Here is a 57671-nt window from a genome sequence, read left to right on the forward strand (position 1 = left end):
TTTGCCAGACCTCTTCGCTGAATTGAAAGGCAACGTATAAATTAGCGAAAGCAGAAACAATAAAGAAACCAACCCAGGCCAGATTAAGTGTGCGCCAGACTTTAAATGGGAGTTCTATTTTATCTCCCATCATTCGTTGAATAATATTTTTTTCACCAATAAACTGACTGCCTAGAAAAGCTAAAGCAAACAAACCATTTACAACGGTTGGTTTCCATTTAATGAAGTCTCCATCTCCCAGTAAAACCGTAGCGCCACCTAAAAGGACCACTAAAACAAGAGAAACAATGTGCATTTTTTCAATTGTTTTTGTCTTGATCCAGCTATAAGCCACTTGAATAATCGTTGCTGGTATTAGGACGGCTGTTGCCATTATGATGTCTCCTGTATATTTATATACGGCGAAGAAGATGATAATGGGTAAAAAGTCGAATAAAATTTTCATATAAAAACCAAATTATGTATGCTGTAGGCATGATAACGATCAAAGACATGAATGAACAGGAGAGAATGAACGTTTCTCAACTACATCGTAGGGTGGATTTTCACAGCCACTCCAATTTTTCTGACGGAGCATTAACTCCAACAGCGCTTTTGTCTTTAGCTTCTGAACAAAATATAGAACTCTTTTCTCTAACAGATCATGACACCATTGCAGGTTTAGATGAGGCAAGAGAAGCCGCTAAGATTTATAACATTAATTTGGTGTCAGGAGTTGAAATTTCAACCTTATGGAAAGGAATTCCTATTCATTTGGTCGCATTAAATTTTCCACAGAGTCATGCTGAGTTACTAACAGTGCTCGATAACAATCAGTCTATACGTATAGACCGAGCCAAAAAAATAGCCTTGCTATTAATGAAACAGGGATTACCCGACTTATTTGACAAGGCGATGGAGGAGGCTGGTCGAAGCCAAATTGGACGCCCTCATTTTGCCAGAGTTATGGTGAATCAAAATTTAGTTAAAGATTCAAATAAAGCATTTGATCGCTATTTAGGGAATAAAAGATTAGGTCAATTAAGAGATGTATGGCCTGATTTAGAGTCTGTTACCACTGCCTTAAAAGGGGGCGATATGGAGCTGGTTTTGGCTCACCCTAAACGGTATCCCATTACCATGACAAAATTGAAAAAGCTGGTTTATGATTTTGTAGAATACGGTGGTACTTCTTTAGAGGTCTCCTCTGGTAATGACAAGCCTGAGAATGTTCGATTGTTAGAAGGATTAATAAAAGAGCATAAAATAAAGGCATCGGTAGGAAGCGATTTTCATGGGCCTTATGGGCCTTGGTGTCAGGTTGGAAAGTTTTCATCTTTTGATGAAGCGAGAATACCAACGGTCTGGCAAGATTGGTAGTCAGTTGAAAAATCGTTATGATAAAATCCTATTACTATTTGTTTTGCAGCTAAGATAGATTTTCTTGTCAGTCTGCTGGAGTATTAAATGAGTCAGTTTTTCCAAATACACCCAGAAAACCCTCAAGTACGTTTGATTAAACAGGCTGCAGAGGTTATCCGCAAAGGAGGGGTGATAGTATATCCAACAGATTGTGGATACTCTCTGGGCTGCCATCTTGGGGATAAGTCCGCATTAGATCGTATTCGTGCGATTCGTCGCTTAGATGATAAGCATAACTTCACTTTGGTATGCAGTGATTTATCTGAAATATCGACTTATGCTCGTTTTGATAACACGTTATATAGATTGTTAAAACACAATACACCAGGGCCTTATACGTTTATATTTAATGCTACCTCCGAGGTGCCTAGACGTTTATTGCACCCTAAACGTAAAACCATAGGTATCCGTGTGCCTGATAATAATATTGTACAGGCTTTGTTGGCAGAATTAGGTGAGCCTATTATGAGTTCATCCTTGATTCTTCCCGGTGAAACCATGCCAATGACAGATCCATACGACATACGCGATACTTTAGAGCATGCCTTGGATTTGGTTATCGATGGTGGTTATTGTGGTATGGAGCCGACAACGGTTGTTAAAATGGATACCGATGATATAGAAATTATACGTGTCGGTGCCGGAGACCCATCACCATTTCAATAAATATTTTAATGTATGAACAAGAGTTTTAGGTTGGTTCTAGGTGATTCGTTTTCTTAGTGATTATTGATCTTTCATATGGTGGGTTGATCTACTGCTCTTGATATACAATTACTTTATAATGCTCCAAATTGATTCCTTGGAGCTAATATGACGAATTCCACTTGCTATACCCCAATACTGAACGCGCTTGAAGAAAGCGATTTTAGCTCGAATGAATTAAAGCGAGTCTTCCATGGTCGAGGTCATTGCTTTCCCGCTCTAGAGCATATTAATTTAGATTTCTACCCTCCTTTTCTGTTTTTAACATCCTACCAAGAAATTCTACAACTAGAACTAGATCAATTGGCTAGCGCTATATGGGCTAAAATAGCTAATATTGTTGATAATATTGATGGTTTGGTTTTCCAGCAAAGAGCGGGGAGAGCAACAACAAGCCAGGTTTTGTATGGCAATTTACCGAACCCTCATATTATTAGAGAGCATGGTCTGCGGTATCAGGTAGATTTACTCAAACATCAAAATACAGGGATTTTCCCTGATATGAGCAGAGGCAGGGAGTTTATTCTTACTCATTCTAAAGATAAGAAAGTTCTGAATTTATTTTCTTATACCTGTGGTTTCTCATTAGCGGCAATGAAAGGTGGTGCGAAATCTGTTGTCAATATGGATATGAATAACGGAGTATTAAAGCAAGGCCGAGTAAATCATAAGTTGAATAATTTCACTCAAAATGTGAATTTTTACCCGCATGATATTCTTAAATCGTTCGGAAAATTAAGGAAAACAGGGCCTTTTGATCTTATCATCATTGATCCACCTAGTTTTCAAAAAGGCAGTTTTGAATTAACTAAAGATTATCAGAAAATTTTACGACGCTTACCTGATATCACCTGCAATGGCGCGCAGTTATTATTATGTGCAAACAGTCCTGATTTATCAGAAGAGGGCTTTAAGACGTTAATATCAGAGCATGCTGGAGAGGCATTTATTTTTGAATATCGTATAAATAATGCAACGGGCTTTCCAGAAAAAGATTTAGATAGAAATTTGAAAGCGCTAGTTTATCGCTATCAAAAACAGGAAGGTTCGCTTTTTTTAATTTAGTTTGTCTGATTCTTTGGGTTTTACATGCCTTACTTGATATGAGTTGAGTATATTTATCAATGAGGGGTGTAAAGACATAGATTGCAGATTATAATGTTTCTATTATGCTATATGGCATGTATTAAAGTCACACATCGGGTTGCTGAGAAGCATTCCCATAAAGAGGTCGTAATGGACGAAAAGTTACAAAAAGTGTTAGCTCGAGCTGGTCAAGGTTCTCGTCGTGAGATGGAAACACGTATTCGTGAAGGTCGAGTACAAGTTAATGGCGAAGTTGCTAAGCTAGGAGATCGAGTAAAGATTTCTGATGAAATTTTAATGGATGGCTATCCTGTAAAGATTTCAGAAGCAGGCGAAAGCCGCAGAGTGCTTATTTATAACAAACCTGAAGGCGAAGTTTGTACTCGAAAAGACCCAGAGGGCCGCCCAACAATTTTTGATAGTTTACCAAAACTACGTGGTGAACGTTGGATAGCCGTAGGTCGTCTGGATATTAATACGTCTGGTTTGCTTCTGTTTACAACAGACGGTGAATTAGCGAATAGATTAATGCATCCGTCCACAGAAATTGATCGTGAGTATTTAGTCCGTGTTATGGGTGAAATTACGGATGAGAATATTAAAAACTTGAAGAAAGGTGTTTTTCTTGAGGATGGCGTTGCCAAGTTTACCGATATAGTCGACGGTGGTGGTGAAGGTATAAACCGTTGGTTCTATGTTTGCTTGATGGAAGGTCGTAACCGTGAAGTTCGTCGTATGTGGGAATCCCAAGGGGCGAAAGTGAACCGTTTAAAACGGGTACGATTTGGACCAGTATTTTTGCCATCAAAAGCTAAAGTAGGCCGTTTTGTTGAAATGGATGAGCTTGAGGTAAATGGGTTATGTTCATTGGTTAATTTACCATTGAAGGCGATATCCGCAAAAACGGTGCAAGAGAAAAAAGACGCGAAACGTCAAAATTCGAAAACAGGCGGAAAGAAACGCCCTAAAGGGTTTGATTGGCAAACATCTGATAAAGCCGAATTTAAGCCGAAGAAATCGGGTAAAAGAACATTCCGATAATTTATAAATGTAACTGCATGTTTTTGGAGGGGAGTGGTACATGTTTCGTTGGATACTGGTATTTATTACTGCGTTATTTGTAGGTTTTTTGTTTTATATTAATATAAATAACGATAGGCCTGAAAATTTAGGCATAACAGATGGACTTTTAATGCCTTGTCCAACGTCACCTAATTGTATTTCTTCTCAAGCTGAAGTATCAGATGAAGTTCATTATGTTGAACCGATAATTTATAAGCAATCTTATCTTGAAATGCAGTTATTGTTAGAAAAGTATTTTTTAGACCAGGGCAATGCACGTATCGTTTCGAGTGAGTTGGGTTATTTCTATGTTGAAATAAAAAGTTCATTCTTTGGTTTTGTTGATGATGTTGAGCTTTATTGGCCTGAAGCAGATAGTGTACTTCACATACGCTCTGCGTCTAGAGTTGGGTATTCAGACATGGATGTAAACCGTGATCGGGTACTTAAAATGAAAGAATTTATTTCTAGTTACCAACAGTAAAGTAAATTTATCAGCTCATTTTAAGAGGTGTACAAAAGGGGATACCAAATGATAGACAATCACTCTCAATCGATTCTTATAGTAGAAGATGATGAGCGTTTAGCGTTATTGACAAAAGATTACTTGCAAAAAAATGGCTTTGTTGTAGATATAGAGTCTGATGGTCGTCGAGCCATCACTCGTATTCTTGAGGCGAAGCCAGACCTCGTTATTCTCGATTTAATGTTACCTGGTGCGGATGGTTTTACCGTGTGTCGCAGTGTTCGTTCAGAATACAAATCTCCAATATTAATGCTTACCGCCAGAAGCGATGATGTTGATCAAATTCTTGGCTTAGAGATTGGTGCGGATGATTATGTGGCTAAACCTGTTAAACCAAGAGTTCTTTTAGCTCGTATTCAATCTTTATTGAGACGCAGTACTCAAGATGTCGATCCGAAATTGGCAGCGTCATCAAGTAAAGAAAACAGCTTGCTAACATTTGGTCCATTGGAAATTGATAATTCACGACGTGAAGCTTGGGTTTCTGGTGAAGAAATTGATTTAACCAGTGCGGAATTTGACCTTTTATGGTTATTGGCAAGTAATGCTGGACGAATTTTAAGCCGAGAAGAAATTTTTGGCGAATTACGTGGTATTGAATATGATGGTCAAGATCGATCAGTAGATGTTCGCGTTTCTCGAATTAGATCGAAAATAGGAGATGATCCTATCCATCCAAGAAAAATTAAAACAATACGAAGTAAAGGCTATCTTTTTGTTAAAGAAATATAACTTTAATCGGTTGATTTTAGTGTGACTACGAGTAGCTGGCAGCTTTATCGCAACCTTGTTGTAGGGGGTGGTCATTCTGCTTATAAGCTTTGTTACTGTATATTTTGCTCAGTCAAAGTATACACAGTATCGAGCGAATAATTTAATGTGCTCGGATGTTGGGTTAAGTGCCATCAATGTAATGATGGGTCATGATGTTCCTCTATCTCACTATAAATGGGATATTAAAAATGCTAGTACGCCTTTGCCTAGTGACCAAATTTTAGCCGCATTAGAGGAAAACTTGTTTGATACGACTAATATCACTGATGGTCAAATCAATTTTTATATAAATAATGAGATTGCTTTCTCTTCAACTATCTCTGATAAAGTTCGATACTACTCAATTGAGTTGTTATTAAAACCCATCTTCGCCTCTTCTTTGTATAGTTACTCTGAAAAAAAGTCATTTTTAAATGTCTTACCTTGTGTAAGTGCAATGGATACTGAAAGCTTCCCCAGTCATTCCGATGGTCTCTATACTGTTCATTCTGATGTAGGAAATGGTGCCTTTATTTGGGTTAAGCAAGGCCAGCCTTCTTTAAAAGTAGAGGCGACTTTACGTTCCCTTGTAAATTTAACGCTTTTAATTACCAGTATTGTCGCAATAGCTATTATATTGATGCTTATTCTTATTTGGAAAGAATTGCTGCGATTGGAGTCGAGAAGGAAAACCTTTGAAATCCTTACTAAACAGATTGCTAGGGGGGTGGTTGATCTTCCCGAGAATCTCTCTGATAGTGGTGGGGCATTAGAGGAATTGGCGGACTCTTTTGGCTCTATGTCTTCACATATTGAACGTTTGCTTCGGGTGCAAAGGGATATGACCAATGCTATCTCTCATGAATTGCGGACACCTATTGCTCGATTGCGATTTGGATTGGAAGCTCTGAAAGATGATGTTCATGAGGACGTGCTCTCTACTATCTATGGCCTTGAGGGCGATGTGGAAGAGTTAAATACATTGGTTGATGAAGTATTAACGTATGGGAAATTAGAGGAAGGGGCGCTAACTCTAAATTTCACTCAAGTGGATATTAATCAAATTATTCTGTCTATAATTGAAAGTAATGTTTCTTTGCTATCAGACTTTGATATTGAAGTCGACATTAACTCAGAACAGAGCTCAGTATCGGCAGATTCTCATCATCTCCATCGAGCTCTTCAAAATCTTATTTTAAACGCAACTAAGTATGCAAAAAGTAGGGTGAAGGTGAGTTTTGTTTGTGATGAAGAGTCTTGGCAAGTCGATATTGATGATGATGGCCCTGGGATTGCCTTTGAAGACAGGGACAAAGTGTTTATTCCTTTTCAGCGTTTAGATAATAGTCGGACGAGGGCCTCCGGAGGGTACGGGTTAGGCTTGGCAATAGTTCAAAAAATTGCTTTTTGGCATGGTGGTGCCGTACTGATTGATAGCAGTCATTTAGGTGGTGCAAAATTCAGTTTTATTTGGTCTAAAAACTATCATAAAAAAGATGTAAGTTAATAGATTATAGGTCGGGGGATAGGATACCTTTTAAATTCTTAAAACAGGTATGTGAAGCGGTACTTATTAAGTCCTGAATGTAGGAGCTGTCTCTTTGGTCCTTACGGATAGCGATATACAGTTTGCACCATATACCTTCCTCACCAAGGGATTTTGTCGTGACATATTGTCTGTTTGTGTATTCTGTTAATGCCCAATTAGGGAGGCAGCATACCCCTCTACCGCTTGCAACTAATTGCATCATCATTAAGGTGAGTTCGCAATGCCGAATTTTAGCGGGTCTTATCCCTGCTGGATCAAGAAAGTGCCTAAACACATCCAATCTTTCGGAATCGATAGGGTACGTTATGAGAACTTCATTTTTTAAATCTTGAGGTTCTATAAATTCCTTTTCTGCCAGCTTGTGATGACGTGAAATAGCAATTTGAGATTCATATTGAAATAGAGGTATATACTCTATATTGGCGATTTCAATTGGGTCTGATGTTACGACTAGATCTAAGTCTCCCCTTGCTAGCGCGGGTAAAGGCATAAAGCTAAATGCTGTTGAGAGGTCAAGCTCAACATCCGGCCAGTGCTCTCTGAAGTAATCAATTGTTGGCATTAGCCATTCATAGCAACTGTGACACTCTATGGCTATGTGTAGCCTTCCGCTTTCACCTTCTGCAAAGCGTTGAATATCACGTTGTGCGCTTCTAAAAGAAGGTACAACATCATCGGCTAATTGAAGTAGACGAAGGCCTGCACTGGTAAAGCGTACGGGTTTGGTTTTTCGTATAAACAGAGGGCAGCCGAGCTTCTCTTCTAAATCTTTTAGTTGATGAGATAAGGCCGACTGAGTTAAATGGACTCTTTCTGCAGCTTCAACAAGGCTACCTGTTTCTCTAAGGGCTGTAAGGGTTTTTAGATGTCTAACTTCAATGAGACTCATGTTCATTTGTTCTTATGCAAAAGAAGCATTTAAAAATCACCACTAAACAGTCATTAGTTGAAGTGGTGAAGTTGATTGCTATGTATTAATAAAACTACTCAATGCCGTTAGCACAAAAGAAATTCAAGCAATGCTTTTTGTGCATGCAGTCGGTTTTCGGCTTCATCCCACACTACCGATTCTGGGTGGTCAATAACATCGGCTGTCACTTCTTCCCCTCTGTGTGCTGGTAGACAATGCATAAACAAAGCGTCCTGATTTGCGAGTGACATAAGTTCGTTATTGACTTGAAAGGACTGGAAATCATTTAAGCGCTTGTCTTGTTCATCTTCTTGCCCCATTGACGCAAACACGTCTGTAACAATCAGGTCCGCTGCTTTTACAGCTTCTTTGGCGTCATGTACGACTGTTACTCTATGTGCGTATTGATCAACGAGAGATTTGTTTGGTTCGTAGCCATTAGGGCAAGCCACCACTAAATTGAAATTTAACAACTCAGCGGCATTAATATAGGAATGGCACATGTTGTTGCCATCACCAACCCAAACAACCTTCTTGCCCTCTATTGAACCTCTGTGTTCTTGATAAGTTTGCATGTCTGCGAGTAACTGACACGGATGGAAATCATCCGTTAATGCATTGATAACAGGTACAGATGAGTTTTTAGCGAAAGTCTCAATGCTAGAGTGATCAAAGGTACGAATCATAACCGCATCCACCATGCTTGAAATGACTTTTGCACTGTCTTCAATTGGCTCTCCACGGCCAAGTTGCGTATCTCTTGGCGATAAAAAAATGGCGTGGCCTCCAAATTGAGCCATACCGGCTTCGAAAGAGACTCGTGTACGAGTGGAGGATTTCTCAAAAATCATGGCTAGCACACGATTTTTTAAAGGTTGGTATAGAGTCCCATCACGATGTATTTTTTTGAGTTCAGAGGCACGATTTAAAATCTGCTTCAGTTCATCGGAAGAAAGATCCATTAGCGTTAAAAAATGCCTTGGGGACACGTGGGGTTACTCCTGTAGATATTAATTTAAAAAGTAATCGGCCAATGTAATACACTGAACCGTGTTAGTAAAGTCCAGAAACTCCCCTAAATATCATATAGGGCTTGTATTCTATTTGTAGAACCCATATAAACACCCACAAAGTCTTATGAAAAATATACCGCTAAGTGTTTTTGAAATACTTGATAAAACATAAGATATAAATAATCACTACTATGAAACAAGAGGTTTTAACGTGAGTACACTTGATACAATTAAAGAACAAATTGACGGCAATCCTATCCTTTTATATATGAAAGGTACTCCACGAGCTCCTCAATGCGGTTTTTCAGCGCAAACTGTACAAGCGCTTATGACTTGTGGCGAGCGATTTGCTTTTGTGAACATTTTGGAAAACCCTGATATTCGCGCAGAGTTACCGAAATTTGCTAACTGGCCAACATTTCCTCAACTATGGGTGAAAGGTGAGCTTGTCGGAGGTTGTGATATAGTGGTTGAAATGGCAACGAACGGCGAATTGCAAACTTTGATTACGGAAGCTGTAGGTTCTGAAACAGAATAATATGCATTATTTTGCATGTAATAGATAAATATTATTGCCCTTATTGAAATTATTAATCAGATTACCGCTTAGGTTTGACGATATAATATCTCGGCAATAATGTATTTTAGAAAAGATTTTATACGCAATTCATTATGGAGATCTCGTAAATGACAATTTTAGTTGGTAAGCAAGCACCTGATTTTACTGTTCCAGCTGTTTTGGCTGATGGCCAAATCGTTGATTCTTTTAACTTGGCAGACACAATTAAAGGAAAATATGCAGTTGTTTTCTTCTATCCACTAGATTTTACTTTTGTCTGTCCATCCGAAATTATTGCCATGTCTCACCGTATGGAACAATTCCGTAAATTAGGCGTTGAAGTGGTAGGTGTGTCCATCGACTCTCATTTCACTCACAATGCGTGGAGAAACACTCCGGTAAACGAAGGTGGCATTGGCGCAGTTGAGTATACTTTGGCTGCAGATATGGATCATGCTATTGCAAAAGCTTATGGTATCGAATCTGAAGGTGGCGATTCTTATTACCCTGCTGGCGTAGCGATGCGTGCGTCTTTCGTAATCGATCAAAAAGGTATTGTACGCTCTCAAGTTGTGAACGATGAGCCTATTGGTCGTAATATGGATGAGTTAGTACGCGTTGTTGAAGCGTTACAATTCTTTGAAGAGAATGGTCAAGTTTGTCCTGCTGGTTGGAATAAAGGCGACAAAGGTATGGTAAATACACCTGAAGGTGTAGCTTCTTACCTATCTGAAAGTGGTGATAAGCTTTAAGTTTAGTTTTTAGGTAAGTATAAAAACCGTTGTTCCTATAGACAGCGGTTTTTTTTCAATACTTTTATTTCTCTTATGATTTAGTAAAGTGCGCATTTGTGATGAAGTTGAAGATGGGCCATCGAGATTAGAGGTGATGTGTTTACTTCGAGTTTCTTATTAATCGCCTGCATCGATTTAATTATGATTGCCTTCGTATGTTTAAAGCATGACAGAAAGTGGTTAATAATTGTTTTGTATCTGAAACTCTTTTGCTAATTCATTTACTTGTTGGCGAAACCAAATATGACTTGCATCATGATGCAGTAATGGACTCCAAATCATTTTTAACTCAATAAGAGGGATTTCAAAAGGAGGTTCTAAAATAACTAAGTCAGGGTTGTTTTTGTTAATCATAGCCACTTTTCTAGGAAGGGTTGCAATAAGATCTTGTTCAAGAGATAGATGCATTGCGGTATGATAGCTGCGAGTAAAAACACGAATGCTACGCTTCTTATCTATAGTTTGTAATGCTTCATCAACCCAACCTAATTTTTGAACATCCGTTGGGTCCATGCCAACACCGACTCCAAACCCTGTTTTACTAACCCAAATATGTTGTGATGCCAGATAGTTCTCTAGATTGAAATTGTGCCGTACAAGGTTGTGTACGCTCATCAAGCAAACAAAAGAGTCCATCCACACGCTTTTCTCATGAAAAGATTGAGGGAGTTCTTCAAAGCGATTGATTGCCATATCGATCTTCCCTGCTTCAACATCATGAAATGTAACATCACTTGGTGTCATGATGTCTAAAGTTATCCCTGGTGCGTTTTCCCTTAAGCGATTTAAAAGTAATGGGATGACCGTGGACGTGGCGTAATCGCTGGCCATAATGCGAAAAACCCGAGTGCTGGTTTTTGCATTGAAATCCGCTGCAGGTTGCAGCGCTTCCTCTAATTCCAACAATACTTTTCTAACAATTGGTTGTAATCGAAGGGCTTTCTCGGTTGGTTTCATGCCTTCACTGGTTCTAACGAGTAGAGGATCTCCCAGTAAGTCCCGCAATCGTTTTAATCCATTGCTCATTGCTGGCTGAGTGATGTTTAGCTTACTTGCTGAACGAGTTACATTACACTCTCTCAGTAGGACATCTAAATAAATTAATAAATTAAGATCGATTCTATTGATATTCATGATTTTTATAAAATAATTAAAATGTATTTTTTGTGTGAATTTATTTTACAGATAAATATCAAAACCTCAACGATAAAATGGCAAATATTTTATAAATGAAGGTGAGTGTCTAGAGAAATTTGCTGACAAATGTTAGTGTTTGTAAACATCGTTTGTTTCACTCACTTTCTAGAAACCGAATATGAAAGCATCATGTTTATGTGGTCTTGTCCAATTTGAGATAAAAGCCCCTTTTATCAGTGCGTCTTTTTGTCATTGTAATCAATGTAGAAAGAGTCATGGATCAAGTGGGGTGGCTTATGGCGTGAGCTTAAAAAGTGATATTGAATGGATCTCTGGCAAAAAAAAGTCCGTCGCTTTGAATCGTCTGAAAGAGTGAGACGCGGTTTTTGTAAGGAGTGCGGTAGTAACCTTTATTACTATAATAAAGATCATCCTAATCATTTAGACATTCCTTTGTCTGTAATTGATGATGAAATGAATGTAAAACCCGATTGTCATATCTATGTATCTTGTAAGCCCGACTGGTATGAAATCAATGATGACTTACCTCAGCACTTATTGGATCAATAATTTAATCAATCAATGAGGACAGTTGAACTTCTTGGCATTGTTCGACAAATTTTTGCGCATTTTGAGTTAGCGCGGATCCTTTTGGGGTTACAATTAGTAAGTTTCTGTTCAGCTTTAGTGGTGTTTTAAATACTCTAATTAATCCTGCATCTAATTCTTGTTTTAATGCTAATTTTGATAAGCAGCCTAAGCCCATTTTATATATAACGGCTTGTTTTACTGCTTCCATATGGGCTAATGATAAACTGATATTCAATTGTGGTAAGTTGGCGCCAATGGCTTGCTCTAAAACATTGCGCGTACCTGAGCCAGCTTCTCTCATTACCCAGCTTGCTTTTGCTAAGTCATCCCAAGATAGTTCGTCTGGGCTTTCTAATAGGGCTGAACCAAATACCACCATTTCATCTTGTAGCCAGGTCTCTACGACTAATTCAGCATGCTGACAGTAGCCTTCAATAAAGCCTACTTCAGCTTTGCCTGTTAGCAATTGTTGAATAACGCTTTGAGTATTACCAATCTCTAAGTTGAAGCGAATGTTTGGGTGTTTTTCTTTAAATTCAGCCATTTGTCTTGGTAGTAGGTAGTTACCAACACTCACACTCGAAGCAAGTTGTAATGAACCACTTAACTCTCCAGAGCCGCCCATACTCTCAATTTGTTCTATTTGACTTAGAACTGCTCTCGCTTGAGGAAGGAGGTTTCTGGCTTGAGGGGTTATTTGTAAGCGCTTCCCGTGTCTTCTAAATAGAGGTCTACCTAAAAGCGCCTCTAATTCTCTCAACGCTTGGCTGGCGGCTGGCTGGCTTATCGCCACTAAATCTGCTGCTGCTGTTACGGAGCCAGTATGAACTACCGCTTCAAAAATTTGTAATTGTCTTAGTGTTATTTTCATAAAGATTTAGTCTTAGATACCACGTGATTCGGTTGATTAATGGTTGTGAGTAAGCATACGGTTGCTTGGCTTCTTATGATTGTGATGATGTAAGTTTTCTAACGTTGTATGGGCTATATGCGAGAGTGCCGTGTCAGTAAAATACCCTTGATGGCCAGTAACAACAACATTAGGGAACGTTAGCATAAGTTGGAATACACTGTCTTGAATTATAGTGCCTGACATATCTTCAAAAAAAGTGCGCCTTCTTGTTCATAAACATCTAACCCAAGATAACCAATTTTTTCAGAATAAAGTGCATCAATTGCTTCTTGAGCGTTGACTAGAGCACCACGACTTGTGTTGATTATCATGACGCCATCCAGCATTTTTTCGATACTGTTTTTGTTTATTAAATGATTCGTTTCTTCCGTAAGAGGGCAGTGTAGGCTGATAATGTTAGACTGTTCATAAAGTGTTTGTAAATCAACATACTGGCATCCTAAATCGATTAACGTTTGATTTGGTTTAATGTCTGTGCACAAGACACGACAACCAAAGCCTTTCATTATTTTTGCGAATGCCTGGCCAATTCTTCCTGTTCCTATGCAGCCAACCGTTTTGTCTGATAGATTAAATCCCATCAAACCTTCCAAAGAGAAATTACCTTCCTTTACTCTGTGGTACGCTCTGTGGGTTTTTCTATTTAATGTCATTATTAGAGCAACGGCATGTTCGGCAACGGACTCAGGACTATAGTCTGGAACGTGATAAACGGATATTCCTAACTTATTAGCCACGTTTAAATCGACGTTGTTATAACCTGCACATCTTAGTGCAATGCTTTTTATGCCGTTTTTAGACAGTTGTTCTAAAACAGACTGATTTATTTGATCATTTACAAAGCAGGAAATGGCATCAAAACCAGTCGTTAAGCTAACCGTCTCTGCACTTAATCTGCTTTCAAAAAAATGCAATTCAATATCTGAATAAACATTTCCTTTTGTGAGGGTTTGTTCGTCATATGTCTTGCTGGAAAATACGGCGACCTTCATGTAAAAATCCTTCTGTTGTCTATTACGTGTGTTTTCTATCATTCAGTAATTTCGAGAGGTTGTTAATAGTAATTTGTTGGTGTTTTGACATAAAACATGCCTGTATCAAATAAGTGTAATCTACCTACTTAAAAGAACCTAGTTTATAAAAGCAAAAGAGTGTGCTGAGGTGATTTAGTGGGCAAAGGTTTGTGAGAAAATGTTTTTTATTCGTTTTATATGAGTGAAAAAAAGTTTTTATCTTTTAAGGTATTGATTAATAATAGTATTTTAAAATACTCCTATGTTTTTAAAAATAAAGTCATTATATGGTTGACCCTGAAAAAATAGAACGATACAATGAAGTCGTTATAAAGAGTTGGCAATATTTATGTCCAGAGTTACGGCTATTACTTCAGTAATACTCAGTCCTGTCAGTCATAAGTAATACCGAGTTTTTTAGCACTGCCTCGCACGAGAAACGAATTCTTTTGTGAGATTTAAATATATATACAGGATACAAGATATGTCTGAAGTAGTAACTGGTACAGTTAAATTTTTCAACGAAACTAAAGGTTTCGGTTTTATCACTCAAGATAAAGGCCCTGATGTTTTTGTTCACTTTTCTGCGATCAACTCTAACGGTTTCAAAACGTTAGCTGAAGGTCAAAAAGTTGAGTTTCAAGTAGCTCAAGGTAAAAAAGGTCCAGAAGCGCAAAACGTTACTCCTTTATAAGGAATACGTTTCTGGTTAGCTCCAGAGCGGTTTGATCTTTTAAAAAAGACGACAATATGTCGTCTTTTTTTATGTCTAAATTTTATATGCGAGCTTAACTTTACATTATTTATTACAATGTAAAGCAAGCAAGAGTTAGAAAGGCTAATATTCAAAGAGACCTTTCTAAAAGGAGATGAATTCTCAGGAAGCGAACATTTCAGGTATAGCTTAATCAGATAACAATGCCGCGGCACTTCCGCAGAGCGTCATTACAAACAAGAACCATTTTAGTGTCTTAGGGTCTGCTTTAAGAGCAAACTTTACCGCTAAGTGGGATCCTAGAACCGTTCCAACACTTAACGTCAGTCCAGGTACCCATAAAATCTGGTCGTTCCAAATGAAAACGCTTATAGCAAGTGTCGTAAAAGCTAAAGTGCACACCATTTTAAGGGCATTCGTTCTTACTAGATCGTATCTCAGCGTCCCTGCAAGGGCTCCTATTAGGATAAACCCAACACCAGCTTGCACAAAGCCGCCATAAACACCGGCAATAAAAAGTGCAACCCAAGCACTTGGTTTTTCATTGATTTTATGAGGTATTGTGCCAGGAGGTGGAGAAATAATACTTGGCTTAATAAGCATTATAATTGTCATGCCTATCATAGCGGACAGTAAGAGGGGTTTTAGCAGCTCTGAAGGGGCAAAAGAGGCTATAATACTGCCTACAACACCTCCTATTAATGTTGGAATAAGAACAGGGACAATATCAGAGGTGTCTATTTTTTTGGCTTTTCTAAAGCCAATGATGCCCGTAATGGACTGTAAAAGTACGCCTACTCGGTTGGTTGCGTTCGCTATGTCGGCAGGCATTCCCATGACCATCAGTGCTGGTAGTGTAAGATTAGAGCCACCGCCTGCTAATGTGTTTATAATGCCTGCGATAAAGCCCGTACCTAAAAGAAGGGCGATATAGGTAAAACTCATGTCCATTATGTGGGTCCAGTTGAGTATTTGAAATTAATTAGAGTCGTAATATACCTTTTATTTATAAAAAATAAGAGTTTTTATCTTTAGGCTTTTATTTGAAAAACAGTTGGAGGAATTAAAAGTGGCGATATCTCTTCAAGAGCAGCTTATGAAGGCTGGGTTGGTTGATAAAAAGAAAGTGAAAAAACTAAAGGCTGAAAAGTTGCAGCATAAGCAAAATGTGAAAAATGGTAAGGCAACCGCTGAAGATGGAAGTCAGAAGCAGCTGGAACTTAAAAGACAAAGGGAGGAAAAGGCTGAAAAGGATCGTTTACTGAATCAGCAAAAAGAAGAGGCTGCGTTTAAGAAGGCTGTACAGGCTCAAATTCGTCAAATTATAGAAATGAATCGAATTCCTAAAGAAGAAGGCGACATCGCTTATCATTTTAAAGACAATAAAAAGGTGAAGCAGCTTTATATTAGTCAGCAAATGCACAATCAATTAGCGGCAGGTCTATTGGCCATCGTGAAATTGGATGAGCGCTATGAATTGGTTGCAGAACCTGTTGCGGCCAAAATTAATCAAAGAAATGAGTCTTATGTGCTGGTATGTAATGATAGGCAGGAAGATATTGAAGATGAGGATGATCCTTATGCAGACTTTAAAATTCCAGATGACTTAATGTGGTAAGTGGTTATTGGCTCAGTTTCTTTCTGGTCAGTATTGGTTGACCTGTATTGAATTGAGCCAGGTTTAGGAGGCAAATACTAATTGAAGCTTTCCTGACGTGTTTTGTTTGATTTTTTGTTGCATATCAAATGCGGGGACAGGTTTCGAGTAAAAGTATCCCTGTATGTGATCACAACCGATTTCCTGTAATAGTGTTACTTGTTGTTCGTTTTCAACTCCTTCGGCTATGGTGGTTAAATCGAAATGTTTTGCTGTTGCAATAATGGATTTTGTAATCGCAATATCGTCTTTATTGCGGTGCATTTCTTTGATAAAGCTACGGTCTATTTTAAGTTTATCAAGAGGAAACTTTTTAAGGTAAGACAGACTGGAAAACCCTGTTCCAAAATCGTCTAGGGCGATGTTTATGCCTAACGAGCGTATTTTTGTTAGCATATTTATTGCTTGATCTGGTTGTTTTATTAAAAGGCTTTCTGTTATTTCAAGAGTGACCTTTTTTCCATCTATTTGGTATTTCTGAAGAAGAGACTTCATTACTTCGGGTACGTCTTCATTAAACTGTCTTGCTGAAAAATTAATGGCCATATTGAATGAACTATTATCTGTTGTCCATAATGACAGTTGTTGTAGCGCTTCTTCTAGAACCCAGTGGCCTATTTCAACAATTAAGCCTGTTTCTTCTGCAATGGGGATGAATGCATCCGGAGGAACCCTTCCTCGTTTAGGGTGATGCCATCTTATTAACGCTTCGCATCCTATTAGTTCGCCTGTTTTTAGGTCTATTTGAGGTTGGTAAAAAAGCTCAAACTGCTTTTTCTGTAATGCATTGCGTAGGTCTCGTTCTAAAGAAACTCGTTCGGCGGCCATTCTGCTTAAAGATGAAGTGAAAAATTCATAGCGATTACGACCATTTTCTTTTGCTAGGTACAGCGCGGCATCGGCGTTTTTTAGTAAGGTGTCGTGGTTTTCCCCATCTTTAGGGTACTGAGAAATACCAATACTTGGAGTTACGATTAAGGCATTACCTGCAATCTCTATAGGTTTGCCAATAGTATTTTTTAAATTATCAACAAAAGAGGTGATACCTTGAATGAAGAGTGGGTCTTTTATCACGGCCACAAATTCATCCCCACCAAGGCGACATACAAGATTTGTGGCTCCCGCTAGTTCGGCTAAGCGTTTTGCGGTTTCTTGCAATACTTTATCTCCAATTGCGTGTCCCAAACTGTCATTGATAAATTTAAAATTATCAAGATCCATAAATAAGATATAAAAATGGTGCTGTCCTTCATTGGTGATGTCCGTAATGTTTTGTTTGATAAAATCGTTTAATTGCCTCCTATTAGGGAGATCTGTTAGGGAGTCAAAATGCGCTAATCGTTCTAATTTTTCTTGGATACTTTTTCTTGAGGTGATGTCTGTAATGGTTCCAATATAGCTAATGGTATCGCTGTTCTTATCTTTGTATACATTAATAGATAACCATTCTGGAAATAAGTATCCATTTTTATGTTTGTTAATAACTTCTCCTTGCCAATGACCTGTTTGTTTAAGAGTATCCCACAACGATTTATAGACGTGTGCTGGTGTCTTTTTTGAGCTTAAAAAAGAAGGGTTTTTTCCTTTCACCTCATTTTCTGTATAACCTGTAATAGTGGTGAAAGCAGAATTGCATTTTATAATCTGATTGTTGCTATCTGTAATTATGATTCCTTCGCTTGTGCTGTTAAACACTCGTGCATCTAGTTCTAATTCGGTTTGGTTTTGCCGTAAAATATTGCTTTGCCGCTCTTGCTCTTCTCTGTAAAGGTTAAAGGTGCGTGTGATCCAAATAGACATAAGAAGGGCACTGAGGAGAATGAAGACGCTGACAGCCATAAGTCCAAAAATGAGTTTTTTGAAATTGTTGCTCTGTTCATTTGTATGAATTAACCACTGTTCTTCTGAATATTTTTTAAGCTTCGCCTGGTCATATCCTCCTATAATTTCCCATCCCCAGTCTTTCTCTGTTACTGAGTGAGTAGTTATTAAATCACTGCCACGCATTTTTATATTGGTTTGGTCTAATTGCGCAGCATTATCTGTATTTAACCTATTATCTGAGAGGCTAGGGAATAGTGTATTGCCTTCTGTATCTTGAATTTCAATAAACGTAATAGGATTATTTGTCAGTCCTTGAATACGGTTTAGTAGGTTTTGTTTATTGCTTTCTTCTGCGTGAGTTAAATAGTCTCCTGAGCCAATCACCCATCCATATGGGGTGAATTTTTTAACAAAGGACAGTTTGTTTTCATATTTCTCTTTATTAGTGTGAGGAACAGGCCATCGATATATGACAAAACCTGCTTGCTTGTCTGAGTTGATGGCCTTATATATTTCATTAACGATATATTTTCCAGAATCATCTTGTATTGTTTTTACATACGTTCCTTCTATGTCAGGAGACGTAGGCATGAGTATGTTTCTTCCATTTAGGTCGTCTATAAAAAAATAGCCTCTCCCATCAAAAAAACGAATGTTTCTCAGTGTTTCTATAATAGTGTGCTGAATTCTATGGTCAGGAAGGATAGGTTGCAGTTCATGGTATATTTTTGTTGCGATAATATGAGCGCTTAGTACTTCATGTTCAATAGATTGTTTGAGTTCCTCCCTATTCTCATCTCTTTCAAAAGAGATTGTTTCAAAGATTTCGTTAACTTTGTTAGTGATTTCTACATTCTGCTGTTGAATAAGCTTTTCTTGAAAAACAACGAAGTCATTTTCTTTGTTGTGATGTTCTTCCCATAATAGATATAAGAATATGGCTATTAATGAGAATACAGCCAACCCAAAGGAAGCCAAAATTTGTTTAAGCTGTAGGTTCCGAGCAAGTTTCTGAAGCATTGTAAAAACTACTATTTATAAAATTGTGTATTATCCATAGGTCAGGCTTATGGCGATAAGGGTTTACTTCTTTATCTTGATGTGGGTCAATTAAAAAGAGCTAGGATAGTTTCTATTAGTGGTTTTAAGTTGTTGTTGGCATTTAAATGAGTGGTATACCATGAAAAAACAAAATTTTATTTTTCCCCCTAAAGAAGTGGTCTCTCTTAGTATTTTTGAAAGTGATCAAGCATTTCCTGTAAATCGAATATTTTGTGTGGGTCGAAATTATGCTGAGCATGCAAGAGAAATGGGAGATGATCCAGATAGAGATCCTCCTTTTTTCTTTTGTAAGGATGTTTCAAGTGTTTTAGAGGTGCCTTTCTCCGGTCTGTCTAGTATTCCCTACCCAGCAGGTACTGAGCGTTATGAGTATGAAGCCGAGCTAGTTGTTGCTTTGTCTAAGGGTGGCAAAGACATTTCGAAATCAGATGCGCTTGATTTCATTTTTGGGTATTCGATCGGTCTGGATATGACAAGAAGAGATTTGCAAACACAAGCAAAGAAGAAAGGGAGACCATGGGAGGTTGGTAAGTCATTTGAACTTTCGGCCCCATTGACACCTATTAAAACAACGCAACAGGTAGGTCTTTTAGATGAAGGTTTAATTGAGTTAAAAGTGGATGGTGTGGTAAGGCAATCAAGCAACCTATCTAACTTAACCTGGTCTGTGGCTGAAATAATTAGCCACCTCTCTAAAGTGTTTGAGTTACACCCTGGCGATCTGATCATGACGGGGACACCTGAAAATGTTGGGCCAGTTGATATTGGAGAAACAATGCAAGTTTTTATTGAAGGGTTAGGTGGGTTTGACCTAAAAGTCATGCCGTAGCATCATTTGAAATGAATAGCTCAAAACTATCGACCTCCATCTCATAGTTTATAAATCTAACTACTGAAATGGAGGTTGATCTATGTTCTTAAGTTCCTCTTCCTGTATTAGTTCCCTGATTTGTTCTGGTTTTAACCATTCATTGTTGTCATTTTCATATTTTTTCTCTCTTTAGTGATAGGTAGGTAACAATCAAGGATGTTGTTTCCTTTGTTTTTGCTCTATCTAGTCAAAGGTAGGGCGTGATATGGGCTCTTTTCAATATAAAGTCAGGATTGGATTTGTTTTTAAATTGATCTATCTGCTGTTTTATTTTTTATGTTATTGATTTATAGATGTTATTTTCTAATGTGTAATTTTGGTCATGATGTTGTAAGTTCATAATTGGTGTCATATCAGAGTAATTTCGCATCGAATGCTGAGCAAAAAAGTAATCATAGGTGTTCATATTGTTTACAAAAAATTTCGGCTTATATTGTTTTTACCGAATGCGTTCGGTGAGAGCGTTTCGACAGATTAAGTACAATAATTTAATAAGGAATAACCGATGAAAAGATCTTTAATTGCAATTGCTGTTTCTAGTGCTGTTTTTACTTCTTTCGCACAAGCAGCGGACGATTCTTATTTAGATGCTTATGGTAATATCCAGCTTGTTTACCATAACTCTGATTTGGTTGGTGGAAGTAGCGAAAGTGAGATTACGGACAATGGTTCAACTTTTGGTTTCAAAGGTGAAACAAAGTTGAATGAAGGTCTTACTGGTTTCTTCAAATATGAACTAGAAGCCGATGCCGATGAAAAAACGAATGACATTAGCGTGAATCTAGACCAAGCTTATGTTGGGGCGAAAGGTAACTTCGGTAAAGTTCAAATTGGTACATTTGATAGTATCTATAATAATGCAATTCAAGATGGTTTAGATCAGTTTGAATTTGCAGGTATTGAAGGATCTGCAACAACTAAAGAAGGTGACACGATTGCTTATTTCAGTCCTTCATTTGGTGGATTTGAAGTTCAACTTTCTGCCCAGGTAAAAGGCGATGCTGAGTCTGAAGTGCAATCCGCTCAAGTTGAAGAGGGTGAGGCGTTAACGGCTGTCGTTAAATACAGTGTAAATGCGCTTACTTTGGCTTTGGGTTATGACACTCTTGATAATACTCCTAATGCAGATGAAACAATTGGTTTGTCTGCAAGCTATCAACTAGATGGTGCGATGACGTTGCTTGCTAAATACGAAGAGAATACTGATGTTGATACTCGTATGGGTGTAGGTGCTAGCTATGAATATGGCATTGGCCGTCTATATGGCTCATTCCAGCAGGTTGATTTAGATCTATCTGGTGCAAATGACTATGATGAATATGCATTAGGTGCAACTTATAATCTTGGTGATAACGTATATGTTTATGTTGAAGCTGGACAGCAAACAGCTGATGAACTTGATTTCACCGCCGTGGGTGCATACTACGGTTTCTAAGATTTTTGATGAAGTATAACTGATTATTTCATCTGCTCTCACTTTATTCTTAGGCCTTCCATTTACTGGAAGGTCTAACTGTAAAGTATGATCATTCAAGGTTCCATTTTAAGATTGAAAGTCGTTTCTTGTTATGGGATTTTTAGCACATCTATTAGGTGTGCTTTTTTTGTCAGAAAAAACCTTCTATTCTAAGTATTGAAATGTGTAAATCTTTGATAAAGAGCACCTGACTCCTTATTTAATCCTTTGCGTTTTAAGATTTCTATGGCAACTTCGGCCGTGCATAAACCTACCGCTTTTTGGTTTCTTCTAAGGCGATATTCAGATTGGTATTCAGTATTAAGCTCATAGTGAGGTAAGGAATGTAAATAGGGGCTTTTATGATACATCTTTTGCGCTTCTTGCCAGGTGCCGTCTAAAATAATGAAGTGATGAATCCCGGGAAGCTCGGTTTCAGTCAATCGAGAAATTGGCCAGGTAGCCGTTTCAATAACTGGAAAGACTAAAGCGGTTGTAGATGGATCTAATGACATTAACTCTTTGTTTGGTTCTTTTCTGCGCCATTCAATAATGTTGCAGTGTGTCGACAATACTTGCTTAACTAAAGGTCCTGTTGCTGTACATTTATTTAGTTCTCGAAGGTGAGTGAGTAGAGTAATACGCATGTTGGTAGAGACTTATAATTTGAGTTTGGAGAGAGTCTTTTCATAGGCTACTTTACTATAAAGCTTAAAAAAAGCATAAAAAAAACCCTAGCTAGGTAGGCTAGGGCAAAAAGAACCAGTAGTAACTGGTTTTACAAGATTAATCTTTGCTGGTTGAGCTGATCTTATGCAGGCTTAAATCGGCACCATTAAACTCATCTTCTTGAGATAAGCGGATACCGCTGAAGGCTCTCATCGTGCCATAGACAGCTAACCCACCAAGTAATGCAATACTGATGCCTGCAAAGGTGCCAATGATTTGAGATACTAGGCTGACGCCGCCAAGACCACCCATTGCTTCAGAGCCAAAAATACCAGCAGCAATGCCTCCCCAAGCACCGCAAATACCATGTAGAGGCCAGACTCCAAGAACATCATCTATATTAGGCAGTTTTTGTTGAATTAGGTTAAATAGCCATGTGAACAGCGCGCCAGCAATTGCGCCAGTCATCAAAGCGCCTATTGGGTGCAGAATGTCTGAGCCTGCGCAAATAGCGACAAGCCCTGCTAAGGGGCCGTTATGAATGAACCCTGGGTCATTTTTACCAAGTATCATGGCCGCAATAATGCCGCCTACCATAGCCATGAGAGAGTTAACAGCGACCAATCCGCTCACACCGTCTAGGGTTTGGGCTGACATCACATTGAAGCCAAACCAGCCAATGCATAGAATCCAAGCCCCCAATGCAAGGAATGGAATATTTGAAGGGGCGAAAGCGACGACTTTGCCGTTTCGGTAGCGACCTGTACGAGAGCCAAGAAGCAGGATGGCTGCAAATGCTACCCAGCCACCGACACCGTGAACAACGACCGCCCCAGCGAAATCATGGAACCCCTCGCCAAATTGAGTTTCTAGCCATGATTGAAACCCATAATTACCATTCCAAATCATGCCCTCAAAGAAAGGGTAAACAACACCAACAATAATACCTGCCGAAATGAGCATGGGATAAAATCGGGCTCTTTCAGCGACGCCACCAGAGATAATCGCTGGAATGGCGGCGGCGAAAGTCATTAAGAAGAAAAACTTAACCAATTCGTAGCCATTATTCTGGGATAATTCGGCGGCACTTGAAAAGAAATGGCTGCCATAGGCAATCTGATAACCGATAAAAAAGTAAACTAAAGCAGAAATAGCAAAATCCGTCATGATCTTAACTAATGCATTAACCTGATTTTTTTGCCTTACCGTTCCAACCTCTAAAAATGCAAAGCCGGCATGCATGGCAAAAACCATGATGGCGCCTAAAAGAATGAATAAAGTGTTGGCGCTTGATACGAGCGCCTCTACTGCACTATTAATTTGATCCACTAAGGAGTCCTCTCTTGTGCTTTTGTGGTGCGATTATTTATTTCTTTGTTCCCTTGTGGTGCAAAAAAATATTTCAAAAGCCGTTTTTTGTTTCCGTATCAAAATGATGCAATATTCACGCCTATTTGTTTTATTTTGGTGCGTGTTGTTATTTTAATTGTGATCTTCTTATGAAATTTTCATGAAGTTTTCTTGTGCTTCTTCCCATTTGATTTCGTACATCATATTATCGAGGAATGGTTTTTCTTAAGTTAGATAGACTTAGAGGTCTGTCTGATTTAATTAAGCCATTAAAATAAGGATTCCTTTGAATAGTTGGTTCTAAGGTTAGAAATAGACTGACCCGATAAAGGGCAGCATTAAATAAGTAATGAGGTTTGTATGTCTGGTGAATTAGTAACAGGTATTGTTAAATGGTTTAATGATGAAAAAGGATTTGGCTTTATTGAGCGTGATGGTGGAGCAGATGTTTTTGTTCATTTTCGTTCAATTAATGGAACGGGTCGCCGTACTTTGCAAGAAGGTCAAACGGTCAGTTTCGAAGTTACAGACGGACAAAAAGGTCCTCAAGCTGAAAACGTAACGATCGTTTAGTTATGCTTGGTATAAAAAAACCACGCGTGTCGTGGTTTTTTTATACCTAATTTAAAGGTTGATAAAGGTAGAATAAATTGGCAGTTTTATACTCATTTCGACGGTGTCCATATGCGATAAGAGCTCGCTATACGCTGGCGTTGTTAGGTCATAAAGTTGAGTTAAGAGAAGTGGTTTTAAAAGATAAACCAGATGCATTGCTCGTTTTGGGTGGCCGCTCTACCGTTCCGCAGCTGGTAGATGGCGATGAAAGATATCAGGAAAGTAAAGACATTATGTTTTGGGCTATTCAGCGAAAGAAGCTTGAGCAAAACGGTTCTACAATCGCGTCTCAATTGTGGCCAGATGATGTATGTATGCAAACTAAAATTTTAGAATGGTTTGATGAAAATGATAATGATTTTAAGGCGTGGCTAGATAAGTATAAATATGCTGATCGATTTCCAAGTCACTCCGAGGCTTTTTATAGGGGGAAAGCTGAGGCGTATTTACAAAAGCTAGAGCATCAGTTAAGTAAAACGTCTTTTTTATTAGGTGACGTGATGACTTTGGCGGACATTGCCGTTTTTCCATTTATAAGACAATTTTCGGCAGTAGACACAGTTTGGTTTGAAAATACGCAGTACCAATATTTAAAACTATGGCTAGACAAATTTTTAAAGTCAGATGTTTTTTTGATTGTAATGAAGAAATATTCGCAATGGTATGATGGTCAAGAGTCGGTAATATTTCCTTAAAAACGGGGATATACATTGACTATTAAAATGACCATTCTCTGAAGACTCAGAAAATGATCATTTTAAAAAGCATTAATCAATTGCTCCTAATGTTACCCAGTATAAAAAGTCAGGATCCGCGTCTTTCGGTAAACGAGGAGATATAAATTTATCATCCTTGTCTAAAAATTTAGAGGTAGGGTAGCTGGTCCTTAATACTTCGATGTTGTTTTGAGCCAGATCAAATTGGCCTAAATCAATGTAGGCTTGAATAATAACACCTAATGCGTCCTCTATTGAGTCAGAGCTAGGGTATTGCTCTAAAACCGTTTGTCCTCTACGTAGTGCGGATAAAGGGGCTTTACGTTTGAAATAATAGTTAGCTACTTGAAGTTCGTGTCGGGCGATGATGTTTCTTAAATACACCATCCGAGCTTTTGCATCGGGTGCATATTGGCTATTAGGATATCGCTCTAATAACAGAGAAAATTCATTAAATGATGTCGTTAACTCTGATACGTCTCTTTCACTAGGATCTAGTGCAATATACCTTCCTAGGAAACTCTCTGTACTTTTATAAGTTATTAGACCTCTCATATAATAAGCATAATCTAAAGAAGAATGGTCTGGGTGGTTTTTAATAAAGCGCTCTACATTCACATGAGCCGCGATGAAGTCGCCAGCACTAAGATAGGAATAAATTAAATCAAGTTCAGCTCGTATCGTATATTCACCAAATGGATAGCGACTAGTGAGATCTTTTAAGTGTTTCGCTGCCGTGGTGGGTAACCCATCCTCTAGTGCAGCTTGTGCTTTCTCATAGTATTCTTGTTCTGGAAGGTCAGGTTCTTGTACTGTTTTGTTTGAGCAAGCGACTACAAGCAAAGAAAAACTTGTAATTGTCATGAATCGCAGCAACGTCTGATGAAATCCCATGTATAATTAAAACCTTAAATAAGTAAAAGTTACCGAATTGGCTATCTGTAGCTCTAAGTTAGAACACTGCGTTCAATAATAACAGAGCTGAGTTTTTATTATCACTTGATGATGTGTGAATTTTATGTAATTTCCACTTATCAACAATTTAAGTACATTGTATGGCAGAGCGTATTGTAAAAGAAGTCCAAGTCCCAGTGGATTTTAGTGGTCAAAGGTTGGATCAAGTATCTACCGAATTATTTGAAGATTTCTCTCGATCTCGAATTCAATCATGGATTAAAGAAGGTACCATCCTAGTGGATGGTAAAAAAGTTAAAGCTAAAGAAAAAGTATTTGGTGGTGAAACTATTTCATTAAGTGTTCTTGTGGAAAATCAAGAAGTGCATTTACCTGAAGATATTCCATTAAGTATTGTTTATGAAGATGATGATATTTTAGTTATCAATAAACCATCTGGGCTGGTTGTGCATCCAGCATCAGGTCATAGAGACGGCACCTTGTTAAACGCTATATTGCATCATGCTCCTGAAGTGGGTCATGTGCCGAGAGCTGGTATTGTTCATCGTTTAGATAAAGAAACGACGGGGTTAATGGTAGTGGCCAAAACATTGGCGGCTCAGACAGATCTAGTCTCACAGCTTCAAGATCGCAGTATGGGTCGTGAGTACGAAGCTATTACTATCGGTGTGATGACGGGTGGTGGTGTTGTCGACGAGCCTATTGGTCGTCACCCTCATAATAGACAAAAGATGGCTGTTGAACCTATACATGGTAAAGAGGCAATCACGCATTTTCGCTTGGTAAAACGTTTCAAAAATCATACCCATATCCGTCTGAAGTTGGAAACAGGGCGTACACACCAAATTCGCGTACATATGTCCTTTGTTAAATTCCCTCTTGTTGGGGACCCTCAGTATGCAGGGCGTTTGAAAATGCCAAAAGCCTGTTCTCCTGAGCTCCAAGAAGGTATTCGACTGTTTAGACGTCAAGCCTTACACGCTAAGAAGCTAGAGCTTACCCACCCAATTAGTGGTGAATTTATGGAATGGGAAGTAGATTTGCCGGAAGATATGCAACATCTAATTGAGCTTTTGAAGCAAGATATGGAAGAATCTGGTAGTGACGATTCTGAGTATTATTAGTGGTATTGAGTAACCATTAATGCAATCTGTCATAGCAATAAAAAAGAAAGCGGCCAAATGGCTGCTTTCTTTTTATTGGAATACTATTTCGTTATTCGTTTAAGTTAGGAGAGCGTGCTTTGAGTGACAATTTATCAACAAAATTACATGTTATTCATCCTAATTGGCCTGCTCCCAAGAATGTTCGAGCGTATTCTTCTACCCGTATTGGCGGTGTAAGTGATAATGAATACAAGGGATTAAATCTTGGGGCACATGTTGGTGATGATTTTTATCGAGTGGCGAGTAACCGGAGACTATTTCAGCAACATACAGATATGCCTAATACCCTTGTATGGCTTAATCAAATCCATGGAACTAAAGTGCTTGAGTTACCGCTTCTACAGGACGAGAACCTGGATAACAAAGCCGATGCTTCGATAACGTATAAAGAGAATCAAGTGTGTGCCATTCTTACGGCAGATTGTTTGCCCATCCTGTTAACGAATGATGATGGCACTCAAGTCGCTGCGTTACATGCAGGTTGGCGTGGGTTATGTGATGGTGTAATTGAGCAAACGGTAGGTAAATTCGAAGAGGCTGAGAATGTCATGGCTTGGCTTGGGCCTGCTATCGGCGCTATGTCTTTTGAAGTGGGAGGTGAGGTTCGAGCGGCCTTCCTTGAGCGTGATTCTAAGGCTGTAGAGGCCTTTACTGCTTTAGGTGAAGATAAATGGTTGGGTGATTTGTACTTGCTGGCTCGACAACGACTCAGCTTAATGGGAGTAAATCAAATATATGGTGGTGACCATTGTACTTTTACTGAAAGGGATAAGTTCTATTCCTATAGAAGGGATGGGATAACAGGCAGAATGGCTAGTGTCATTTGGTTTGAGTAGAGTGACATTATTGTTTGAAAAGAAGCCATATATTTGATTGGTGTCATTTTTTTGACACTTCTCCATTGAAAACGATATTTTGGGACGTATTAATTAGGCAGATACAGTAAGAATTTTCCTCTATAAAGGAGTTTAGTAATGAGAATTGATCGATTAACAAGTAAGTTACAACTTGCGCTGTCTGATGCCCAGTCTGTTGCTCTAGGGCAGGACCATTCTTATATAGAGCCAGTGCATTTATTAATTGCCTTGATGGATCAGCAAGGTGGTAGTACGCGACCTATTCTTCAGCAGTCCGGCGTACAGGTGACAAAATTAAGAGAATCTCTTAATGGTATTTTAGATCGTTTGGCAAAGGTCAATGATCACGACGGTAATGTGCAGATGTCCCCTGAAATGGTGAGACTATTAAACCTAGGTGATAAAGAAGCGCAAAAGCGCAAAGATCAATTTATTTCATCTGAACTTATCTTGATGGCTATGTTTGAAGGTAAAGATGACCTGGCTAAGGCTTTAAAAGCAACGGGCGTCACCAAAAATGATATTGCCGCTGTAATAGATCAAGTCCGAGGTGGCGAAAGTGTTAATGATGCAAATGCCGAAGAGAATCGTCAAGCGCTAGATAAATATACCGTTGATTTAACCGCGAGAGCGGCTGAAGGCAAGCTGGACCCTGTTATTGGCCGTGATGATGAAATACGTAGAACAATTCAGGTCTTACAACGCCGTCGAAAAAATAACCCAGTATTGATTGGTGAGCCTGGCGTTGGTAAAACAGCGATAGCAGAAGGATTGGCGCAACGTATTATTAATGGCGAAGTGCCTGAAGGGTTAAAGAGTAAGCGAGTACTTTCTTTAGATATGGGGACCTTGATTGCTGGTGCCAAATATCGAGGTGAATTTGAAGAGCGTTTAAAGGCTGTGCTGAATGAGCTTTCTAAGCAAGAGGGTCAGGTAATTCTCTTTATTGATGAGATTCATACCATGGTTGGCGCGGGTAAATCTGAAGGCTCTATGGATGCGGGTAATATGTTAAAGCCTGCACTGGCTCGTGGAGAGCTGCATTGTGTTGGTGCCACAACATTAAATGAATATCGTCAATATATTGAGAAAGATGCCGCTTTGGAGAGACGTTTTCAAAAAGTATTGGTTGAAGAGCCTTCTGTTGCTGATACTGTTGCCATCTTGAGAGGGTTAAAAGAGCGTTATGAAGTGCATCATGGGGTGGATATTACTGACTCTGCGATCATTGCCGCGGCTAAGCTTTCTCAGCGTTATATCACTGATCGGCAGTTACCTGACAAGGCCATTGATTTAATTGATGAGGCAGGTAGTAGAATTCGGATGGAAATGGATTCTAAACCAGAAGATATGGATCGTTTAGAGCGCCGCTTAATTCAATTGAAAATAGAGCAAGAAGCGCTCAAAAAAGAAAAAGATAAGGCGTCAAAAACTCGCTTGAAAGAACTTGACTCTGAAGTTGAGACATTAGAAAAGCAGTATTCTGATTTAGACGAAATATGGAATGCTGAAAAAGCCCTTGTACAAGGAGGGCAAAAGTTAAAAGAAGATCTCGAGTCTGTGCGACATGAAATGGAAGAGGCTCGTAGGGAGGGAAATCTGGCGAAAATGTCGGAGCTTCAGTATGGGGTGATTCCTATGTTAGAAGCGGAAATAGAAAAGGCTAGTCAAGCAGAAGAATTAGGGCAAACTCAGTTGCTTAGAAATCGTGTTAGTGAAGAGGAAATCGCAACGGTTGTTTCAAGGTGGACAGGCATTCCTGTAGATAAAATGCTGGAGGGTGAGCGTGATAAACTATTGCGTATGGAAGAGGCCTTACATGAATCTGTGATAGGGCAAGAAGAAGCTGTCTGTGCTGTTGCCAATGCTGTGAGACGCTCTAGATCTGGTTTGTCTGATCCAAATAGACCAAATGGTTCCTTTTTATTTTTAGGCCCTACAGGGGTTGGTAAAACAGAGTTATGTAAGTCGCTGGCAACCTTCTTGTTTGATTCAGAAGCGGCAATGGTGCGTTTGGATATGTCTGAATTTATGGAGAAGCATTCCGTCTCTCGTTTAATTGGTTCTCCTCCAGGTTATGTTGGCTATGAGGAAGGAGGTTATTTAACTGAGGCAGTACGCCGTCGTCCATATTCTGTCTTGCTGCTAGATGAAATCGAGAAAGCGCATCCAGATGTGTTTAATATTCTTTTACAGGTATTAGATGATGGTCGTTTAACGGATGGGCAAGGTCGAACAGTGGATTTTCGTAATACCGTTATTGTTATGACCTCTAACCTCGGCTCTGATGTGATTCAAGAATATCGTGATGACAGTCAATATGAAGAGATTAAAGAAAAGGTAATGGAGGTAGTTGGTATGCACTTCCGTCCTGAATTTGTTAATCGAATTGATGAGGCCGTTGTCTTTCATCCTCTTATGTTGTCTCAAATTCAAGGTATTGCACGTATTCAGTTGCATCATTTGAATCAGCGTTTAGAAGAGATGGGTATTAGCATGACCATGAGTGAGGGGGCTCTGACTCGCTTGTCTGAGGTTGGTTATGACCCTGTATACGGTGCGAGGCCGCTGAAAAGAGCAATACAGCGCTGGATTGAGAACCCATTAGCAAATGAATTGTTGTCAGGCAGGTTTGTGAGTGGAGACGTGATTGTGGCTGATACAAAAGATAATGAGATCTGTTTTACTAAACAATAATACATTAGTAATGTGATAAAAAACCGTAGGCTCTATTTAAAGTATGTTTAACCTTTTAATAGATAACCTACGGTTTTTTTATAAATCAAATGTTCTACTTAGAAATCGATAAAGGCGCCGATGAAGACTCCAGAACTTTCACTCTTAACATCTTTATCATCTACATCTATTAGGTCGATATCCATAGAACGATAGCCTCCTTCAATACCTACTAAGAATGGCGTTTCATATTTCACCTTGATGGTTGTATCTGTGATGCTTGAATCGCCGATAGAGAGTGCTTTCAGCTCACCACCAACAGACACACTGGTTCCAGGGATCGTTGCGTAAGCTGAGAGATAGGCCATAGGGACAACAGCAGATAAACTACTCTTTTCTGTGTCTAGCTCAATTGAGCCGTCAAAGTCTCTTAGAGTTAAGCCTGCGTCCAGGTCCAGCCAAAGTAGCCCATCGAGAAACTCATAGTAAAAAGTATAGTCCGTGTGGGATAAATCGAGCTTGGCATCACCTGACAGGCTTTGTCCTTCAAAGGTAACACTTGAAGTGACTGTTCCTTCAGACTTTAGATCTGTACCTTGAAGGCGAATATTGGGAATTAACGGGAGTGGGTGTTCAAAGGCAATGCCATAGTAGCGGCTGCTATCTGCATCCATATCCGTTGAGTCACTTGATGTTCCATGATCAGAGAATTCAACTGTTGAATCTGGGGAAAAGGCACCAATTTCAGCGGTTAAGCCTAAAACATCTGCTTGTGCAGTGCTAGCAAGGACCAAAGAAGAAAGTAAAAGGGCGGCTCTCATAGTAAGGTTATCCATATTAATTTGAAGGTTTTAAGTAGTATAAACTTTCGGACTTATGTTTGACCAACAAAGATTGCATCTTATTTTTAACGTTATGTAAAGTTCAAAAAAAGATTAGAATAGATAAGAAGTGATATTTACAATAAGGAAATTGGCTGGGGTAGCAGGATTCGAACCTACGCATGACAGGATCAAAACCTGTTGCCTTACCGCTTGGCGATACCCCAAATAACCAAATTTTATGGTGGCTATGACTAGATTCGAACTAGTGACCCCATCATTATGAGTGATGTGCTCTAACCAACTGAGCTACATAGCCTTAACTATATTAGAAAAAATGGCTGGGGTAGCAGGATTCGAACCTACGCATGACAGGATCAAAACCTGTTGCCTTACCGCTTGGCGATACCCCAATTTTTTAAGTAATTAATGGTGGCTATGACTAGATTCGAACTAGTGACCCCATCATTATGAGTGATGTGCTCTAACCAACTGAGCTACATAGCCATAATTACTTTTCTAACAGTTATGTTGTAATGGCTGGGGTAGCAGGATTCGAACCTACGCATGACAGGATCAAAACCTGTTGCCTTACCGCTTGGCGATACCCCAATTACAAACCAGAAACAAATTATCTTTTGTGCGATCCCCTGTCTCTGGGTGCGATATTATTCATATAAGGCCTTATCGGGTCAAGCTTTTTTCTGAAAATATCTATAACAATTGAATAAATTTATACATTGAAACGGAAATGCATCACATCCCCGTCTTTTACTATGTATTCTTTCCCTTCTAAGCGCCACTTACCTGCGTCCTTAGCACCACTCTCTCCTTTGAACGAGATAAAGTCGTTATAAGCGACGACTTCAGCACGAATAAAGCCTTTCTCGAAGTCCGTGTGAATAACTCCAGCGGCTTGAGGAGCTGTTGCGCCTTGTTTTACTGTCCAGGCACGAACTTCTTTTACACCAGCAGTAAAGTAAGTCTGTAACCCTAATAGTTCGTAGCCTGCGCGAATCACTCGGTCTAAGCCGGGCTCTTGCATTCCCATCTCGTCAAGGAACTCTTGCATTTCTTCTGCATTAAGTTCAGAAATTTCAGCTTCAAGTTGATTGCATATAGGAACAACCATAGCGCCTTCAGCCGCTGCAATAGCTCTTACCTGGTCAAGGTGTGGATTATCTTCAAAACCGTCCTCAGCGACGTTAGCAATGTACATAGTTGGCTTTGTGGTAAGGAGGTGAAGCGCTTTTACTTCTTTTATTTCATCATCTGTGAGTTCAAGTGAACGAACTGGCAATCCATCTTCTAAATGGGCTTTTAGTCTTTCTAAGAAAGCTTTGTGAGCTATCGCTTCTTTATTGCCACTTTTCGCATTTTTTCCTGTGCGGAAAATCTGTTTGTCAACCGATTCGATGTCTGCAAAAATTAGTTCAAGGTTAATGATTTCGATATCGGCTTTTGGGTCGATTTTATTGGCAACGTGAATAACGTTTTCATCCTCAAAGCAACGCACAACATGCGCAATGGCGTCGGTTTCACGTATATTGGCCAAAAACTTATTTCCTAAGCCTTCCCCTTTCGATGCGCCTTCAACTAAGCCTGCAATATCCACAAATTCCATGGTGGTTGCTAACACTCTTTCAGGTTTAACGATTTCTGAAAGGGCGTCAAGGCGAGGGTCAGGCATGGCTACCACACCTGCATTTGGCTCTATTGTACAAAAAGGGAAGTTTTCAGCACCAATACCCGCTTTGGTAAGTGCATTGAATAACGTGGATTTACCGACATTTGGTAATCCGACGATGCCGCAATTAAAACCCATAATAATTCCTGAATATAATATAAATGTTTAAGCTTTGAAGCTGTGCAGTGTGTTCATCACATTATTGAGGTTGCCAGCAACGATATCATCTGTATATCGAAGGGATTCATCAATAGCGTGTTCAATCTTTAGAAACTCTGTGGAGGGGGCTTTGGTTAATACATAACCCGCTACTTTACTGGCGTGGCCTGGGTGACCTATGCCGATACGTAAACGACCGAAATCACGGTTATTGCCTAATTTTGAAATAATGTCTTTGAGCCCATTATGACCACCATGACCACCACCTACTTTGAGTTTGGCTGTGCCAGGAGGGAGATCTAATTCATCATGAATGACTAATATTTCCTGAGGAAGTACTTTGTAAAACTGACATAGGGCTTGTACGGCTGAGCCGCTTAAATTCATATAGGTGGTTGGAATGAGTAAAAAACATTCTTTTCCACCAATAGAAACTTTTCCAAATTCACCGGAAAACTTTTTTTCATAACGTAAAAGGCACTGACTCTGTTGAGCCAGTGCCTTTATATATTGAGCGCCAGCATTGTGACGGGTGTTATCATATTCTGTACCAGGATTACCTAGCCCAACTAATAATTTAAAACTCGCCACAATACTACCTTCAATAATCTTAACGTTTAGACTTGTCGATACGACCAATTGGTTGGTTGTGATCTTCGCCTTTCAACAATGAAACAAGCTCTACACCTTCAGGAACAACGGCATCTGAAAGGTGGTAAATATCGCCAAGTTGAGCGTTTGTGCAATCCACAACAAGCTCTGCAGGAAGGTTAGCTGGTAAACAACGAACTTCAGCAAGTTTCGCTTCTACAACCAAACGGCCGCCTTGAGTTTTAACGCCAGCACTCGTTGCTGCGCCAACAAAGCTAAGTGGTACACGAGTTGTGATAACGGTGTTTTCTTCAATGCGAAGAAGGTCGATATGTAGAACTTCAGGACGTGCTGGGTGACGTTGAAGTGCTTTTACAATAGCTTTTTCTGGGTTACCAGCAACGTTTACTTCAATGATGCTAGTGAAAAAAGCTGGGTTTTCAATGGCTTTGTTCAACTCGTTTACTGCGAATGAAACAGACTGAGGCTCAGTTGAACCACCGTAGATTACACCAGGAACTAAATTTTCTTTACGTAGGCGGCGGCTCGCACCTTTGCCATGAAGTTCACGAGTGTTTGCATTAATAGTTAATGACATTTTATTTTCCTAAATTAAGGTTAGTTAGCCCAGGACTGCGACCGGTCCCGAGCAAATGCGTTTGGTTTTGAGTTAGGCACCAAACATAGCACTAATAGACTCTTCGTTGCATACGCGACGAACAGCTTCAGCCAATATATCAGACATGGATAATTGGCGAATTTTAGGACACTCTAGCGCGTCCTGTCTTAGCGGAATGGTATCAGTAACAACCAATTCATCTAAAACGGAATTATTTACATTTTCAATGGCTTTACCAGAAAGAATAGGGTGTGTGCAGTAAGCTAAGACCCTTTCAGCTCCATGATCTTTCAATGCTTTAGCCGCAGCGCATAATGTGCCACCAGTATCGCACATATCATCGATTAATACGCATGTTTTACCCGCTACATCACCAATTAAGTGCATGATTTGCGCTTCATTAGCGCGAGGGCGACGTTTGTCAATGATAGCAAGGTCTGCATCGTCCAAAAGCTTAGCAAACGCTCTTGCTCGTACAACACCACCTACATCTGGGGAGACAACGGTGATATTTTCATAACCTTGGCGCTGTAAATCGTCTAGTAACAGGGGTGTTCCATAAACGTTATCTACAGGAATATCGAAAAATCCTTGAATCTGATCTGCATGAAGGTCAACGGTTAACACTCGGTTGATACCAACAGCAGAAATCATATCTGCAACAACTTTGGCTGTAATAGGAACTCGAGCGGAGCGTACACGACGATCCTGACGAGCATAGCCAAAGTAAGGGATAACAGCGGTTACTCGGCTTGCAGAGGCACGACGCAATGCGTCAGCCATTACAATCAGTTCCATTAAGTTATCATTGCTCGGTGCACATGTGGATTGGATAATAAAAACGTCTTTACCACGAACGTTTTCATTTATCTCGACTGTGATTTCTCCGTCACTGAATTTGCCAACTGTAGCATTACCAATAGGTAAACCTAAGCGACGTACTACTCGGCGAGCGAGTTCAGGGTTTGCATTACCGGTAAAAACCATCAACTTGGACACTGTGAATACCTTTTGTATTAAATTGTTCGTGATGAATAGAGGCGAATACGGAAAGTAACTGTCTCCAGTTCGCAAAAATATGTATTAACTTAATTGCCTAAATTTTCCGATTTTTTGCTACCCACTGGTCAAGTACTTGGTGCGTTAATGAGGTATTGCTTCCATTGCAAATCCAAGCTTGCCATTTTTCAGGTAGTTCTTGTTTTACCCGTTCAGCATCCTCTATATGTTCAAATGCGATAAAGAGACATGCTCCAGTCCCCGTAAGCTTTACATCTCCTTGATTTTTAAGCCAAAGATACGCTTCGTTTACATCCGGATAGATATCTCTTACAACATCTAAACAATCGTTATGCCCGTCCAGTGTTAAGACGTGCGATATTTTGATGCTCGAGGTGTCTCTTGTCAAACGTTTATCGGTAAAAATTTGACCAGTATTCACATGGGCGTTTGGTTTTACCAGCAGATAGACGGGGGTTTTGGGTCTAAGGAAGGTAAGTTGTTCACCTACACCTTGTGCAAAAGCGCTTTTTCCATGAATAAAAATAGGGACATCGGCACCAAGGGATAAGCCAAGACTAGCCAATTGACTAAGAGATAGCTGACAATCCCATAACAAGTTAAGAGCAAGAAGGGTTGTGGCCGCATTCGAACTCCCACCACCAATACCTGCTCCCATTGGTAGTGATTTTTCTAGGTGGATATGTACTCCCGATTCTTTATTACGTCGAAAGGGTTGTAAAAGTGTCGCTGCTTTGAATATTAAATTGTCTTTTTCTGGTAAAGCCTCAATATGAGGGAAAATACGAATATGATCTTCCCTGTTTACAGTGAAGCGAATGGTATCGTGTAAATCAATAAACTGGAATAAGGTTTCCAGCAAGTGATAGCCGTTCTCTTTTCTCCCTATGATATGAAGAAAAAGATTCAACTTTGCGGGAGAGGGTAAGGTAAGTGAGTTTATTTGATTGTCCATTGTGTAATAATTAGATTGACTCTGTAAGGCGGATTAGAAGCTTGCAGTTTACTGGGTAATTCTAGCCCATCAACCTCAGTGTATTCTTTGTAGGTTACTGTCCAGCCATCTTGAATGATCTCTTCAGCGCGATCGCTATTGAAGCCATTTTGTATTTCATACGGGCTGTTTGGCGACGGTAGTCCTTTTATCCAATATGACACTTGCTCAACGGGAAATTGCCAGCCAAATTGTTCGCTAAGTAAGGTACGGGCGGATGTGCCGTTAACCTCAACATCATTGTACTTTAATTCGACATTCCCAGGGGATATTTGAGCTAAATGTGTTGAACCTTGGCCAAATGGACCAATGATAGAAAGATCAAATTTTGAATTGTTGTGGAACCAATTAAAATTTCCAGATAATGCGTCTTCTTCTGTGCGTATGCCAACTCTCCCAACCGTCTCCCATTGAGTTATTTGATCAACAGTGACGGGAGTTGGTGTGCTGACTTTAGGGGTGTTGCTACACCCTGAAATCAAAATCAGCGTTGTAATAATAAAGCCTATTCGCATAATAATTTAATCCTGTAAAGGTGCACTTATTCGAGCATAGATGGATGGAGTCGATTAAGCGTTTCTTTTAATGATGGGTGGTTTGGTGAGCCATTTAATGCTTCTTGCCAAACGGCAACGGCTTCATCGTATTTTTCTTGGGCCCAGAGTGCTTCGCCATAATGAGCGGCAATCTCTGCATCAGGTAAGAGTCCCCAGGCTTTATTCAACAGCGACTCGGCTTTAACAAAATTCCCGTTTAAAAAATATCCCCAACCTAAGCTGTCTATAACGGCAGGGTTGTCTGGGTCGAGTCTATAGGCAGATGAAATGAGGTCTATAGCTTCACTATATTGTTGGGAACGAACTAATAATGTATATCCTAGTGCATTTAAATAGTTAGCGTTATTGGGCTCTTTCTTAAGTAAGAAGCGTAGTTCTTTCTCTGTTTCATGCCAGTTACCAAGTGAATCCTCTAATAAGGCTTTCTTATAGCGAACGTCATTCATATCTGATGATTGGTTAAGAATAATCTTGGCAAGTTCCAATGCGAGTTGAGGTTCTTCTTTGTCTTCGTGGTACTGCATAACATTTAAAATGGTCTCAGTATTTTGTCTTTGCTCGAATCTTGTCGCCACAAAATCATTAATCTCCCGCTCTTTTTTTAAATCATAAAGCCATATGATGATCTGTTCTGTTGCTGTTGTAAAAAGTTGACCATTCACATGTTTTAATTTTTCTATAGCTGTATTTTTCTTGTCTAAATCAGCATAAGCATTGGCTTCTAAAAAGTAAAATCGATCAGTGAAGCCAGAGGCTTGGTAATCAATTGAAGTTAATGCTTTTAGTGCGTCCGCAGGGCGTTTGTGTTGAATTAAGAGACTAATATAATGAATTGACAGCTGTGCTTTGTAGAGCGCAGGGAGGGTCGCGTTGTGATAATGATCTTTTGCGGATTTAAAATTTTTATCATTCATTTCGAAATCGATTAAGGATGAAATCAATGTGTATTCTTCAGGGTATAATGCCAGCCCTTGTTTTAGTGTTTGAATCGCTTCTTGAAGTTCTCCATCTTGCTTTTGAGTCAATCCAAGAATGAAGTAAATATCTGAAGGTAAGGGGGCTTTATTGTTTTTATTTTCGCTAAGAAGTGTTTGAGCGGCTTCTTTTGCGGACTTAAAATCTCCTTGCAAATAGACCGTGTGAATTAAGGCTGATCGTATCTCTGTTTGAGATTGCAAGTCTTGAGGGAGCAAGTGAATCGCCTCATTAATTATGGCTAAATATTTTGGCGTGGTAGCAAATGAGTTAATGGTTCTATTTAAAAAATCGAATGGAATGGATTCTTCATAGGCCCGAACGATTGTATTTGCAACTTGGTCTTTATTACCTTGGATTGCGAATGCTCTAAAACGAATTGAATAGCTGTTTGTTGCTTTTTTGTCTAAAGAAAGCCAAATGTCCGTTGATTGAATAATGAGTGCTGGATCATTCAGGGATAGAGCAATGAGGGTTGCTTTCTCTGCGAGAGTGCTGTTTTGCTCTGAAATAGCTAACGCTAAATAAAATTCAACCGCTTGTTTTTTCTCTCCCCTCGCAAGTGAGAACTCGGCAATTAATGCACTTTGGATTGGTGTTTTGTGTAGATCTATTTCGACTGGTTTAAGTCTTGTTGAAGCCTGATTTTGAGGCGTAAAGACACTGCAACCAGATAAAGATAGAATTAGCAGAGCAAAACCAAAAGTAGACTTTAGGTTATAGACCGGTGGAAAAAAGCGATTTTTTTGTGCTTTTATGAGTGAAGTATAATGTGTTGTTTTGAGCGATATTGGAAATGGCATGCTTTTCTCAATTAAAACTGATTCTCATTATAGTAACGTTCGTTCGATGTGCTGCCAACATCAAAATAGAGCCTTTGATGAAATACTAGGCAATCCCTATCACATAGATTTGATTTTATTGACATCATGGGGTGCGAAAATGCACGAATAACACGTATAATGCACGCACTAAAATTCGATGTATACATACAATCGACTTATCTATATAGAAAGTCTAATAGAAAGATTACACATCGAAACTGTGTTTACGCCCCCAGTCTTGAAGAAGAGTTTTTGAATGCCGCTTGTCACGGTTGGTATCAACCATAAAACTGCCCCTGTCTCTATCCGAGAGCGTGTTGCTTTTGCTCCAGAGAAAATGTTTGACGCTCTAAGTGAGCTGGTTCATCACGAACGTGCTAAAGAGGCCGTCATTGTATCTACTTGCAATCGAACGGAATTGTATTGTTCTGTGGATGATGAAGGGAAAATAAATAAAATTGTAGAGTGGCTAAGTGAATACCATGATGTTCCTTTAGAAGAGTTACGTAAGTTCTGTTACGCGCACCATGAAGATGACAGTGTTCGTCATATTATGCGGGTTGCATCTGGCTTGGATTCTCTGGTTTTAGGTGAGCCTCAGATTCTTGGTCAGGTTAAGTCTGCATTTGCCGTTTCTCAAGAAGGCAAATACATAGGCTCAAATCTACAAACTTTATTTCAAAAAACCTTTTCAATAGCGAAACAGGTTCGTACGGATACGTCTATAGGTGAGAACCCTGTGTCAATCGCGTTTGCCTCAGTAAGTCTGGCGCAAAGGATTTTTGCGGATGTTAAAAAAAGTACGGCGTTATTGATTGGTGCAGGACAAACAATCGAACTCGTTGCTAAGCATTTAAAAGAAAGTGGTATAAAGAGAATCATTGTCGCGAATAGAACGTTGACTAGAGCGCAGATACTTGCAGAAGAAATGGGTGCTGAAGCCATTCTTTTGTCGGATATTTCTGAATACTTGCCGATGGCGGACATTGTTATTTCATCAACAGCAAGTCAGTTGCCTATTATTGGTAAAGGTGTGGTTGAAAAGGCGATTGCAAAGCGTCGCCGCAAGCCTATGTTGTTAATTGATATTGCGGTACCAAGAGACATTGAACCGGAAGTAGAAGAAATTCAAGATATTTATCTCTATACGGTAGACGATCTTCATTCTGTTATACAAGAGAATCAAAAAGCTCGATTAGATGCGGCAAAAGAAGCGGAAGTGATTATTGATGATGGGGTTGTCGCTTTTAGAAAAAGTATTGAGTCTAGAAAAGTCTCAGAAATAATTGTTAATTATAGACAGCAGGCAGAAGTAACCAAACAGCTTGAATTGTCGAAAGCCATGAAAAGTCTTGACGCTGGTCAAACACCAGAACAGGTTTTACAGAAACTCGCACATAGCTTGATGAATAAACTGATTAACTCACCAACTCAATATCTGAGAGTGGCGGGAGCAAATGAAGATCAGCACGCGTTAAATATAGCGACTCAAGTGTTGGGCATTACAGATGAAAAAAATAATGAAAGATTCGATTAAATTTAAACTAGAAAACCTATCTGATCGTTATGATGAATTGTCTGCTTTACTCGGTGAAGCTGAAGTGATTATGAATCAAGATTTGTTTAGGTCCTATTCAAAAGAATACGCAGAGCTTGAGCCTGTTGTTAAGTGCTTTACTAATTTCCAGCAGGTTATGGAAAATATAGATGAAGCGGAATTGATGTGTTCAGACAGCGATCCTGACTTGAGAGAAATGGGTCAAGAAGAACTTAAATCAGGCAATCTGCAAAAAGATGTTCTACTTGAAGAATTACAGAAATTATTGCTGCCAAAAGACCCTAATGATTCCCGTAACGTGTTTTTGGAGGTACGAGCTGGAACCGGTGGTGATGAAGCCTCTATTTTTGCGGGTGATTTATTTCGCATGTATTCCCGTTATGCGGAAACGCAACGCTGGAAAGTAGAAGTAATCAGTTCTAATGAAGGCGAGCATGGTGGCTATAAAGAAGTGATCGCTCGTATTGTTGGTGATGGGGCTTATTCCAAATTAAAGTTTGAATCGGGCGTGCATCGAGTTCAGCGAGTTCCTGCGACAGAATCCCAGGGGCGTATCCATACTTCAGCTTGTACCGTCGCTATTATGGCTGAGATGGATGAAGTGGATGCAATTGAAATCAATAAAGCAGATTTGAGAATAGACACCTTCAGGGCTTCTGGCGCAGGTGGTCAACACGTAAACAAAACAGATTCGGCAATTCGTTTGACTCATATTCCAACAGGCGTGGTAGTTGAGTGTCAGGAAGAGCGTTCTCAGCATAAAAATAGGGCCAAAGCCATGTCTCTATTAGCTTCAAGGTTGCAGGCGGCAGAAGATGAAAAATATGCCGCCGAAAAATCTGAAACACGTAAATCTTTGGTCGGCAGTGGTGATCGATCTGAGCGAATTCGGACTTACAACTACCCACAAGGTAGGGTGACAGACCACCGTATTAATCTTACTTTATACAAGCTGGATGAAATTGTTGCTGGTGAAATAGATTCCTTGGTAAATCCTTTGATCAGTGAACATCAAGCTGAGCAGTTGGCGGCCTTAAGTAACGACAATTCATAATATGAGAATTGATCAATGTTTAAAGGACGGGGCGGCTAAATTAGCAGCCCTTTCTGATACGGCGCAACTAGATACACAGTTATTGTTGGCGAGTATTCTTCAGGTTAGTACTTCGTATTTATATACCTGGCCGGAAAAAGAGATTAGCTTAGAGCAAAAGCTGGCTTTTAATAAGTTACTTAAGGCTCGGTCTTTAGGGGAGCCTATTGCCTATCTGCTTGGTGTTCAAGAGTTCTGGTCGTTAGAGTTTAACGTGTCGCCTTGCACTCTGATACCGCGAGCGGATACCGAAGTATTGGTTGAAATGGCTCTAGAGAAAATAGTCGATATTGCTACGCCTCTGGTGTTGGATTTAGGTACTGGCACGGGTGCTGTGGCATTGTCTATTGCCTCAGAACGACCCACAGCGCAAGTGCATGCCGTCGACTTGATCGAGGACGCTGTGCATCTAGCGCGTGGAAATGCAAAAAAATTGGGCTTAACCGCTTCCATATATCAAAGTAGCTGGTTTGAAAGTGTTGAGAAAAAAGGCTTTGACCTCATTGTTTCAAATCCCCCATATATTGATGAGGCTGATCATCACCTTGATGAGGGCGATGTTCGATTTGAACCTAAGTCCGCTTTAGTGGCTGATTTATCGGGTTATGCAGATATTCAGTGTATAGCTCAAGAGGCGTTACATTATTTGGCCCCTTCTGGCTGGCTGGTATTCGAACATGGCTTTGAACAAGCGAGAAGAAGCCAAGACATTCTAAATTCGCTAGGGTATAAAAATGTCGTAACGTGCCAAGATTACTCTGGTAATGACAGGGTGACTCTAGGGCAGTGGTTAGCATGATATTGGCATCAACCTATTCTGTAAAGAGGCGCGTTAGCGATCACTTTTTGCTCTAAAAGTAAGATCGCTAGGCTGATGGTATTTTAAGGTACGATAAGTTTTAATACATTACTGAGCACTTTCTGGTCGACAAAAAACCGGCGCATTGTGCTTAGATTGTGTTGCATCATATTGATAGCCTGCATAATCAAAACTCAATAGTTCTTGATAGCTTTGGCAGCGGTTCTGTATGAGATAGCGAGCCATCAGTCCACGGGCTTTTTTTGCGTAGAAACTAATCACTTTATATTGACCATTCTTTTCATCTAGAAACACGGGTGAAATGACCTCGCTATTCAATGTTTTTGTATCAACAGATTTAAAATATTCATTGGACGCTAGATTGATTAACAGCTCATCTTTATCTAATTCCTGATTGATTTTGTCTGCAATAATGTCCTTCCAAAATGTATATAAATTTTTACCTTTCGGGTTCTCCAGTTTGACGCCCATTTCTAGTCGATAAGCTTGCATTAAGTCGAGTGGTTTTAAGAGACCATATAAACCACTTAAAATACACAGGTTATCTTGAGCATAAAGAAGATCTTCTTGGCTTAAGGAGTTGGCGTCTAAGCCAGTATAAACGTCACCCATAAAAGTAAAGATAGCTTGTCGGCTATTGTGCTTGGTATGTTCATGCTGCCAGTCTTGATACCTCTCTACATTGAGAGTGGAAAGTTTATCGCTTAGCTTCATTAGATGAGCAATATCTGCGGGAGTGTAAGGTCGAATGGTTTCAATAAGAATCTGTGATTCATTAAGAAAGGCGGGCACAGAAGAGTAATCTGTTGAGGTTTGGCTTGTTAAATCAAGCGTTTTTGCTGGTGATATTAGAAATTTCATAGCTTTTCCAAGAGTTTGCACGTTTGAGGATTGCGTTTGCTTAAGATTATCCATAGAGTGACGATAGATATCTAGATATGGATGCAATAGAGAAAATTTATGTCTGACAAAATAGTGCTGTTTCCAACTTTGACCTTATCAAAGGCGATGTTTGACAATAAGGCCAGTCAATTGGAAAAAGACGTTCAACAGTATGTTAGCAAAGATGAGCTTGCGAATCTAAGGGAAGCGTTTGATGTTGCTCGTAAGGATTGGCCCATTGAAGCACCTGAGCTTCCAGAAGAAAATAAGCATTATTCGTTTAAACGTTAGGGCATTTTTCTTTTTTACCGTTTTCTACTGTTGTTAACGTGCTATTTCTTCGTGTGGTTGTGTTTTTATGTTGTCTTTTCTTGTAAAGCATTCATTAGTATTTATGTTTGTTGCAGCTATTGTGGGTTTTCTTTGCCCTCAATATTCTTTAGCTTTTTTCCCTTTTTTACCCTACGTTCTATTTAGCTTAATGGTCCTGACGCTGTTGAGTATGAAGCAGTCTGCATTAATGAAGGTGCTGCTTAAACCTATGGTTTGGAAGTATGCTTGTTATCACTCATTTGGGTTGATGGTTTTATGTGTGACTTCCTCATGGTTACTGGGTGTAAGTGATGACTTGATGTTGGCTATCGGTGCGGTGGCGGCCACAGGTTCTTTATTTGCGACTCCCGCGATTATTCGAGTATTGGGTTTTGATGTTTTAATGGCGATGGCGATGACTATTGCCAGTACTTTATTATTGCCTGTGGCTATTTACCTCTTACTGTTGGTAACGCAAGCGGGTGATATTGCATTGGATGTACAAACCTATAGCATTCGTTTGTTGGTATTTATTTTTGGGCCGATGTTTTTGTCTTTTTTACTTCACCGCTTCGTACGTCCAGAAAAGGTATCACGGTTTCTAATGGCTGTGGCACCTTATACCGTATTGTTGGTGTTTGCCTTTCCTTTTGGTCTGATTGGAGAGTTTCGTTTGATGTGGGATGAATCTCCTATGATGGCCTATCAATATCTGGCGATAGGAACATTTCTTTGCGCTGTATTTTTTACCACGGGTTTTTTCTTATATCGTGCCAAAGGGATTGAGCTTGGTTTTGTTGCAGCGGTTGCTTCTGGTAACCGAAATGTACTTTTAACCTATACCATTGCGGGAGGTTTGTTAGGCCCAGCTTTTCTCCCTCTTGCAGGGGCGATTCAAGCGCCGACGTATTTGTTGCCTGTGATTGCGAAGTGGTTGGCAAAGCGCATAAAGTGAGGTCTCTTAACCTTGTGGTGAGGTTATTTGGTAGAAAGCGTCTCTTTAAGTGCTTTCACTAACCCTAATGCACTTTTTCCCCTCATCAAATAAGGGTTAAATATAGGGTTGTTGGCAAAACGCATATAGACAGTTTGAGTTGTGTTTGATTCAGGTAAGTACCCCATACTCCAATCTGGAAATATGCGTTCGGTGATTTCGTTGTATTCTAAAATCACGATGTTTTTATGTCTTTTGTCTTTCTGTATACGATGAAAGGTATCGTTAACTTCTGTTCTCGCGCCTTCTAAACATTGTAAAAAGTAACGACGGTTAAAATACAGTAAACCAGTTAATCCTGACGCAGGGTTACCTTGTCGAGCGGCTTTCACAATCGACTTTATTTCTTCAACGGATAATTCATCGCTGATTGTGCTTGCGTAAATTAATCGAGTAAGTTGCATTTTATCCCTTATCGTTTGCCAGCGTTTTAATGTGAAAAGTTTGTATCATGATAGGTTAAAAATCGATGGTCAACAAATTTTAATAATCTGTTTTAACCTCTATTTTCTTTTTTTATCAGTGCGATTAAGTCGCTATTATCTGAATAGTGAGACTATTTAATAGCGTATGAGGCTTAATTTTTATAAATTTAGATGATATTTTCGAATTAATCCACGAATTTGGTCATAACTGAGTCCTAATTGTGATGCCGCATTTTTTTGATTGTGTTGGTTGTTTTTTAGTGCTTCCTTTACCAAGTGAATGTGAAGTTGTTGAGTTTGTTCCTTAAGGTTTAAGTTGCTATCTAGTAGAAAAGACTGTGAGCTATGTGTGTGCTGAGGATGTGAAGGGGTAATGTTTGGTGGGTCAAAGGAGTAGTTATTTTCAAAAGGGTTAATAATGATTTTATCAACAGGTAAGTCTTGATCTCCCCAGCGATAAACCGATCTTTCCACCACATTTTTAAGTTCACGAATGTTTCCGGGCCAAGAATGGGATTTCAAAATGTTCAGTGCATTTTCTGTAAATCCAGAAAAGTAATCCCACATTAATTCTGTAGAAAGTTTGATTGCAAAGAAGTGAGCGAGCTCTTCTACGTCCTCATGTCTTTCTCTGAGAGGAGGGACTTGAATGACATCAAATGTTAACCGATCAAGCAGGTCGGCTCTGAACTCTCCCTCTTGGCTCATATTGACTAAATTGGCATTGGTCGCTGCAATGACTCTCACATCAACCGATTGTGTTTTAGTACTACCGAGCTTTTCAAACTCTCCATATTCAATAAGCCGTAGTAGTTTTTCTTGTAATCGTAGGGACATTGTTCCTAACTCATCTAAGAAAAGAGTGCCCTTATCTGCCCGTTCAAAGTGACCTTTATGAGACTTACTGGCTCCAGTGAATGCCCCCGTTTCATGGCCAAATAGTTCACTTTCCATTAGGTTTTCACTAATCGCAGCGCAGTTGATTGTAATGTAGGGTTGATCCCATCGATGGGATAAATAATGCAGCCGTTGGGCGATCATTTCTTTGCCACTACCGCGTTCGCCAAATATTAAAATTGGCCGATCAATTTTTGCTAAAGAAGAGGCATGATCCAAGGTATCAGAAAGCGTTTGTGAACTGCCAATAATTCGCTGAGTATGTGGATTCATAAGGTTTTATTCACCATTTGTTTTGGTTTATTTCACCATTGAATGGTTTTATTTACCATTTATTTTTTATTGATTTTTAAAAAATAATACTAAAATTCTAATTTAATTCATTTAAATCAATGCTTTGTGTTTTTTGGCATGGGTTTTGTAATATGTTTCATATTATTAATGAAAACAAACTTAACCAAAAACGAACTATGAGGATTTAGAAATGGGTATTTTTTCAAGAATGACAGATATCATTAACAGTAATTTAACCGCCTTGTTGGATAAAGCTGAAGATCCGCAAAAGATGATTCGTATGATGATTCAGGAAATGGAGGAAACACTTGTTGAGGTGCGTTCTAGTTCTGCTCGAGTAATAGCGGACAGAAAAACAACAGGCCGACGTGTCGATAGAATGCGTCAGGAATCACTAGAATGGGAAAAGAAAGCCATGCTTGCGATAGGCAAAGGTCGCGAGGATTTAGCCAGAGCCGCATTAAATGAAAAACAGCAAATCGAGCGTGAAATTGATCTCGTTGATGAAGAGTTAGCTGCCCTGGATGATCATTTGAATCACTTGAACGAAGAAGTCGGACAATTGCAAACAAAATTAACCGATGCTAAAGCGAAGCAAAAAGCGATGTTGATGCGTCAATCGACTGTAGAAAGCCGTTTACGAGTAAAGCGTCAAAACAGTAAATCAACTTTAGATAATGCGGTTGATAAATTTGAGCGATTTGAACGTCGTATGGATAGTTTGGAAGGTCAAATTGAATCAATGGATGTTGGTACAGAATCTTCAACAGATTTAAAATCACAAATTGATGCATTAGAAAATGATGACAAAATCAGTGATGAATTGGCTCGTTTGAAAGAAAAAATGACGAAAGTAGACTAAGGTTTGATTTCACTTTAAAGAAAACAATGCATTTTTAATAGTAAGGATTTTGATATGAGTATGGCCGTTTTTTTATTTGTGCCAACCATTATATTTATGACCGTTGTGGCGCCTATTTGGTTACTTTTGCATTATCGAAGTAAGACAAAGTCTGTCAAGGGTCTTGAGCAATCAGAGAAACAGGAGTTGGAATCTTTGCTTATGGTTGCTGACAAACTAACAGACCGTATTGATGCGTTAGAAAAAATTCTTGATGTAGAGAGTCCTGATTGGCGTTACAGAGAAGACGTTAAAGCCAGACGTAATACTCAATCTGATAGTTTTGATTCATAGTGGCATGGTTTAATTAATTATTGAGGGTAGGATTATGAAATACAGGTGTAAAGGTAACATTAAAGGCCAAAAACAACAGGGATGGGGGATAAACTTATATCGTAATAAAGAGAAAGGCTATCTTGGCGGTGTATGTGCAGGCCTCGCAGAGCACTTTGATGTAGATGCTTGGGTTGTACGCTTATTTACCTTTGGTGGCTTCTTATTCTTGGGCGGTTTTTGTGTCATCGCTTATATAGGTCTTTGGTGGTTTCTAGATGTAAGACCTGAGGAAGACTCTTATGAGTACGAATACGATGAGCGTCAACACAGTTACCGTCCAAAAAAATGTTTAAGTATACTGACAGCGCAAATGTTCGTCTGAGAAGAGCTAAAGAAAGATTAGATGATGCGACTCGTCGTGTTACGGAGATGGAAAGACATGTTACATCTAAGAAATTTGACCTTGAGCGAGAGTTTTCAAAAATCCGTGATTAAACTGGCTAAAAATGAGGGAGGAAAAATGTCTTCTTTTTTAATTCAATTAACCTCAGTGGCCAGTTTTATCTTAGCGGTAGTCGCGCATAATCAACTCTTTTTATTTCTGCACATACCCGTTGTTATCTATATATTAATTGCAAACCGCCCTGTGTAAGACGGTAAATAAATGGTTAAGCATTATTAATGCATTAACCATTTATTAGTGCGTTATAGAGTCGATGATTAGGCTTTTTTATTTGAATCTTATTTAAGTTTATAGTCAATTTGTCCAGTAATAATGGCATTACGATCGATATTACTTACTTGAAAGTCAGCTTGTTTTTTTAGTCTGGAAGGATCTACTAATAGTACCGCTTGCCCATTTATTAAGAGGTTATAATTTTCGGTAAAGCTAATAGAGATTTTTTCAGAAGACTGAGAGTTAAACAATTGTTGGTCTTTAACATTAATTGTTCGGCTTTCTCCTCTTGTCCATTCACCCACGAGAGGTAATGTTTTATAGGTTTGATCAGAGTGAGCCACGGTTGTTTCAGATACATATACTTGTATTAAATCGGCTTTCTTAGGGTTGATTTTTCGTTCTTCAATACGTTTTTTTAATAGATCTTCTTCGTGTTGAATGGCGACGGCTAATTCATTTAGCTGTTTAATGTTTGCTTGAACCTTATTGATATCATGTTCATCTTTTTTAAAGTTAGCGAGTTGAAGATGTGTTAATGATGTCAAACGACTTGTATCGAATGTGAGGTGGTCTAGCTTATTACTAATGTTTGTCAGTAAGTTTTTTCTTATTTTAAGCAGTTCAGGAAGCTCACTTTCAATCAAACTATCAGATTCAATCGCAGTATCTACGGCCTGTATGATTTCTATTTTTCCACTGTCGGTATTATTCGTTATCTCGGGAGCTGATATGGTTTTAATATTGATCACTTTATTCGTGGCATTTTTCTCAACTTGAGTGGGTGTATTTGTTTGATTTTTTTCTTCTTCAAGTACTTGTGTGCTTGAGCAGGCGCTTATTAATAGAACCAGAGTGGCTAGCCCTAAGTGTTGCATTGTCATGTGAAACCTCAATGTAGACTGCTTTTGCAGCGCTTGACGGTAGATGCGGTAATTATGATGCATGGGAAAGGGCAAGTCGAGGAATGAAAAAGATCAATCCAATCCTACTCTTGAAAAATACGACTGGACTGATTGTCTCACTGAAATTAATGCGAATGCAGTCTAAGTAATTATTTAAATACTTGGCATGGCGTTTAAGCGTGCTGTTTATTCCAATGAATGCATTCTTCTAGTGTAATGCCTTTGCCTCCGAATATGTCGAGAGCGCTACCAATGGTTAGATCAACTTTACCATTAGAAAGCTGATGCACTTTTTGTAAATCGTCTATAGAACGAGCGCCGCCAGCATAGGTAACGGGAATCGTACAGTGCTCTCCTAATAAACGAACGAGATCTTCATCAATACCAGATTGCAGTCCTTCAACATCGGCGGCATGGATTAAAAATTCATCGCAATGATCCGCTAATTCAATCAAGTTTTCTTTATTAACGGCTGTCGATGTAACTGTTTGCCAGCGGTTAGTGGCAATGCTCCAGCCATTATTAGTACGTCGACAGCTCAAATCTAATATTAAGCGCTCCGTTCCTGTCTCTCTTTTAATTTTATCCAATCGATCCCAAGAAAACTCATCATTTTCAAATAAGTAGGAAGTGACGATAACATGGGATGCTCCAGCGTTGAGAAACTCCGAAGCATTTCTTGCTGTCACTCCGCCACCGAATTGTAATCCCTGTGGGTAGGCTTTAAGTGCTTCTAATGACTCGGCTTTGTTGCCCTTTCCCAATGCAATAACATGTCCTCCAAGAAGGCCTTGTTCCTTATATAAAGAAGCGTAGTATTTTGCATCATACTCACTGATGAAATTTTCTTTGGCGCCTTTATCGTTCAGACTACCGCCAACAATTTGCTTCACTTTTCCTTGGTGCAAGTCGATACATGGGCGAAACTGAGTCAAGCTCTGTGCTCCTTTTAATAGTAATGGATAAAATGATGAAATAATTGTATCTGATTTCTCATATAGAAACGATGTGAAAAGCGAACTTGTTCTGAGACTGTTATACTTTGTTTGTTCAAGATTATTCAAATAAAACAATGAAAATAGGATCCTATGTTACAAATTTCATTAGCTGTTTCGATACCAGATAAAGAGATAGAGTTAACCGCCATTCGATCGCAGGGTGCGGGTGGGCAAAATGTCAATAAAGTGTCTTCTGCGATACATCTGCGTTTTGACATTGAAAAATCTTCTTTACCGGCTTTTCATAAAGAAAGACTGTTGGCCATGAGTGACTCGCGTATTACTCGAGATGGGGAAGTCGTATTAAAAGCCCAACAACATAGAACTCAGGAATTGAATCGGGAAGATGCCTTAAATCGCCTGAAAGCATTGATTTTGGATGCGATCAAGGTGCAAAAAGCGCGTCGTCCAACGAAACCTACTAAAGCCTCTAAAATACGACGTGTTGTTTCTAAAAAGAAAGATGGTCAGAAAAAAGCCTTGCGTAAAGCAAACTGGGATTAGGTTACTTTACGCAAGGTCGGATATTTTAAAGATTTTCTATTCTGCTGTTACTGAGTCATAGGACCTTTTTAGGCAAGAAAACTTCAGCGATCATACAGCGAGCACTGCCACCACCAATTTTTTCTATGGTTTCAATGGGGTTAGGTAGTAAGGTTCCGTATTTTTCAAGCTGTGCTTTTTGAGATGACGTAAAGCCGTTATAAGCACTTTGAGACATAATGATATAGGGTTGACCCTGATCATTTTTAACATGCAAAATATTGGCACAAAAATGCTTTTCAGTCTGTTCCATACTGATTTCAATCACCTCTCTGTCTATGGCTAATGCGGACTTTAGAGTCTGGTACGCTTCTTTATCGGTAATACTGTCAGCACAAACCACCGCAAACCCATCACCGACACTCATCATGACATTGGTATGATAAATAGGCGTTCCATGAGAGCTGGTTGTTTGAAATAAATAAACCTCTTGATAGCCTCTTTTGGTGGCAAAGCGATCTAATTGTTCTGGATGGCAGCGCTCCGACTGAGCGGCAAAGATCCTGTTGTGGATATGGTCAAAAATCAGCACGCCAGTCCCTTCCAGAATTTCTTGTGTTTCATTAAAATCGCCAACAATCTGAGTATCGTTGACCGAGTAATTATGCGCTTCGAGTAGCTCTGTGAGATCGTCAATGCGCCTTTCTTGGCGGCGGTTCTCGGCATACATAGGGTAAACTAAAAGTGTTCCCGAGGCTGTGGTAGAAAACCAATTATTAGGAAAAATCGCATCCGGTGTTTTTTTATTATGCTGGCCTTTCTCTAATACTAACGTTGTAATTCCCACAGAGCGTAAGTTATCCACCATATTTTGGAATTCGATCAAGGCTTTTTCTGTTACATTTTCACCCACATCCGGTTTGTGTTGAAAGGCGTTGTCGCCACCCGTTTGCTCATTAAATCCAAAGTCAACGGGACGAACCATAACTAAAGTATCAGAAAGTTGTGTCTGTTTTACTGACATAATTAACGCTCTAAAAATCAAGAATAATGAGTATTTTGCCGAGCCTAGTGTTGTTTGAACGGTTACGTTGAAACTGTTGTTTTGAACTTGGCTCGACCTTGGAAATAGTCTGGTGTTGAAGCTAACCTGACCTGAAGCGACAGTGAACTTAGTTAGCGCTCGAACTTAGCTTGTTGTTGAGCTTAGTGGAACGGCGCGAATTTGATCACCTACTTGAAGGTTGAGTGCGGCCGCCGTTTTTGCATCGATAAGCAACTCTCCTGAAGCCAGTCGGTCTGCTTTTGCTAAAGTGCAGCGATACCCTAAACATTCAGTATTACTAACTAGGTCAATCACAGTTGAGCTTGGCTGACCAATTTTTACCGAATAAACCTTATTCTGATTAATGGCTCTGATATGACGCACGTCGGCTTCAATGGTCGGTCCACCATCAAAAATGTCTACATAACCAAGATTTTGGAAACCTTCATTTTCTAACATTTTCAGTGCAGGTAGTGTGTTTTCATGTACTTTACCAATAACTTCTTGTACTGAAGGGCTTAGCAAATCGATGTAAATTGGCAGTTTTGGCATTAACTCGGCAATAAAAGATTTGTTCCCTAAACCAGATAAATAGTCGGCTTGAGCAAAAGGCATAGAAAAGAAATGTGCTCCTAGTCCATTCCAAAAAGGAGAATTGCCTTCAGCATCACTGACACCGCGCATTTCTGCAATGGCTCTTTGATGGAAGCGGTTAGGAAAGCTAGCCATAAACATAAAGCGGCTTTTAGACAGTAGACTGCCATTTTTGCTATGGCGATAATCTTGACTTAAAAAAAGCGTGCATAATTCAGAGTAACCCGTATGGTCATTACTTAGACTTAAGGTTTTGCTTTGGCCATACACTTTCAGGGAAGGCGAAGCGTGTACTAAAGTTCCCAAACGGTAATTATACCAGGGTGAATCGAGTCCAAGGGCGGATTCTATACCGCATACACCGGCAATATTATTCGTTTCAGTATCTTCTAAAACAAAAAGATAGCTCTGATTGGCTTCATTATTATCAGCGCTATTAAAAGCGACTTCGGCGGCGGTAATTTTTTCTTTTAACAGCTCTATGTTAGCGGGGAGAGAGGTAAAGCCAACCCCGGCATTTTTAGCCATAGTATGGAGGGCATCAATATCTTTTTTTGCAATTGGGCGAATCAACATCATGGTCGTTGTGCTCAGTTAAATAGGTGAAGAAGAGTTGATGGCATACTAAGGTTTATTTTGGATAACGCAAAATGCAATTTGTTATCTAATAGATAACTAACTATTATGTGAAACTAGGTTGTCTGTTAACATTCTTAACGGGAGAGCATCTTGAATACTATTGCAATTAAAGCCTTTGTTACCGCAGCTGAAGAAAATTCATTTTCGCTAGCGGCGGAAAAACTTCACCTTACACAACCCGGTATCAGTAAAAGGATTCAATCTTTAGAAGATCAACTAAGGTGTCGTTTGTTTGATCGTATTGGTCGACGTATTTATTTAACAGAAGCGGGTGAAGTGTTTTTACCCCACGCATATCGTTTGCTACAGGAAGCAAGAAGCGGGTTGACCGCCGTGCAGAATCTTTCTTTCGTCGTAGCAGGACAATTATCTATAGCGACTACGCAGCACATAGGATTGCACCATTTAGCGCAACCGATTCGACAGTACATTGCAAATCACCCTCAAGTTGAGTTTGCGTTAGATTTTATTAATTCAAAGCAAGCCTATGGGGATGTTCTCCAAGGAAAATTGGAACTGGCAATTATTACTGAGCCCTCTAATATCGATGAGAAACTTCGATTTATCCCACTCTGGCCAGAAAAACTCAAGTTTGTTTGTTCTAAAGATCATCTGCTTGCCAGCCATAAAAGGGTTTCACTGGCATCACTTAGTCACTTTTCAGGAGTATTACCCGGAAAATCTACCTATACAAGACGATTGATTGACGACTTATTTAATCAAGAGGAGGTTAATCTAATCGCATCGGTACCTACCAACTATTTAGAAGCAATAAAGATGTTAGTGGCTGCGGGAGTGGGTTGGAGTGTCTTACCTGAAAACTTAATTGACGATCAACTGTGCATTTTAGACATAGCAGATGCTCACATTGAACGCAGCATTGGTTGTTTAATCCATACAGAAAGAACACTGTCCAATGCGGCACAAGTGTTTTTAGCTTTGTTAAAAGAAGAATCTTAAAAAAACGCCTAATAGAAGCTATTAAGCGTTGAAAGTGTTTTTTGGGTGTTCGCTGGAATGCGAGAATGTCGCGAAATTAAGCGATCGATGCTTTCTCTTTTTGAAGCATCAGATAGAGCTCATCCTTTAACGCAAGACGACGGTGTTTTGCTTCCTCTTCTTCTTGTGTTGTTGCTGGCACAACTTCATTTTCCATATTTTCGATATGGCGAGTGAGTTCATGATATTCATCGAAAAGTTTACGAAAATGAGCATTATTTATTTTTAACTTATGAATTTCTTCTTTAAATTCAGGTAAGTCATTCGCTAATGAATGATGTTCTACAGGCATGATTCTTTCCTTATTACGTCATCTTATGATGCAGTAAGATTAGCATTGTCTGCAAAATATAGACTGACATGCATCAGTGTTTTTGATGTTATCTATCTATGTAGCCATGTTCGGCTGTCCTAGATCAATCTTTAAAATTCAAATTCAATTCTTGGTGACGCCTCCGCTTTATCGTCGATGGCCGATGAACATAGTAACAAGCGCGCTGAGGATATTTCTCCCGAGCTTATTAAGCGATCTTTTAGGTTCTCAGCACGTAGTTGAGCTAATGATTTTAGAGATTGAATCTGTTCTTTAGTTAGCTCAGCTACATTATCTATGCCCAAATCTGCAGGAACGGCGATAGAGCACATTTTCAATTGGGTATCGTTTCTGTCTTTTAGTAACGCGGTGAGTTGATTCACAAATTCCACTTGGTCATCCGCAAGGTCAATATCCTCAGCGGTATACACTAGTGGTTTCATACGCAGCTTAAATATTTGCTCACTTGCAATTTGTGCCACGCTAATGATGTTGGCATAAGGTACGAAGGTTTGCATTAAGTAAGAGCTTGATGCGCTATAAAGGGCTTTTCGAATGGGGATAATTAAAAAATTCTGCCATTGAAAAGAGGGGTTATCGATGTCTCCAGACATAGGCATACTTAAAGAAATATTGTTTTGAGCGTCTTTCAAAGCACCAATAGCCAAGTTTAAAGGGATAACACTCGGGCTGTTACTGCTTGGTTGGTCATTTTTTCCACCTAAATCGAATCGTCTCAATAAGAGAGTAGAGTCGCCGGTTAATTGTCCCTGATCCGCGTCTAGTTTTATGTCTGCATCCAATTGGCCTGACTCAATTGTGTAACCTAGAATATCTGAAATATAGGGTGAGAAAGGCGTCAATTCTATTTCTCTAGTGGAGACCAATGTCTGCATAGTGAGCTTGTCATTAAATGGAATAATGTCGGATTCTAAATGGATCGTAGCGTATTTTCCATTACGGGCATCTAGAAGAATATGGGTCGCTTGTTCTGGGTTACTGGTGTCAACTTGAGTGATTTGGAAGTCATCAATATAAATGGTTTGATTTAAGCTGGGAGAGATGCCTTTATCATTAATGTGAATGTTAGAGTCACCATTAATTTTAAACTCGCCTAATTGCACATGGTATGTAGCGGCTGGTATGGCTTCTTCAGCGCTTGTATTTTGTGGCGCAGAATGGGACTCGTTCGCCTCTGTGGCGGTTTTTGCTGATGTTGCATTCGTCGTATTAGCGCTTATTTCTTCTAGTTCAGGGTCGGCTTTAGCGAAAACGAGATTGCGCAACTCTCTTTTTTCATCAAATAACAGGTTGGATTGTAAGTCCGTTAGAATGACAGATTGGATGGTAGCCTTGGTGTCTGAGATGTCTAAAGCGTTAGCGTGAAGCTTAGAAAATTTGGCGAGATGCTGCGTTTCTCCATGATCTGGGTTAGGTTTAGAGATGATGGCATTGGCAAGGGTAATATCGTCCATTTTTAACGTCATGGATGATGGTGTTTTTTCTATATGCACAGGAGAGCTTGATAGTGAGCCGAGTCCTAGCAGTTGGTCATTATCCGCATCAAAGACATTGATTGCTTCTAAGTCTATTTTTGGATCTGCGGTTAATTCAATGTCTTGTTCAGAGGTTTGTTGCAACAAGATATTAGGAAGAGAGAATTGTATTAATTTTGAATCTAGCTTGTAGCCAACTTGATCGGCTGCAAGGTCGTGAGCTTCAAATTTAAGGGCTTTCCCATCAACTGAAATGAGCTGTTCTTTTTGAGCGAGAGCCAGGCTGCCAGAAAAAAACACCTCTTTATATTGAGCAAAATCATCGGCATTTTTGAAGTAGGTATTTTGACTGCTTAGTTGGGTCTCTAAATCGACAGATAAAGAGGCTGTTTCATTTAAAAACACTTCTAGGTTGAGAGTTGGCAGGCTTAGATCGGTCGCTTCGTTTGTTAGGGTCATAGGGCCTTGGGTAAATCCAAGGGTGTTGGTGACTAAAGAGGTATTGAGCGTATTTACATTCAACTTTTCCAGTGTTTTGTTGAGTGCTACCTGACTGGCGAATTGAATGCTTTGATAATGGGCATTAAGTGAGTTTAGGGTTGAATCTAGATCTAATTGTTTCGAATTAAAAGATAGGCTACCGTCCACGTTTATATTGCTGTTTGAATCTTGTTTTAAAGCAAGATCAGTAAGCAGTAAATGACTCAATTCATTGGTAATCTTAATGTCATCCAGCTGGCCACTCAAGCCGAGTAATTCGACGTTTGACGATGGGTTTAAGAGGTTTAATTCTTTGTCATTTTGAGAGACAGTCAGTTTTGTATTGGTTGACAGTTTTTCAAGGAAAACATCTATTTTTGGCGCGTTGGTCTTGTTTGAAAGGTTACTGTTGCTTGAAATATTGGTGTCGTTTTCCAGATTGGGGTCATTGGCTTTCGTCATCATGGTGAGTTTTGATGCATCGGCTTCCAAACTGGCCTCCGTTTGAATGCTAAAGTGCTCACCGTTAGATAAGTTAAAGTCTAAATTAAGGGTTTCTAAATGAATTTTATCGGATGAAAATGACAGATCTGGTGTACGGATATTGATGTCATCCAGCAACATTGAAAAAGCATGACTCGATAGGGAAAGATTGGGTTTAGAGGTGGTTAAATCTTGTTCTACTTCCATATCACCAGATAAGGAAATCATTATCTGAGGGGTCGGTTCATTGTCGATAAAATAATGGCTGAATTGGGTGGAATCGAAAGTTAATTCATCAAGAGCAATAACCGCAGACACTTTTTCAGGATTGTAGGTGAAGCTTGACTGTAAGCGAACAATAGACTGATTGATGTCTAGGTCAATATCCGCTTTGGCATTCCACACGTTGGCTTGGCCTTCAATATCCGATACCGTAATTTTATTGATGGTTAAGGTATCTTTAAAAGGGGAAGCTGGGGTGGTTTGGTTAAATCGCTCTAAAGATAAACGGGTATTGGAAATCTGAATCTTGGGAACATCGATTTTCCAATCTGACACGGTTTCCTGCTCAGCAGAGGAATCAATAACAGAGTCGGCTTGGTCCTGATCTTTATTGTTGGCCGGGGGGATTGGAAAAGTAAGTCCTGCAACATGCCATGCGTCTTTTGACTGCACCAGTGGCGCCTCTAAACCATTCAAGCGTAGTGTATTGACATAAATCGTTTGATTAAGCAAAGCGGCATAAGATAAATCAATTTTAAAGCTTTCAAGAGACAACACTTTTTCTTTTGACTCGCCATTAATCGAATAAGCCTCAACATTTTTCGCAAGAATGGATCCCTGAAAAGGGTTGATGTCTAACTCATTGATTATAAGTTGCGCATTTTGTTGCTGAAAATAATTATTTAAAAGGGTTTTTGTGACAACAGGTAGCAGTAGCCAAATTAAAAACCCGATAACGAAGAGAGTAGATAAAATAATCATGCCTAAACGGCGTAAGTTAAATGGAATTGATGGCGAATTATTCATAATGACCCTATCCAGGTTACGGTTTTTTAATGGGTAAACGAAGCAGCATAATACTCGTCATGGTGCCAATAATGATCAGCATGAAAGTAGCCCAAGGTCGCGCAATCATCATCATTGATATGCCCATGCTTAACCACATTAACACAATCGCTCGATTACGTGTTTTTTTAGGTATGCCATTCCCAGACTGCCAATCACGCACAATAGGACCAAAAAAACGGTGTTGTGTGAGCCATGAATGAAACCGAGTAGAAGATCGAGAAAAACACCA

59 protein-coding genes, 5 tRNA genes and 1 pseudogene (1 of these 65 running past the window's edge) are annotated in these 57671 nt (G+C 39.4%); 30 read left to right on the top strand and 35 right to left on the bottom strand.

What is annotated here, in order from left to right; translation table 11 throughout:
* Positions 1-445: septation protein A (locus O1D97_RS02640; protein ID WP_269122580.1), on the bottom strand; the 445-nt coding region annotated here is incomplete at its 3' end.
* Between the two features lie 29 nt (positions 446-474).
* Here O1D97_RS02640 and O1D97_RS02645 point away from each other — a divergent pair.
* The 7 genes from O1D97_RS02645 (at position 475) to O1D97_RS02675 (ending at position 7040) form a co-directional block, all read left to right on the top strand.
* Complete coding sequence (locus O1D97_RS02645; RefSeq protein ID WP_269122582.1) at positions 475-1359, top strand: PHP domain-containing protein; 885 nt, start codon at positions 475-477, stop codon at positions 1357-1359.
* 87 nt (positions 1360-1446) lie between these two features.
* Entirely contained in the window at positions 1447-2067 is a 621-nt protein-coding gene (locus O1D97_RS02650) for an L-threonylcarbamoyladenylate synthase (RefSeq protein WP_269122584.1), read from the top strand.
* Between the two features lie 147 nt (positions 2068-2214).
* Positions 2215-3171 (top strand): class I SAM-dependent methyltransferase, encoded by a 957-nt coding sequence (locus tag O1D97_RS02655; protein WP_269122586.1) that lies wholly within the window; start codon positions 2215-2217, stop codon positions 3169-3171.
* Between the two features lie 171 nt (positions 3172-3342).
* Positions 3343-4233 (top strand): 23S rRNA pseudouridine(2605) synthase RluB, encoded by an 891-nt coding sequence (gene rluB / locus O1D97_RS02660; RefSeq protein WP_269122588.1) that lies wholly within the window; start codon positions 3343-3345, stop codon positions 4231-4233.
* A gap of 40 nt (positions 4234-4273) precedes the next feature.
* Positions 4274-4738 (top strand): DUF1499 domain-containing protein, encoded by a 465-nt coding sequence (locus tag O1D97_RS02665; RefSeq protein WP_269122590.1) that lies wholly within the window; start codon positions 4274-4276, stop codon positions 4736-4738.
* 48 nt (positions 4739-4786) lie between these two features.
* On the top strand, positions 4787-5512 hold the full coding sequence (locus O1D97_RS02670; protein ID WP_269122592.1) for a response regulator: 726 nt from the start codon (positions 4787-4789) through the stop codon (positions 5510-5512).
* A 145-nt stretch (positions 5513-5657) separates the two neighbouring features.
* Positions 5658-7040: an ATP-binding protein gene (locus O1D97_RS02675; RefSeq protein WP_269122593.1), complete on the top strand. Its 1383-nt coding sequence runs from the start codon at positions 5658-5660 to the stop codon at positions 7038-7040.
* 4 nt (positions 7041-7044) lie between these two features.
* Here the strand turns inward: O1D97_RS02675 and O1D97_RS02680 are convergent, their stop codons facing one another.
* Both O1D97_RS02680 and argF read right to left on the bottom strand, forming a co-directional pair.
* A complete protein-coding gene (locus O1D97_RS02680; RefSeq protein ID WP_269122595.1) occupies positions 7045-7971 on the bottom strand; it encodes a LysR family transcriptional regulator in 927 nt (308 codons plus the stop codon).
* A gap of 107 nt (positions 7972-8078) precedes the next feature.
* Positions 8079-8981 carry an ornithine carbamoyltransferase gene (argF, locus tag O1D97_RS02685; protein ID WP_269122596.1) on the bottom strand — a complete coding sequence of 301 codons (903 nt, stop codon included), beginning with the start codon at positions 8979-8981 and terminating at the stop codon, positions 8079-8081.
* Between the two features lie 235 nt (positions 8982-9216).
* On the opposite strand from argF, the gene grxD reads away from it, so the two are divergent.
* Positions 9217-9543, top strand: coding sequence for a Grx4 family monothiol glutaredoxin (grxD, locus tag O1D97_RS02690; protein WP_269122599.1), 327 nt, complete (start codon positions 9217-9219; stop codon positions 9541-9543).
* Positions 9544-9692: 149 nt separating this feature from the next.
* Positions 9693-10316 carry a peroxiredoxin gene (locus O1D97_RS02695; protein WP_269122601.1) on the top strand — a complete coding sequence of 208 codons (624 nt, stop codon included), beginning with the start codon at positions 9693-9695 and terminating at the stop codon, positions 10314-10316.
* 222 nt (positions 10317-10538) lie between these two features.
* Here O1D97_RS02695 and O1D97_RS02700 read toward each other — a convergent pair whose 3' ends face one another.
* Positions 10539-11492, bottom strand: coding sequence for a LysR family transcriptional regulator (locus tag O1D97_RS02700; RefSeq protein WP_269122603.1), 954 nt, complete (start codon positions 11490-11492; stop codon positions 10539-10541).
* 181 nt (positions 11493-11673) lie between these two features.
* On the opposite strand from O1D97_RS02700, the pseudogene O1D97_RS19775 reads away from it, so the two are divergent.
* Positions 11674-12065: pseudogene (locus tag O1D97_RS19775) on the top strand (GFA family protein).
* 1 nt (position 12066) lies between these two features.
* Here O1D97_RS19775 and O1D97_RS02710 read toward each other — a convergent pair.
* Genes O1D97_RS02710 through O1D97_RS02715 form a run of 3 tightly spaced genes read right to left on the bottom strand, consistent with a single transcriptional unit; the run spans position 12067 to position 13991 of the window.
* Positions 12067-12957 (bottom strand): LysR substrate-binding domain-containing protein, encoded by an 891-nt coding sequence (locus O1D97_RS02710; protein ID WP_269122608.1) that lies wholly within the window; start codon positions 12955-12957, stop codon positions 12067-12069.
* Positions 12958-12993: 36 nt separating this feature from the next.
* Positions 12994-13182, bottom strand: coding sequence for a hypothetical protein (locus tag O1D97_RS19540; RefSeq protein ID WP_330221430.1), 189 nt, complete (start codon positions 13180-13182; stop codon positions 12994-12996).
* Positions 13167-13991, bottom strand: a complete 825-nt coding sequence (locus O1D97_RS02715; RefSeq protein WP_330221431.1) for a 2-hydroxyacid dehydrogenase — start codon at positions 13989-13991, stop codon at positions 13167-13169. Before O1D97_RS02715 ends, O1D97_RS19540 begins: the two co-directional genes overlap by 16 nt.
* 505 nt (positions 13992-14496) lie before the next feature.
* Here O1D97_RS02715 and O1D97_RS02720 point away from each other — a divergent pair.
* Positions 14497-14706, top strand: coding sequence for a cold-shock protein (locus tag O1D97_RS02720; RefSeq protein ID WP_191600644.1), 210 nt, complete (start codon positions 14497-14499; stop codon positions 14704-14706).
* Positions 14707-14916: 210 nt separating this feature from the next.
* Here O1D97_RS02720 and O1D97_RS02725 read toward each other — a convergent pair whose 3' ends face one another.
* Positions 14917-15672 (bottom strand): sulfite exporter TauE/SafE family protein, encoded by a 756-nt coding sequence (locus O1D97_RS02725; protein WP_428981085.1) that lies wholly within the window; start codon positions 15670-15672, stop codon positions 14917-14919.
* Between the two features lie 124 nt (positions 15673-15796).
* Between O1D97_RS02725 and O1D97_RS02730 the strand changes: the two genes are divergently transcribed.
* Entirely contained in the window at positions 15797-16345 is a 549-nt protein-coding gene (locus tag O1D97_RS02730; protein WP_269122614.1) for a DUF2058 domain-containing protein, read from the top strand.
* 63 nt (positions 16346-16408) lie between these two features.
* Here O1D97_RS02730 and O1D97_RS02735 read toward each other — a convergent pair whose 3' ends face one another.
* Complete coding sequence (locus O1D97_RS02735; protein WP_269122616.1) at positions 16409-19228, bottom strand: bifunctional diguanylate cyclase/phosphodiesterase; 2820 nt, start codon at positions 19226-19228, stop codon at positions 16409-16411.
* A 160-nt stretch (positions 19229-19388) separates the two neighbouring features.
* Here O1D97_RS02735 and O1D97_RS02740 point away from each other — a divergent pair, with 160 nt between their 5' ends.
* On the top strand, positions 19389-20099 hold the full coding sequence (locus O1D97_RS02740; RefSeq protein WP_269122618.1) for a fumarylacetoacetate hydrolase family protein: 711 nt from the start codon (positions 19389-19391) through the stop codon (positions 20097-20099).
* Between the two features lie 547 nt (positions 20100-20646).
* Positions 20647-21576, top strand: a complete 930-nt coding sequence (locus O1D97_RS02745; protein ID WP_269122621.1) for a porin — start codon at positions 20647-20649, stop codon at positions 21574-21576.
* Positions 21577-21767: 191 nt separating this feature from the next.
* Here O1D97_RS02745 and O1D97_RS02750 read toward each other — a convergent pair whose 3' ends face one another.
* Together O1D97_RS02750 and O1D97_RS02755 are read right to left on the bottom strand one after the other, a co-directional pair.
* Positions 21768-22244 (bottom strand): DTW domain-containing protein, encoded by a 477-nt coding sequence (locus O1D97_RS02750; protein ID WP_269122622.1) that lies wholly within the window; start codon positions 22242-22244, stop codon positions 21768-21770.
* A 139-nt stretch (positions 22245-22383) separates the two neighbouring features.
* Positions 22384-23595, bottom strand: a complete 1212-nt coding sequence (locus O1D97_RS02755; protein ID WP_269122625.1) for an ammonium transporter — start codon at positions 23593-23595, stop codon at positions 22384-22386.
* 381 nt (positions 23596-23976) lie between these two features.
* Between O1D97_RS02755 and O1D97_RS02760 the strand changes: the two genes are divergently transcribed.
* Positions 23977-24189 carry a cold-shock protein gene (locus tag O1D97_RS02760; RefSeq protein ID WP_269122627.1) on the top strand — a complete coding sequence of 71 codons (213 nt, stop codon included), beginning with the start codon at positions 23977-23979 and terminating at the stop codon, positions 24187-24189.
* 77 nt (positions 24190-24266) lie between these two features.
* A complete protein-coding gene (locus O1D97_RS02765) occupies positions 24267-24926 on the top strand; it encodes a glutathione S-transferase (RefSeq protein WP_269122628.1) in 660 nt (219 codons plus the stop codon).
* 72 nt (positions 24927-24998) lie between these two features.
* Here the strand turns inward: O1D97_RS02765 and O1D97_RS02770 are convergent, their stop codons facing one another.
* A complete protein-coding gene (locus O1D97_RS02770; protein ID WP_269122630.1) occupies positions 24999-25811 on the bottom strand; it encodes an outer membrane protein assembly factor BamD in 813 nt (270 codons plus the stop codon).
* Positions 25812-26002: 191 nt separating this feature from the next.
* Between O1D97_RS02770 and rluD the strand changes: the two genes are divergently transcribed.
* The 3 genes from rluD to clpB all read left to right on the top strand — a co-directional run bounded on the left by rluD (position 26003) and on the right by clpB (position 30582).
* Complete coding sequence (gene rluD, locus O1D97_RS02775; RefSeq protein ID WP_269122632.1) at positions 26003-26986, top strand: 23S rRNA pseudouridine(1911/1915/1917) synthase RluD; 984 nt, start codon at positions 26003-26005, stop codon at positions 26984-26986.
* 119 nt (positions 26987-27105) lie between these two features.
* Entirely contained in the window at positions 27106-27864 is a 759-nt protein-coding gene (pgeF, locus tag O1D97_RS02780; protein WP_269122635.1) for a peptidoglycan editing factor PgeF, read from the top strand.
* Between the two features lie 138 nt (positions 27865-28002).
* Positions 28003-30582, top strand: coding sequence for an ATP-dependent chaperone ClpB (gene clpB / locus O1D97_RS02785; protein WP_269122636.1), 2580 nt, complete (start codon positions 28003-28005; stop codon positions 30580-30582).
* Positions 30583-30680: 98 nt separating this feature from the next.
* On the opposite strand, the gene O1D97_RS02790 is transcribed toward clpB, so the two are convergent.
* The 13 genes from O1D97_RS02790 to O1D97_RS02850 form a co-directional block, all read right to left on the bottom strand.
* Entirely contained in the window at positions 30681-31382 is a 702-nt protein-coding gene (locus O1D97_RS02790; protein WP_269122638.1) for a TIGR04219 family outer membrane beta-barrel protein, read from the bottom strand.
* Positions 31383-31534: 152 nt separating this feature from the next.
* Positions 31535-31609, bottom strand: a tRNA-Gln gene (locus O1D97_RS02795).
* 15 nt (positions 31610-31624) lie between these two features.
* Positions 31625-31701, bottom strand: a tRNA-Met gene (locus O1D97_RS02800).
* 19 nt (positions 31702-31720) lie between these two features.
* A tRNA-Gln gene (locus tag O1D97_RS02805) sits at positions 31721-31795 on the bottom strand.
* Positions 31796-31812: 17 nt separating this feature from the next.
* Positions 31813-31889 (bottom strand) — tRNA-Met (locus O1D97_RS02810).
* 30 nt (positions 31890-31919) lie between these two features.
* A tRNA-Gln gene (locus O1D97_RS02815) sits at positions 31920-31994 on the bottom strand.
* Between the two features lie 121 nt (positions 31995-32115).
* Positions 32116-33207 carry a redox-regulated ATPase YchF gene (ychF, locus tag O1D97_RS02820; RefSeq protein ID WP_269122639.1) on the bottom strand — a complete coding sequence of 364 codons (1092 nt, stop codon included), beginning with the start codon at positions 33205-33207 and terminating at the stop codon, positions 32116-32118.
* A 27-nt stretch (positions 33208-33234) separates the two neighbouring features.
* Complete coding sequence (gene pth, locus O1D97_RS02825; RefSeq protein ID WP_269122640.1) at positions 33235-33819, bottom strand: aminoacyl-tRNA hydrolase; 585 nt, start codon at positions 33817-33819, stop codon at positions 33235-33237.
* 19 nt (positions 33820-33838) lie between these two features.
* Entirely contained in the window at positions 33839-34417 is a 579-nt protein-coding gene (locus O1D97_RS02830; protein WP_269122641.1) for a 50S ribosomal protein L25/general stress protein Ctc, read from the bottom strand.
* Between the two features lie 72 nt (positions 34418-34489).
* On the bottom strand, positions 34490-35437 hold the full coding sequence (locus tag O1D97_RS02835; RefSeq protein WP_269122642.1) for a ribose-phosphate diphosphokinase: 948 nt from the start codon (positions 35435-35437) through the stop codon (positions 34490-34492).
* 97 nt (positions 35438-35534) lie between these two features.
* Positions 35535-36413 carry a 4-(cytidine 5'-diphospho)-2-C-methyl-D-erythritol kinase gene (ispE, locus tag O1D97_RS02840; RefSeq protein ID WP_269122643.1) on the bottom strand — a complete coding sequence of 293 codons (879 nt, stop codon included), beginning with the start codon at positions 36411-36413 and terminating at the stop codon, positions 35535-35537.
* A complete protein-coding gene (gene lolB, locus O1D97_RS02845) occupies positions 36398-36967 on the bottom strand; it encodes a lipoprotein insertase outer membrane protein LolB (RefSeq protein WP_269122644.1) in 570 nt (189 codons plus the stop codon). Before lolB ends, ispE begins: the two co-directional genes overlap by 16 nt.
* 26 nt (positions 36968-36993) lie before the next feature.
* Positions 36994-38787, bottom strand: a complete 1794-nt coding sequence (locus O1D97_RS02850) for a tetratricopeptide repeat protein (RefSeq protein WP_269122645.1) — start codon at positions 38785-38787, stop codon at positions 36994-36996.
* A gap of 277 nt (positions 38788-39064) precedes the next feature.
* On the opposite strand from O1D97_RS02850, the gene hemA reads away from it, so the two are divergent.
* From hemA to prmC, 3 genes are read left to right on the top strand one after another with little or no spacing between them, the layout of a single operon-like run.
* Complete coding sequence (gene hemA / locus O1D97_RS02855) at positions 39065-40345, top strand: glutamyl-tRNA reductase (RefSeq protein ID WP_269122646.1); 1281 nt, start codon at positions 39065-39067, stop codon at positions 40343-40345.
* Positions 40329-41420 (top strand): peptide chain release factor 1, encoded by a 1092-nt coding sequence (gene prfA, locus O1D97_RS02860; RefSeq protein ID WP_269122647.1) that lies wholly within the window; start codon positions 40329-40331, stop codon positions 41418-41420. The genes hemA and prfA overlap by 17 nt, the downstream gene beginning before the upstream one ends.
* Before the next feature lies 1 nt (position 41421).
* Positions 41422-42258 carry a peptide chain release factor N(5)-glutamine methyltransferase gene (prmC, locus tag O1D97_RS02865; protein WP_269122648.1) on the top strand — a complete coding sequence of 279 codons (837 nt, stop codon included), beginning with the start codon at positions 41422-41424 and terminating at the stop codon, positions 42256-42258.
* A gap of 108 nt (positions 42259-42366) precedes the next feature.
* On the opposite strand, the gene yaaA is transcribed toward prmC, so the two are convergent.
* Positions 42367-43140, bottom strand: coding sequence for a peroxide stress protein YaaA (gene yaaA, locus O1D97_RS02870; protein WP_269122649.1), 774 nt, complete (start codon positions 43138-43140; stop codon positions 42367-42369).
* Between the two features lie 99 nt (positions 43141-43239).
* On the opposite strand from yaaA, the gene O1D97_RS02875 reads away from it, so the two are divergent.
* Together O1D97_RS02875 and O1D97_RS02880 are read left to right on the top strand one after the other, a co-directional pair.
* On the top strand, positions 43240-43452 hold the full coding sequence (locus O1D97_RS02875; RefSeq protein WP_269122650.1) for a hypothetical protein: 213 nt from the start codon (positions 43240-43242) through the stop codon (positions 43450-43452).
* A 67-nt stretch (positions 43453-43519) separates the two neighbouring features.
* Positions 43520-44428: a hypothetical protein gene (locus tag O1D97_RS02880; protein WP_269122651.1), complete on the top strand. Its 909-nt coding sequence runs from the start codon at positions 43520-43522 to the stop codon at positions 44426-44428.
* 23 nt (positions 44429-44451) lie between these two features.
* Here the strand turns inward: O1D97_RS02880 and O1D97_RS02885 are convergent, their stop codons facing one another.
* Positions 44452-44871 (bottom strand): BLUF domain-containing protein, encoded by a 420-nt coding sequence (locus tag O1D97_RS02885; protein ID WP_269122652.1) that lies wholly within the window; start codon positions 44869-44871, stop codon positions 44452-44454.
* A 180-nt stretch (positions 44872-45051) separates the two neighbouring features.
* The gene (gene pspF, locus O1D97_RS02890; RefSeq protein WP_269122653.1) at positions 45052-46062 is read right to left on the bottom strand and encodes a phage shock protein operon transcriptional activator; all 1011 of its coding nucleotides are present in this window, start codon (positions 46060-46062) and stop codon (positions 45052-45054) included.
* A gap of 211 nt (positions 46063-46273) precedes the next feature.
* Between pspF and pspA the strand changes: the two genes are divergently transcribed.
* From pspA to O1D97_RS02910, 4 genes are all read left to right on the top strand, one after another.
* Entirely contained in the window at positions 46274-46945 is a 672-nt protein-coding gene (gene pspA / locus O1D97_RS02895; protein ID WP_269122654.1) for a phage shock protein PspA, read from the top strand.
* Positions 46946-46999: 54 nt separating this feature from the next.
* A complete protein-coding gene (gene pspB / locus O1D97_RS02900) occupies positions 47000-47278 on the top strand; it encodes an envelope stress response membrane protein PspB (RefSeq protein ID WP_269122656.1) in 279 nt (92 codons plus the stop codon).
* A 34-nt stretch (positions 47279-47312) separates the two neighbouring features.
* Positions 47313-47642, top strand: a complete 330-nt coding sequence (locus O1D97_RS02905) for a PspC domain-containing protein (protein ID WP_269122658.1) — start codon at positions 47313-47315, stop codon at positions 47640-47642.
* 138 nt (positions 47643-47780) lie between these two features.
* Positions 47781-47912, top strand: coding sequence for a hypothetical protein (locus O1D97_RS02910; protein ID WP_269122660.1), 132 nt, complete (start codon positions 47781-47783; stop codon positions 47910-47912).
* A gap of 89 nt (positions 47913-48001) precedes the next feature.
* Here O1D97_RS02910 and O1D97_RS02915 read toward each other — a convergent pair whose 3' ends face one another.
* Together O1D97_RS02915 and hisA are read right to left on the bottom strand one after the other, a co-directional pair.
* A complete protein-coding gene (locus tag O1D97_RS02915) occupies positions 48002-48820 on the bottom strand; it encodes a hypothetical protein (RefSeq protein WP_269122662.1) in 819 nt (272 codons plus the stop codon).
* A 194-nt stretch (positions 48821-49014) separates the two neighbouring features.
* The gene (gene hisA / locus O1D97_RS02920; protein WP_269122663.1) at positions 49015-49776 is read right to left on the bottom strand and encodes a phosphoribosylformimino-5-aminoimidazole carboxamide ribotide isomerase; all 762 of its coding nucleotides are present in this window, start codon (positions 49774-49776) and stop codon (positions 49015-49017) included.
* 153 nt (positions 49777-49929) lie between these two features.
* Here hisA and arfB point away from each other — a divergent pair, with 153 nt between their 5' ends.
* Positions 49930-50343: an alternative ribosome rescue aminoacyl-tRNA hydrolase ArfB gene (gene arfB, locus O1D97_RS02925; RefSeq protein WP_269122665.1), complete on the top strand. Its 414-nt coding sequence runs from the start codon at positions 49930-49932 to the stop codon at positions 50341-50343.
* Between the two features lie 55 nt (positions 50344-50398).
* On the opposite strand, the gene ctlX is transcribed toward arfB, so the two are convergent.
* Complete coding sequence (gene ctlX, locus O1D97_RS02930; RefSeq protein ID WP_269122667.1) at positions 50399-51346, bottom strand: citrulline utilization hydrolase CtlX; 948 nt, start codon at positions 51344-51346, stop codon at positions 50399-50401.
* A 165-nt stretch (positions 51347-51511) separates the two neighbouring features.
* Positions 51512-52540: an arginine N-succinyltransferase gene (gene astA, locus O1D97_RS02935; protein WP_269122669.1), complete on the bottom strand. Its 1029-nt coding sequence runs from the start codon at positions 52538-52540 to the stop codon at positions 51512-51514.
* 150 nt (positions 52541-52690) lie between these two features.
* Here astA and O1D97_RS02940 point away from each other — a divergent pair, with 150 nt between their 5' ends.
* Positions 52691-53560 carry a LysR family transcriptional regulator gene (locus O1D97_RS02940; protein WP_269122671.1) on the top strand — a complete coding sequence of 290 codons (870 nt, stop codon included), beginning with the start codon at positions 52691-52693 and terminating at the stop codon, positions 53558-53560.
* 76 nt (positions 53561-53636) lie between these two features.
* Here O1D97_RS02940 and O1D97_RS02945 read toward each other — a convergent pair whose 3' ends face one another.
* The 3 genes from O1D97_RS02945 to O1D97_RS02955 form a co-directional block, all read right to left on the bottom strand.
* Entirely contained in the window at positions 53637-53891 is a 255-nt protein-coding gene (locus O1D97_RS02945) for an HP1242/YdcH family protein (protein ID WP_269122673.1), read from the bottom strand.
* A gap of 131 nt (positions 53892-54022) precedes the next feature.
* Complete coding sequence (locus O1D97_RS02950) at positions 54023-57400, bottom strand: DUF748 domain-containing protein (RefSeq protein ID WP_269122675.1); 3378 nt, start codon at positions 57398-57400, stop codon at positions 54023-54025.
* Between the two features lie 16 nt (positions 57401-57416).
* Positions 57417-57671 carry the 3' portion of a YbaN family protein gene (locus tag O1D97_RS02955; protein WP_269122677.1) on the bottom strand. It continues 114 nt past the right edge of the window, so the window shows 255 of its 369 coding nt (coding positions 115-369); the start codon falls outside the window, past its right edge; it ends in the stop codon at positions 57417-57419.

This window comes from Marinomonas phaeophyticola (assembly GCF_026966905.1).
GTDB classification, from domain to species: Bacteria; Pseudomonadota; Gammaproteobacteria; order Pseudomonadales; family Marinomonadaceae; genus Marinomonas; species Marinomonas phaeophyticola.

Coding starts and splice junctions, on each gene's coding strand:
- O1D97_RS02645 (WP_269122582.1), top strand. CDS start 475: ATGATAACGATCAAAGACATGAATGAACAGGAGAGAATGAACGTTTCT.
- O1D97_RS02650 (WP_269122584.1), top strand. CDS start 1,447: ATGAGTCAGTTTTTCCAAATACACCCAGAAAACCCTCAAGTACGTTTG.
- O1D97_RS02655 (WP_269122586.1), top strand. CDS start 2,215: ATGACGAATTCCACTTGCTATACCCCAATACTGAACGCGCTTGAAGAA.
- rluB (WP_269122588.1), top strand. CDS start 3,343: ATGGACGAAAAGTTACAAAAAGTGTTAGCTCGAGCTGGTCAAGGTTCT.
- O1D97_RS02665 (WP_269122590.1), top strand. CDS start 4,274: ATGTTTCGTTGGATACTGGTATTTATTACTGCGTTATTTGTAGGTTTT.
- O1D97_RS02670 (WP_269122592.1), top strand. CDS start 4,787: ATGATAGACAATCACTCTCAATCGATTCTTATAGTAGAAGATGATGAG.
- O1D97_RS02675 (WP_269122593.1), top strand. CDS start 5,658: ATGTGCTCGGATGTTGGGTTAAGTGCCATCAATGTAATGATGGGTCAT.
- O1D97_RS02680 (WP_269122595.1), bottom strand. CDS start 7,971: ATGAGTCTCATTGAAGTTAGACATCTAAAAACCCTTACAGCCCTTAGA.
- O1D97_RS02695 (WP_269122601.1), top strand. CDS start 9,693: ATGACAATTTTAGTTGGTAAGCAAGCACCTGATTTTACTGTTCCAGCT.
- O1D97_RS02700 (WP_269122603.1), bottom strand. CDS start 11,492: ATGAATATCAATAGAATCGATCTTAATTTATTAATTTATTTAGATGTC.
- O1D97_RS02710 (WP_269122608.1), bottom strand. CDS start 12,957: ATGAAAATAACACTAAGACAATTACAAATTTTTGAAGCGGTAGTTCAT.
- O1D97_RS19540 (WP_330221430.1), bottom strand. CDS start 13,182: ATGTCAGGCACTATAATTCAAGACAGTGTATTCCAACTTATGCTAACG.
- O1D97_RS02715 (WP_330221431.1), bottom strand. CDS start 13,991: ATGAAGGTCGCCGTATTTTCCAGCAAGACATATGACGAACAAACCCTC.
- O1D97_RS02720 (WP_191600644.1), top strand. CDS start 14,497: ATGTCTGAAGTAGTAACTGGTACAGTTAAATTTTTCAACGAAACTAAA.
- O1D97_RS02725 (WP_428981085.1), bottom strand. CDS start 15,672: ATGAGTTTTACCTATATCGCCCTTCTTTTAGGTACGGGCTTTATCGCA.
- O1D97_RS02735 (WP_269122616.1), bottom strand. CDS start 19,228: ATGCTTCAGAAACTTGCTCGGAACCTACAGCTTAAACAAATTTTGGCT.
- O1D97_RS02740 (WP_269122618.1), top strand. CDS start 19,389: ATGAAAAAACAAAATTTTATTTTTCCCCCTAAAGAAGTGGTCTCTCTT.
- O1D97_RS02745 (WP_269122621.1), top strand. CDS start 20,647: ATGAAAAGATCTTTAATTGCAATTGCTGTTTCTAGTGCTGTTTTTACT.
- O1D97_RS02750 (WP_269122622.1), bottom strand. CDS start 22,244: ATGCGTATTACTCTACTCACTCACCTTCGAGAACTAAATAAATGTACA.
- O1D97_RS02760 (WP_269122627.1), top strand. CDS start 23,977: ATGTCTGGTGAATTAGTAACAGGTATTGTTAAATGGTTTAATGATGAA.
- O1D97_RS02770 (WP_269122630.1), bottom strand. CDS start 25,811: ATGACAATTACAAGTTTTTCTTTGCTTGTAGTCGCTTGCTCAAACAAA.
- rluD (WP_269122632.1), top strand. CDS start 26,003: ATGGCAGAGCGTATTGTAAAAGAAGTCCAAGTCCCAGTGGATTTTAGT.
- clpB (WP_269122636.1), top strand. CDS start 28,003: ATGAGAATTGATCGATTAACAAGTAAGTTACAACTTGCGCTGTCTGAT.
- O1D97_RS02790 (WP_269122638.1), bottom strand. CDS start 31,382: ATGAGAGCCGCCCTTTTACTTTCTTCTTTGGTCCTTGCTAGCACTGCA.
- ychF (WP_269122639.1), bottom strand. CDS start 33,207: ATGGGTTTTAATTGCGGCATCGTCGGATTACCAAATGTCGGTAAATCC.
- O1D97_RS02830 (WP_269122641.1), bottom strand. CDS start 34,417: ATGTCATTAACTATTAATGCAAACACTCGTGAACTTCATGGCAAAGGT.
- ispE (WP_269122643.1), bottom strand. CDS start 36,413: ATGGACAATCAAATAAACTCACTTACCTTACCCTCTCCCGCAAAGTTG.
- lolB (WP_269122644.1), bottom strand. CDS start 36,967: ATGCGAATAGGCTTTATTATTACAACGCTGATTTTGATTTCAGGGTGT.
- O1D97_RS02850 (WP_269122645.1), bottom strand. CDS start 38,787: ATGCCATTTCCAATATCGCTCAAAACAACACATTATACTTCACTCATA.
- hemA (WP_269122646.1), top strand. CDS start 39,065: ATGCCGCTTGTCACGGTTGGTATCAACCATAAAACTGCCCCTGTCTCT.
- prfA (WP_269122647.1), top strand. CDS start 40,329: ATGAAAGATTCGATTAAATTTAAACTAGAAAACCTATCTGATCGTTAT.
- prmC (WP_269122648.1), top strand. CDS start 41,422: ATGAGAATTGATCAATGTTTAAAGGACGGGGCGGCTAAATTAGCAGCC.
- yaaA (WP_269122649.1), bottom strand. CDS start 43,140: ATGAAATTTCTAATATCACCAGCAAAAACGCTTGATTTAACAAGCCAA.
- O1D97_RS02875 (WP_269122650.1), top strand. CDS start 43,240: ATGTCTGACAAAATAGTGCTGTTTCCAACTTTGACCTTATCAAAGGCG.
- O1D97_RS02880 (WP_269122651.1), top strand. CDS start 43,520: ATGTTGTCTTTTCTTGTAAAGCATTCATTAGTATTTATGTTTGTTGCA.
- O1D97_RS02885 (WP_269122652.1), bottom strand. CDS start 44,871: ATGCAACTTACTCGATTAATTTACGCAAGCACAATCAGCGATGAATTA.
- pspF (WP_269122653.1), bottom strand. CDS start 46,062: ATGAATCCACATACTCAGCGAATTATTGGCAGTTCACAAACGCTTTCT.
- pspA (WP_269122654.1), top strand. CDS start 46,274: ATGGGTATTTTTTCAAGAATGACAGATATCATTAACAGTAATTTAACC.
- pspB (WP_269122656.1), top strand. CDS start 47,000: ATGAGTATGGCCGTTTTTTTATTTGTGCCAACCATTATATTTATGACC.
- O1D97_RS02905 (WP_269122658.1), top strand. CDS start 47,313: ATGAAATACAGGTGTAAAGGTAACATTAAAGGCCAAAAACAACAGGGA.
- O1D97_RS02910 (WP_269122660.1), top strand. CDS start 47,781: ATGTCTTCTTTTTTAATTCAATTAACCTCAGTGGCCAGTTTTATCTTA.
- O1D97_RS02915 (WP_269122662.1), bottom strand. CDS start 48,820: ATGACAATGCAACACTTAGGGCTAGCCACTCTGGTTCTATTAATAAGC.
- arfB (WP_269122665.1), top strand. CDS start 49,930: ATGTTACAAATTTCATTAGCTGTTTCGATACCAGATAAAGAGATAGAG.
- ctlX (WP_269122667.1), bottom strand. CDS start 51,346: ATGTCAGTAAAACAGACACAACTTTCTGATACTTTAGTTATGGTTCGT.
- astA (WP_269122669.1), bottom strand. CDS start 52,540: ATGATGTTGATTCGCCCAATTGCAAAAAAAGATATTGATGCCCTCCAT.
- O1D97_RS02945 (WP_269122673.1), bottom strand. CDS start 53,891: ATGCCTGTAGAACATCATTCATTAGCGAATGACTTACCTGAATTTAAA.
- O1D97_RS02950 (WP_269122675.1), bottom strand. CDS start 57,400: ATGAATAATTCGCCATCAATTCCATTTAACTTACGCCGTTTAGGCATG.